Origin of the sequence: Rathayibacter sp. AY1H2 (assembly GCF_002931985.1) — a bacterium.
In the GTDB taxonomy this organism is placed as follows: domain Bacteria; phylum Actinomycetota; class Actinomycetes; order Actinomycetales; family Microbacteriaceae; genus Rathayibacter.
This window is the reverse complement of sequence record NZ_PSUV01000011.1, coordinates 1-53,813: the sequence shown is the minus strand read 5'-3', so window position 1 is coordinate 53,813 and position 53,813 is coordinate 1. Positions and strand designations below refer to the sequence as shown.

Sequence of the window (53,813 nt, the reverse complement as noted above, 5' to 3'; positions counted from 1 at the left end):
GCCCCAGCCCATCGCTCCGTACCAGTCGGCGAGGAGCAGCCCCTCCCCCGTCATCAGTGCGAGGCCGAAGAAGGCGTGGAACGCCATGGTGCCCAGCAGCAGCAGCAGGCGCATCGCGAAGGGCACGCGGTGCACGCTCGGGTCCACTCCGATCAGGACGCTGACGAAGAGGTACCCGGTGATCAGGAAGTGGACGATCATCCACTCGTGGCCGATGTGGTCCGTGGTGGCCCAGCGGAACAGCGGGGAGTAGTAGAAGCCCCAGAGCGACCCGACGAACAGCAGCGCGGCGACGATCGGGTGCGAGATCGCGGTGGCGAAGCGCGAGTGCACGGCGAGCAGCACCCACTCGCGGGCGCCGCGGGAGCCGTCGGTGCGGCGGGCGGCGGCGCGGGCGATGAGCGTGACCGGTGCCGCCGGGACGAGCAGCAGCGGCACCGCCATGGTGAGGACCATGTGCGAGAGCATGTGGGCGCTGAACAGGTACTTCTCGTACGCGTTCACCCCGCCGTTCGTGATGTAGGCCAGGAGGAGCATGCCCGCGATCCAGAGGATCGTGCGGTGCAGGGGCCAGCGGTCGCCGCGGCGGTGCAGGCGCACCACTCCGGCGACGTAGAACGCGATGGCGAAGGAGCAGACCAGGAGCCAGACCAGGTCGATGTTCCAGAGCGTGAGGAAGTTCATCGCGCTCGCGGGCGGCGGCAGGGGCTCGCCCGTCAGCAGCTGGGCCGGGGTCGGATCCGTGAGCTGGCTGGCGGCGATCTGGTCGACCGGGGTCGCGGTGCGCGCGAGCGCCGCAGCGACTCCGGAGGCGATCCCCATGAAGGCGATCTCGGCGCCGACGAGCCACCAGAAGCTGCGGCCGCCGACACCGCCGGCCTTCCGCATCCGCTCGATGAGGTAGCGGCGCTGCAGAACGCCGAACAGGCCCAGCGCGACCAGCGCCGCGACCTTGACCAGCACGAGGATCCCGTAGCCGGTCAGCAGGTTGTCGAGAGTGGCGAGCCGGAGCTCGGCGCTGACGTACCCGGACGCCGCGACCACGACGAAGCTCACGAGCGCGAGGCTGGAGTAGCGCTCGATCACGGGCAGCAGGCGGGAGCCGCCGAGCAGGGGCCGCAGGGCGATGACGGTGATGAGGCCGCCCAGCCAGATCGCCGCGAAGACGAGGTGCAGGCCCAGCGCCGTGACGGCGGCGTCGTGCCCGCTCGCTCCCGCCGCGTGCCCCTGCTGCGCCATCGGCAGCAGCGTGAGCAGGGCCAGGCCCGTGACGAAGACGAGCGCGGTCTGGTTGCGGACGGCGAAGCAGAGGACGGTGACGACGGCCGCGAGCAGCGTCGTGATGAGCCAGGCCTGGCCGACCTCGATGCTGCCGATGAAGTAGCTGAGCTTGGTGCCGAAGTCGCGGTCGAGGCTCAGGGGCGTCTGCGTGACGTTGAGGAAGGTGAGGAACCCGGTCACCGCGCTGGCCGCCGCGAAGAAGGCGGCGCTGGCGGCGGCGACGTCGAGGGCGATCGAGAACTCGGTGCGCGGCTCGGGCGCGGCCTCGCCGGGCGCGGGGCGCGCGGGGGCGACCGCGGTGCGCGTCGATCCGGCGCGGGAGGAGGACTGGCCGCCGCGCGAGGACTGGCCGCCGCGCGAGGAGGCGTGAGCGGTCGAGGCGCGGGACGAGGATCGGGCGTCGCGGGCAGCGGCGGCGCGGGGGCTCAGCGCGAACAGCGTCAGCACGAGCGAGCCGATCATGCCCGCGGCGCCGAGATTGACGGCCAGCTTGGCGATCGGGAGGCCGTAGCGGACCACGGGGCCGGGATCGTTCAGCAGCGGAGCCGCGGCTCCCCCGCCGAAGGCCAGGGCCGCGAGAAGGGCGACGAGCGCTGCGGCGACGAGCACGAGCGCAGGGCCGACGATCCGGACGGTTCGATTCACCGGTCCAGCCTACGTTCCGCGGCTGATCGGCAGCCGCGTCCGCGGACGACGACGGCCCCGGCGCAGTGCCGGGGCCGTGTCGGAGGGCGCGACTACTTCGCGGCGGCCTTGAGCTTGGTGCCCGCGGAGACCTTGACCGAGTGGCCGGCGGCGATCTGGATGGTCTCGCCGGTCTGCGGGTTGCGGCCGGTGCGTGCGGCGCGGGAGGTGCGCTCGACGGCGATCCAGCCGGGGATGGTGACCTTCACGTCGTTCGACACGGAGTCGGCGAGGGTGGTGAAGAGCGAGTCGAGGACGCCGTTGACGGCGGCCTGGCTCTGGCCGGAGTCGGCGGCGATCTTCGCGACGAGCTCGGTGCGGTTGAGCGACTTGTCAGCCATGGAGTGTCCTCCCAGGACGTTCTCGCTGTCGGAACAGCTGGTTTCGATGGATCGTCCTCGGCCGGGGACGGACGTCCTCAACCGGTCGGACCGTCGGTAACCTACCAGCCCCGCCCCGGATCTCCGGCGATTCCGGCCTCGAGACGCCCGGAACGACGCCGATCGCGCCGGTCGGTCCCTCCACAGGAGGCGCTCGGCGCCTCTCGTCCACCGATCCGCCGATCGCCACTCCGCAGAGTCCGCCGCCTGACGAGGATCGGCTCATGACGACGACGGCACTCCTCCCTCCATCCGCTCCGGCCGACGCGGCCCTCCCCCGGCCGCCCCGGCGGCACCCTCCCGCTCGCCGGCCGTACGAGCCCGGCCTCGCCGCGCTCGCGCTGGGCCTGCTCGCGCTCGCGTCCTCCGTGCATCCGCTCTGGGCCCTCCCCGCCGTCGCCGTGGCGGTCGCCGCGGTGATCGCGTCCGTGCGGGCGCTGCGGTGGGCGGGCGAGCGGAGGAGCGCGGTGGCCGGGCTCGCCTGCGCGGCTCTCGCGCTGCTCGTCTGCACCGTCACGGCACCCGCCTCCGTGCGGGCGGGCCTCGCCGTGCTGGCCTGGATCGCCGCCCTGCGGCCCGGCTCGTGAGCGGGCGCGGCTCCGGTCCAGCCCGCCTCGCTACAGTGACGGCGGCCTGCGCCCGAGCGGGCCGGGAGGACGGCCACGATGGCTCAGACGGACGGTTGGATCTCGACGGCGATCTGGTGGCACGTCTACCCGCTCGGCTTCACGGGCGCCGAGGCGAGCGCCTCGGAGGGTCCGGGCCCGGACGACGAGCCGCAGCACCGCCTCCGCGCCCTGCTCCCCTGGCTCGACGACCTGCTGGCGCTGGGCTGCAACGGGCTGCTGCTGGGGCCGGTCTTCGCCTCCTCCACCCACGGCTACGACACGGTCGACCACTTCCGGGTCGATCCCCGCCTCGGCGACGAGGCAGACCTCGACGCGCTGATCGCCGCGTGCCGCGAGCGCGGGATCCGGGTGCTGCTCGACGGGGTCTTCAACCACGTGGGACGGGAGCACCCCTGGTGGCGTGCCGCGGTCGCAGCCGGCGAGGGCTCCCCCGAGGCGGCGCGCTTCTCCCGCAGCGAGCGGTCGCAGGAGGTCGACGGCCTCCGCGTCGACGTGTTCGAGGGGCACGACGCTCTGGTCGAGCTCGACAACGGGAACCCCGAGGTCGCGGAGCACGTGTCCTCCGTGCTCGCGCACTGGCTCGAGCGGGGCATCGACGGCTGGCGGCTCGACGCGGCGTACGCGGTCGCGCCGGCGGCCTGGCACGCGGCGATCGACCCGGTGCGGCAGCGCTTCCCCGACGCATGGTTCGTCGGCGAGGTCATCCACGGCGACTACACCGGCTACGTGCGGGAGTCGGGGCTCGACTCGGTCACGCAGTACGAGCTCTGGAAGGCCGTCCGCAACTCCCTCGAGGAGGCGAACCTCTTCGAGCTGGCCTGGTCCCTGAAGCGCCACGACGACTTCGTCCGCGAGTTCCTGCCCCTCACCTTCGTCGGCAACCACGACGTGACCCGGATCGCCAGCGCCGTCAGCGACGAGCGCCACCACGGCCACGCCGCGGCGATCCTCGGCTTCGTCGCCGGCGTGCCGAGCATCTACTCCGGCGACGAGCGGGGCCTGCGCGGCGTCAAGGAGGAGCGGATCGGCGGCGACGACGCGATCCGCCCGGAGTTCCCGGCCGAGCCCGCCGAGTGGCCGGGCGGGGAGGCCTACCGGGCCCACCAGGAGGTCGTCGCGTTCCGCCGACGGAACCCGTGGCTGGTCGGCGCGAGCACCCGCACGGTCGACCTCTCCAACACCGCCGTGATGCTCGTGGCGGAGGGCCCGGAGGGACGCACCGCGCGGCTCGCGCTGAACATCGGCGACGAGACGGCGACCGTCGGCGGCGTCCAGGTCGCTCCCCACTCCTGGTCGCTGCACGACTGACCAGGCGCGCGGGCGGCCCGGCAGTGCGCGACGGAGCGTCGACCTCCGGGGGCCCGTCCTCTACGCTCGGGCGCATGCCGAGACCTGCACGAGGACCCTTCGACGGGCGAGCCGACTCGATCGACGACGCCGGGATGCCGGCGTCCGGACTCGAGCAGGCGTTCGCCGCCCCCGTCGACCCGGAGAGCGACCCCGGACCGGGCGAGAGGAGCGGCCTGTCGAGCCGCATCGCCCAGGAGCTGCTCGAGGACGGCTTCGGCCTCGACGCGAGCGACGAGGAGCCCCCGTCCCGCGCCGTGGAGATCGACGATCCCGCCCGCGCCGTGGGTGACGATCCCGCCCACCCCGTGCACGGCTCGATGTCCGGCGAGTTCGAGCGCCGCTGAGCCCGGCCGCCGTCGGTCGGTCGTCGACAGCCCGGCGGCACCGCTCCGCCCGCCGGCCGTCGTCACCCCGCCGGTACCGCGCCGCCGGCCGCCGGAGCCGGGTCCGGGCCGGCCGCCTGCAGCTCGGCGAGGAATCCGGGCCGGAGCACGCGTGCCTCGATCGACGCGGCTCCCGAGGTCCAGCCGTCGCCGAGCGGACGCTCGGGCGTGAGCAGCACGTGGCCCGGCGTCCCCGCTCGGCCGAGGGCGGCGGCGACGCGGCCCTCCGGATCGTAGAGGGCGTGGTCGACGAGCGGCCCGTAGACGGCGTGCACCGCGAAGTCCTCGCGGCTGCCGAGGAGGACGGGCAGCAGCTCCTCGCCCGGGCGCAGGCCGTGGGGCCACCAGCGGAAGCGCTCGACGAGCGCGTGGCAGGCGGCGCACGAGGGCGAGAAGAAGACGAGGTGCGTCGCCGGGCGGGACAGCTCCTCGAGCGTCAGGAGCTCGCCGGCCACTGTGACGAACGGGAGGTCGGCGGCCGAGAGGTCGCACTCGGGCGCGCGCCCCGGCGCGGACTCCCTGTCGGCTGCGGACAGGCGGGCGGCCGCCCGGACGCGAGCGGCCGTCGACGCCGCACGGCGGTCGCGCACCAGCACGAGCGAGACCGCGGCGAGAGCGGCGGCGAGCCCGGACGCCGCCGCCGAGGCACCGCCGCCGCCGAGCAGCGCGGCCGGAGCGAGCCCGCCGAGGGCCCCGGCGACCGCGAGCGCGAGCAGCACCGCGTTCCTCGCGACGGTGCGTCCGGTCATCCGTGCCGAGCCCAGCCCGCCGAAGCACTCGCAGTCGACGTCCTCCGTCGCGCGGACCGCGCGGACGGCGACGACGAGGAACACGGCGTCGAGGAGCGCCACCGGCACGAGGGCGGCACGGTGCGCCGGAGCGGGCGCCAGCACCACCGCGGCGCCCAGCGCGATCTCGACGACGGGGAAGGCGGCCGCGAACCAGCCGCGGCGCCGGAGGAGGAGGGGGACCCCGAGCGCCTCGAGGCTCGCCCGGAACCGCTCCGTGCGGCCGAGCTTCAGGGCGCCGCTGACGACGAGCACCGCGCCCGCGCACCACGCGGCGATCGCGAGAACCGCCTCCAGCATCCGTCGCCCTCCTCGCTCGGCATCGACCCGAGCAACGCTACCGGCGCGGACCGGCCTCCCGCGGCCGAGGCGGGGAACGGGGCGGAGACGGCGCGATCCGGCGCGTTCCGCCCTCCGGACGAGCCGCTGCCGGCGCATCCGGCGCCCCGATCCCTCCAGGCGGGGCGCCCCCGGGCTCCCTCCCGGTCCCGGACGGCCGCTCCGCCGTACACTTCGAGAGGATCGGAGGGGTCATGCGGGGACGGCGAGCGCGCGACGAGCGGCACGGCACGGCGGCGAGTCCGCCTGCGGCCGCCGCTCCCCCGGCTGCGGTCACGGCTCCGGCCCCCTCGGACTCGCCGGACGACGCCTCGGGCGACGTCTCGACCGGGATGCGGATCGCCGCCGCCTGGTCGTGGCGCTTCCTCGCCGTCGCCGGGCTCCTCTACCTCCTCGTGCGCCTCGTCTCGCTGCTGCCCGTGATCGTCGTGCCGGTGCTGATCGCGCTGCTGCTCACCGCGCTCCTCACCCCGCTGCGGAACCGGCTCGAGCGCCTGCGGCTCCCCCGCCCGCTCGCGGTCCTGGTCTCGATCGTCCTGATGCTCCTCCTGCTGACCGGCCTCGTCGGGCTGGTGATCGTGCAGTCGCGCTCCGGCTTCAGCGGAGTGGGGCAGCGCGCTCTCGACGCGGTCGACGGCGTCGAGGCGTGGCTGCGGAGCCCGCCGCTGTCGTTCTCGGACGTCCAGCTCTCGGACTGGGCGCAGCGCGCGGTCGACTGGGCCGACGCGCAGGCGTCGACGATCGCGTCCGGGGCCCTCGCCGTCGGCTCCCAGCTGGCCGAGGTCTTCGCCGGAACCCTCCTCACCCTGTTCTCGCTGATCTTCCTGCTCCTCGACGGCCGCCGGATCTGGCACTGGTTCCTCCGCCTCCTCCCCCGCCGCGCGCGCCCCGCGATGGAGCGCGGCGGCGCCGCCGGCTGGCGGACCCTCAGCCAGTTCGTGATCGCGCAGCTCGGCGTCGCCGGGATCAACGCCGTCGGCATCGGCATCGGCGCGCTCGCGCTGCAGCTGCCGCTCGTCGTGCCGATCGCGATCGTGGTGTTCCTCGGCTCGTTCGTCCCGATCCTCGGCGCGATCGTGACCGGTGCGCTCGCCGCACTGGTCGCTCTGCTGTTCAGCGGGCCCGTCGCCGCGCTGGTGATGGTCGGCGTCGTGATCCTGGTGCACCTGCTCGAGGGGCACGTGCTGCAGCCGCTCATCCTCGGGACCGCCGTGAAGGTGCATCCGCTCGCCGTGGTGCTCGGAGTCGCGACCGGGCTCGAGGTGGCCGGGCTCGCCGGGGCGCTGTTCGCGGTGCCGACCATCGCGACGCTGAACGCGGCGGTCACCGCCATGCGGGCGCGCGCGCCCGCAGCGGAGTGAGCGCGTTCGATCCGGCCGCCCGACCCGGATCGACGGTGCTGCCCGCCCTCGCCTGCCCGGTCTGCGGCGGCGCGCTCGCCCCCGACGCGCTGCCCCGCCCCTCCTCGCTCCGCTGCCCCCTCGGGCACAGCTCCGACCTCGCGCGCCAGGGCTACGCCTCGCTCCTGCGCGGGAGGCACGCGACCTCGGGCGACACCACGGCGATGGTGCAGGCCCGCGCCGACCTGCTCGGCTCCGGCCACTACCGGGTGATCCAGGACGCGGTCGCCGCGGCCGTCCCCGCCGGCGCACGGCTCGTGGTCGACCTGGGCTGCGGCACCGGGGCGTACCTCGCGGCCGTGCTCGAGGCGCATCCGGCGGCGGACGGGCTGGGCCTGGACCTCTCGGCCCCGGCCGCCCGCCGCGCCGCCCGCGCGCATCCCCGGGCGGCGATCGCGACCGCGGACCTCTGGCAGCCCCTCCCGCTGGCCGACGCCTCCGCCGACGCGCTGCTCACCGTCTTCGCGCCGCGGAACGCCCCGGAGATGCGGCGGGTGCTCCGTCCGGGCGGCGTCGCCGTCGTCGTCACTCCGCGCGAGAGGCACCTGCACGAGATCCGCGAGCGGTTCGGGATGCTGGGCATCGACGCCGGCAAGGCGGAGCGGCTCGACGAGCAGCTGGCGGGGTTCGCGCTCGAGGAGCGCATCGAGCTCGACACGACGGTGCTGATGAGCGTCGACGAGCTGCGCGCCGAGGTGCTGATGGGGCCGAGTGCCCACCACGTGGATCCCGAGGCGCTGGACGCTCGGCTCGCGGCGGTGGAGGGGACGACCGCGGTGACGGTCGCGGTCACCGTGTCGCGCTTCGTGCGCGCGGAGTAGCGGCGGGCGTGCCGCCGACCCCGCGTCAGTACGTCTCGCGCAGGCGCTCCTGGTCGACCACCGCTTCGCGGTCCGCGAGGCGGCGCAGGCCCGCGAGGGGCTGGGCCATCCGGTGGTTGCCGCGGAGGACCGGCTCGGCCCGGTCGAGGAAGGCCCAGTACCCGGCGGTCACCGGGCAGGCGTTCTCGCCCAGGCGCACCTTCGGGTCGAAGCGGCAGCCGCCGCAGTAGTCGGACATCCGGTTGATGTAGGCGCCGCCCGAGGCGTACGGCTTCGTCGCGACGACGCCGCCGTCGGCGTGCTGGGACATCCCGATCACGTTCGCCGGCATCACCCACTCCGTGCCGTCGACGAAGACGTCCACGAACCAGTCGTTGAGCTCCGCCGGATCCCACCCCCGCTGCAGTCCCCAGTTGCCGAGCACCATCAGGCGCTGGATGTGGTGCGCCCAGCCGTGCCGGTGCACGTCGTCGAGAGTCTCGTGCAGGCAGTTCGCCTCGATGCCGCTCGGGTCGAGCGCGAGCAGCTCGGCGGGCAGCGGCGTGGAGGCGCCGAGCGCGCGGCTGCGGTTCCGGTACTCCGGCCCGAGGTGCCAGAACAGGTTCCAGACGTAGTCGCGCCAGCCGAGGATCTGGCGGATGAACCCCTCCGTCGCCGCGATCGGCGCGCCCCCGGCGGCGTACTCCGCCTCGGCCGCCTCGACGACCGTCCGCGGATCGAGCACGCCGAGGTTCATCGGGGCGCTGAGCAGCGAGTGCGCCATCGTCCAGTCGCCCGAGAGCATCGCGTCCTCGTAGGTCCCGAAGTCGCCCAGCCGCGACGACACGAAGTCGGCGAGCGCCGCCTCTGCCTCGGCGGGCGTCGCGGCGAAGCGGCGCGGACCGTCGGCGCCGACCAGGCGGATCGCCCCCTCGGCCTCCCAGCGCGCGAGGTCGGCGCGCACCTCCTCGTCGATGTCGTCCTCCTCCGGCCACCACGGGTCGGGCAGGCCGAGCCGGGAGGCGCCCTTGGGCGGAGGCTGGCGGTTGTCGTGGTCGTAGTTCCAGCGGCCGCCCTCGGGCTGGTCGCCGCGCATCAGCACGCCGGTGCGCTCGCGGCTCCACCGGTAGAAGTCCTCCAGCAGCAGGCGCTTGCCCGAGCGGGAGAGCGCCCACTCGCGGAAGTCCTCCTCGGCCGTGATGAAGCCGCGGCTGGGCAGAACGCTCATGCCGAGCCTGCGGGCGAGGCGGCGGCCGCCGCGGGTGGGCGGGTCGATCACCTCGAGGTCGTCGCGCCCGGCGAGGGCCTCGCCGAAGGTCTCGGAGCGGACGTACTCGGCGCGGTCCCCGAGCTCGCGGGCGCGGTGGCGGAGCGCCGACAGCAGCAGCTGCGCCTTGGCGCGGTGCATCGGGCGGCGCCCGAACGCCGATCGGGCCTCGACCAGCAGCATCGGACCGCCGTCGTCGAAGGCAGGGCCGAGCTGGCCGATGACGCTCCAGCGGGTGCGAGGGGGTCTGCTCATCCTCGGAGGCTAGGCGGACGGATCCGGCGCCGGTAGGAGTTGCGCGGCACGGATGTGCAGCCGCCACGTCTTGCACCCCCGCCCCCGATGCAGAAGTCTCGGAGCGAGCGCGGCCGATCCGACCGCGCACCGACGCGACGAAGCGAGGAGGCCGCCATGGCCCACCACGACCACGACAACGAGCACCACGAGGGTCACGAGCACCACGACCACCACGACCACCACGAGGGTCACGACGAGCACACCGCCGGCCACGGCCGTCACGTCGCCGAGGGCACGAGCACCGAGGACACCGAAGGCGGCGAGTACACCTCGACGGAGGGCGTCTCGCACACCGCCGGCGAGGCCGAGGGCAGCTACGTCGACACCTCGGTCAACGAGCAGAGCACCGCCGACAAGGGCAGCTACGTCGACACCAGCGCCGCGGGCACCTCCGCCGAGGGCGAGGGCGAGTACACCGACCGCGACGAGTGACCCGCGCCCGGGCGCCGCGCGTCCCGCCGGGACACCGCGCTCCGGCCGGTGTCCCGGCGGGGAGCCGGCGCCTCGGCGGGACGCGGTGGTCCGCCGGCGCTTCAGGCGGGCTTCAGCGGGGCCGCGGCTAGCCTGGGCTCGCGCGGGCCCCCGCGCGCCGAGCCCGGGGAGGCCGCCATCCGCATCCTGGTCGTCGACGACGAGATCAACCTGCTCCGCGCCCTCGAGACGGGCCTGGAGGCCGAGGGCTTCGCCGTGGACACCGCCACCACCGGCACCGACGCCCTCTGGTACGCGCAGGAGGCCGACTACGCCGCCATCGTCCTCGACCTGATGCTCCCGGACGTCAGCGGCTTCCGCGTCTGCGAGCGGCTGCGCGCCGCCGAGGACTGGACTCCGATCCTGATGCTCACCGCGAAGGACGGCGACCTCGACCAGGTCGAGGCCCTCGACACCGGCGCCGACGACTACCTCACCAAGCCGTTCTCGTTCCCGGTGCTCGTCGCGCGGCTGCGCGCCCTCATCCGCCGCGGAGCCGCCGAGCGGCCCACGGTGCGCGTCGTCGGCGATCTCGTGCTGGATCCGGCGTCCCGGAGCGTCGAGCGGGGCGGAGTCGCCGTGCCGCTGACCGCGCGCGAGTTCAGCGTCCTCGAGTACTTCGTCTCGCGGGCGGGCGAGGTCGTCTCGAAACGCGACGTCCTCGGAGCCGTCTGGGACTTCGACTACGACGGCGACCCGAACATCGTCGAGGTCTACGTCCGCACCCTGCGCAACAAGATCGACCGGCCCTTCGGTCGCGACACCCTCCGCACCCGGCGCGGGGCGGGCTACACGCTGGTGGCCGGGTGAGCCGCCGGAGCCTGCGGACCCGCATCACCGCGGCCGCGACCGCCGTGGTGGCCGCCGCCGCGCTCCTCGGGAGCGTGCTCTTCGTCCTGGTCCTCTCCTCCGTGCTCGCCTCGAGCGCCGCCTCCGCCGCCGACGCCGAGGCGGAGCGGGTCGCGGCGCTGGTCGAGCAGGGCGGCCCGGAGGCCGTCCGCGGCTCGGAGGGACTGGTCCAGCTCGTGGTCGACGGGCGGGTGACCGCCGCGGGCGAGGACGCGGAGGACCTCCCTCCGCTCGCGCTGGCCGAGAGCGACGACCCGGTCACGGTCGACGTGGACGACGAGGGGGCGGTGGTGGTCGCCGCCCGAGAGCTCGACGACGACTCCCTCGTCGTGGTCGGCGTGCCCGACGAGGGCCGCGAGGAGGCGGTGTCCACGACGATCGGGCTGCTCGCGGTCGCCGTCCCGCTGCTGATCGCGCTGGTGGCGGTGGTGTGCGCCGTCGTCGTCGGCCGGGCGCTGCGCCCCGTGGAGCGGATGCGCGCGGAGGCCGAGGCGGTCACCTCCTCCGCCCTGGACCGCCGGATCGCCGCTCCCGGCTCCGGCGACGAGGTCGACCGGCTGGCGCACACCCTCAACCGGATGCTCGATCGGCTGCAGAGCGGGCAGGAGCGGCAGCGGCGCTTCGTCTCGGACGCCTCGCACGAGCTGCGCTCCCCCGTCGCGGCGCTGCGTCAGACAGCGGAGGTGGCGCTCGCGCACCCGGACCGGCTCGACTCCGCCCGGCTGGCGAGGACGGTCGCGGAGGAGTCGGTGCGGCTCGGCGGGCTGATCGAGGGGCTGCTGCTGCTCGCCCGGGCGGACGAGGCGCGCCTGGCCGTGGCGGCGGCTCCTGTGGACCTCGACGATCTCGCCCTCGGCGAGGTGCGGCGCCTGCGCGACTCCGGAGCCCGGGTCGACGCGAGCGGGATCTCGCCCGTGCAGGCGGTGGCCGACGAGGCCCTGCTCTCGCGGGCGCTGCGGAACCTGGTCGACAACGCGGTGCGGCACCGCTCCTCGCAGCTGGCGCTCTCGACCCGGATCGACGGAGCGGAGGCGGTGCTCGCGGTGGACGACGACGGGCCGGGGATCCCGGCGGCGGAGCGCGAGCGGGTGCTCGAGCGCTTCGTCCGCCTCGACGAGGGCCGGGCGCGCGACGCCGGAGGGTCGGGCCTCGGCCTGGCGATCGTCGCCGGGATCGCCCGGGCCCACGGCGGACGGGTCGTCGTCGGCGACTCGGCGCTGGGCGGCGCCCGGGTCGAGGTACGGGTGCCGCTCGTCCGCTGAGCGGGCGCTTCAGGCCTGCTTCAGCGCCCGACCGCGAGAGTGCTGGAGGCGTCGACGAGCGGCGCCGGGACGGAGCCATCGTGCAGAAGAAGACGAAGATCATCGCCGGGATCGCCGGAGCGGTCGTGCTGATCGGAGCCGGGACGGGCATCGCCTACGCCGCGACCGACGGCTTCGAGGGGTCCGACTCCCTCACCGGCAGCGACCTGGACCGCGCGAGCGAGGCCGCGCTCGCCGAGATCGGCGGCGGGACCGTCACCTCGGCCGAGCGCGACGACGACGGCGCCACCGGCTACGAGCTGGACCTGACCGACCGCGCCGGCCTCGAGTACGAGATGCGCCTCGACGACTCCTTCGCCGTCGTGTCCGTGGACCCCGACGACCGCGCCCTCCAGGCCGGCTCGGGCGACGACGGCGTGCCTGCCGGCGACCCGACCGCGGCCGCCGTGGACCCGGACGACCTCACCGGCGACGACCTCGCCCGCGCGAGCGAGGCGGCGCTGGGCGCCGTCGGCTCCGGGACCGTCACCGAGGCCGAGCGCAGCGACGACGCCGGCCACGCCTTCGAGGTGGAGGTCACCCGCGAGGACGGCACGGACGTGGACGTCGAGCTCGACGCGGCGTTCGCCGTGCTCTCGACGCAGGAGTAGCGCTCTAGCGGCCGCCGGGGCCCTTCGCGGCCCCGGGCGCGGCACCGCTGCCCGCGGGGGCGCCGACGCCGGTCGCCGCACCGCGAGCGCCGGGGCCGTTGCCGTTGCCGCCCGCGTTGCCGTTGCCGTTGCCGTTGCCGTTGCCGTTGCCGTTGCCGTTGCCGTTGCCGTTGCCGTTGCCGGGAGCGTTCCCGCTGTTCCCGGGTGCGTCGCCGCTGTTCCCCGGAGCGTCCCCGCTGTTCCCCGGAGCGTCCTCGCCGGGAGCGGCCGGGGTCTCCTCCGCGGGCTCCTCCGGCTCGGTCGGCGTCTCCTCCGGCTCCGACTCCTCGGGCGAGGGGGCGGGGTCGTCCTCGGTCTCGACGGGGGCCGGCGTGTCCTCCGGCTCCTCCTCGACCGGGGTCGTCTCCTCGGGAGCCGGGGCGGTCGTCTCGGCCGGCGCCGGCTCCGGGGCTCCCGCGATCAGGGCCTCGAGGTCGCCGCGGACGACGTCGACCTGCGCCTGCACCGTCGCTGCGCGGTCGGAGCTGACGGAGCCCTCGGCGAGCGCGGCGTCGAGCGCCGATTGCAGCGAGGCGAGCTCGGTGAGAGCGCCCTGGTAGTCGTCGGCCGAGGCCTTCTCGGCGACGGCCACCACAGCGTCGTCGAGGGTCTGGGCGGTGCCCTCGTCGATGCCCTGCGGCGCGGAGGAGCATCCGCTCAGCAGCAGGACCGAGGCGAGCACGGCGCCGGCGGCGCGCAGTCGGAGGCCCCTCACGAGCGGATGCTCTCGCGCAGCTGACGGAGGTGGTCGCCCAGCTCGCCGTCCACCTGCGGCAGAGGCGACTGGGGACCGTCGATCAGGATGATCGCGAGCCCGACGGCGACCGCGACCAGCGCGAGCACCAGCACGATCAGCCACGGGCTCGGGCCGCGGCGCTGCGGAGGGGCGGCCGCGGGGCGGAGCGGAGCCGTGCGCGGCGCCGGAGCGGTCTGCGGTGCCGGAGCGATCCGCGGTGCCGGAGCGATCCGCTCGGTCGCGGTGAAGCGCTGCGTCGGAGCGATCGCCTCCGTGGCCGGGTTGGCGTCGGCCGCGAGCCGGCGGGTCGGATCGAGCGCCTCCGCCCGCGTGATCGGCTCGGTCTCGGCGAGCGCCTCCGTCGACATCACCCGGGTGGCGGGGACGTCGGGCACGACGATGGCCGCCGGCGGGGAGTCGCGCCGCGGATCGATCAGCCGGCGCGCCGACTCCGCCACCTGCAGCGCGGCGGGACGCTCGCCGGGCTCGCGCCGCGTCATCGCGGTCAGGAGCGAGGTCCAGCCGCTGCCGAGCGACTCCGACACCTCGGGGTCGCGGAGCAGACGGGCGAGCGTGACCTCGATCGCCGAGCCCGTGAACGGGCGGCGGCCGGTCAGCGACTCCAGGAGCACCAGGCCGAGGGAGTAGATGTCGCTCGCCGAGGTGACCGGGTCGCCGTGCGCCTGCTCGGGGCTGAGGTAGGCGGCGGTGCCGATGAGGGTGCCGGGCGCGGTGATCCGCGTCGCGTCGATGAGGGAGGCGATGCCGAAGTCGGCCAGCTTCGGGCGGAACTCGCGGCTGGTCAGCGGGCTCGGGACGAGCAGCACGTTCGACGGCTTCACGTCGCGGTGCACGACTCCGGCCGCGTGGACCGTGTGCAGGGCCTCGCCGAGGTCGCCCGCCATCGAGGCGACGTCGTTCGGCGCTACCGGGCCCTCGGCGAGCCGCTCGGACAGGCTCGGGCCCTCGGCGAGCTCCATCACCATGTAGGCCTGGCCGTTGGTGTCGTCGCCGCCGTCGTGCGCGTCGTAGAGGGTGACGAGGGCGGGGTGGTTGAGCGCCGCGAGCAGCCGGATCTCGGACGCCTTGCGCTGCAGGTCCTGCGCGTCGTCGATGCCGGGGGCGAACATCTTCAGCGCGACGGAGCGGCCGAGGACGCCGTCTCGCGCCCGGTAGACCGTGGCCATGCCGCCCCGGCCGATGAGCTCCTCGATCGTGTACCGGCCGTCGACCGTCGTCCCGACGATGCGGGTGTCGCCTGTCCGGTGGGATGCCACGGGTCCTCCTCGCGGTCGGCGGCGGGTGTGCCGCGCCCCCCGGTGCGACCGTCGACCCAGGGTAGTACGTCGACCCTGCACGCCGCCCTCCCCCGGCCGGGCTGTCAAGCGGGTGCCCCCGCGCGCGCCCCGACGTAGCGTCGGAGGTCCCGACGAAAGGCGACGACATGGACCAGGACCGCACGGAGCAGGACGACCAGGGCTCGACCATCGGCAAGCCGGACGGGGCGGCGCCCGCCACCTCCTCCGAGAGCGAGACCATCGAGAAGGACATCTCGGAGTCGCCCGGCAGCGAGCGCGAGACCGAGGCCAAGCAGGACTCGGATCCGGCGGAGAGCCGCACCGAGGTCTCCGGCTCGGCCGAGGTGAAGGCCGTGCCCGGCACGGGCGGCCCGGACGACGTGGGCGACGTCGAGGTCGACCCCGACGAGGTCTCGCTGAACGGCAAGCCGTTCCCGGGTCACGCGGGCACGAAGTAGGACGCCCGGGAGGGGCGGGGCCGCGGCTCCGCCCCTCCCGTGCTCTCCGGTCCGCCCACCACCGGTCGTCCGCCCTCGCCCGGAGGTTCCGCGGACCGCGCGGATCGTCCCGCGCCTGTCAGGCGACCGGCGTCAGGCGATCGGCGTCAGCAGGCCCGGGTCGCGGCGGTCGACCGTGCGGGAGTTGTTCACGCGGCGGTCGACCGGGTGGGCCGTGACGGTCGACGCCATCGCGACGGACGCCCGGTCGAGGGTGGCGAGCATCTCCTCGGCGGAGGCGAGCGGAGCCGGGTCGAGCCAGGCGTCGCGCACGTCGGGCGTGAGGAACACGGGCATCCGGTCGTGCACCTCGCCGGAGGCGTCGCGCGCCTCGCGGGTGATGATCGTGAAGGAGACGCGCCAGTCGTCGCCCTCCTTCCGGGCCGTGTAGAGGCCGGCCGCGGCGAGGTTCGACTCCTCGCCCTGCAGGAACCAGGGCTGCTTGCCGTCGGCGCGGGCCTCCCACTCGTAGTACCCGCGCATCGGCACGATCGCGCGCTGCTTGGCGAACGCCCCGCGGAACAGGCCGTTCGTCGCGACCGACTCGAGGCGCGCGTTGATCGGCGAGGGCCCCCTGCCCTTCGACCAGGACGGGGTGAAGCCCCAGGACGCGAGCTCCAGCTCGCGCTCCCGCTCGCCGTCGTGGAGCCGCTCGCGCACGATCGGCGCGACGTCGGTGGGAGCGACGCTGTAGTCGGGCGCCCAGTCCTCGGCGCGCCCGCCCGCGGCGACGAACTCGCGGATCAGCTCATCGGTCTCGGAGTCCATCGCGAAGCGGCCGCACATGCGGGACAGGCTACGCCGCACCTCCGACGCCGCGCGAGGCGCCGGGTCCGACCACCCGGGACTTCGCGGACCAGAAGCGCATCAGCGCGCCGGCGAGGACCGAGCCCAGCGCGCCGGCGGCGAGGTCGCCGAGCGTGTCCTCGTAGCCGACGAAGATCGAGGAGTCGATGAAGCGGTGCCCCGCCCACTCGCCCCACTCCCACAGGACGCCCGCCGTCGTCCCGAAGCAGGCGCAGAGCACGACCGCCGGGAGCAGCGGCCCGCGATCGCCCGCGACCGCCGGCACGACTCCGGCCCGCGCGGCGACGATGTAGGCCACCGCGGCGATCAGCCCGTTGAGCACGCAGTGCACGACCAGGTCCCACTGCGGCCACGCCTCGTACAGGCCGAGGACGCTGCTCCAGGACGCCACGAGCAGCGCGAGCCCGAAGAGGGCGTCGAGCGCCGGACGGATGCCGAGGAAGCGCGGCAGCACCAGCCCGATCGCCGCGAGCGCGAGCACCGCCACGTCGACCAGGTCCCAGCCGATCGCGGCCGCCACGATGCTCGCCGCCCCGATCGCGCGGATGCCGTCGGCCGTCCACTCCCCGCGGGTGCGCGGGGGCTCGAGGAAGGTCTCGACGAGGGCGGAGCCGCTCACGGCTTCGTGAAGCGCAGCACGGCCTGGACCGGCTCGTGATCGGAGGGCGCCGCTCCCCCGTAGCGGACGGCGTTGATCCCCGCGGAGACGACCTCGAAGGCGCCCTCGCTGACGAGCAGCCAGTCGATCCGCTTGCCCGGCGCCGGCGCGCGGTAGTTCGAGAAGGTGCTCCACGAGTGGGTGAGGTGCTTCTCCGCCGTCTCCCACGCGTCCACGAGGCGGCCCTCCTCGAGGATCGTCCGGTAGGGGACGGTGTCGACGTCGGTGTTGGTGTCGCCCATCACGATCGCGGGGCGTCCGAGCTCGAGGACGCGGCGGGCGATCAGCTCGGCGGAGCGCTGGCGCGAGCGCCGCGAGATGTGGTCGAAGTGGGTCGAGACCACGGTGAGCTCGCGGCTGGTCGCGTGATCGGTCAGCTCCGCGATCACGGCGGTGCGCGGGATGCGGTTGCCCCAGCTGCGCGAGCCGGCGACGTCCGGGGTGTCCGAGAGGGCGATCTGGGTCCAGTGCCGGACGGCGTAGCGGCTGCGGTCGACGAAGAGCATCACGCGCTCGCCGCCGCGGTCCGCGTCCCGGCCGAAGCCCATCGCCTCGAAGGAGGAGCCCAGCGCCTCGTGCACGGCGGCCGACTGGTCCGGCAGCGCCTCCTGCACGGCGAGGATCGAGGGGCGCTCCTGCTCCAGCACCCGCTGGACGAGCGGGCGGCGCCGGTCCCACTGGTCGACGGCGCGGGAGGTGAGGCGCGGCATCCGGCGGCGGATGTTGTAGGTCATCACGTGCAGATCGGGCGCCTCGGTCGGGCCGATCAGAGGCGTCGCGTCGGTCATCACTCCACCCTACGGGGGCGGATCGAGGTGCCACGGAGGCTTGCGGTGACCGCTCCCGCCCGCTCTACTTCGGACATGCCCCTCTCCCAGGACCTCACCGCTCTCGCCGACGAGCGCTTCGTCTCGCTCACCACGTTCCGGAAGTCCGGGGACGCCGTCTCGACCCCGGTCTGGATCGCCCGCGACGGCGACGAGCTGATCGTCACCACTCCCCGCCGCAGCGGCAAGGTGAAGCGCCTCCGCAACGACGCGCGGGTGACCCTCGTCCCCTGCGACCGCCGCGGCCGCGTCTCCGACTACGCGGTGCCGGTCGAGGCCGCCGCGGAGATCGACGCCGACCCCGGCGAGGTCGATCGCCTGGGCCGCGTGTTCCTGGCGAAGTACCGGCTCGAGTACCGCGTGTTCCTCCTGATCGAGGGCCTGGTCACCCGCGCCGACCGCACCCGCGTGATGCTCCGCGTCTCCGACCGCTGACCCGGCACCGCCCTACACCCCCGGAGGCTCCCGCCGGAAGGCCTGGGGGCCGCCGGACCCGAGGTCTACCGTGGGGCGATCGCCGGTGCCCCTGCGCGCTTCCCGCGTGCGCTCCGGCGGCAGTCAGAAGGAGCACGCAATGAGCATCGGAGCAGGGATCTTCCTCCTCGTCGTCGGCGCGGTCCTCGCCTTCGCGGTGGACGTGCAGGTGTCCGGGATCGACCTGAAGCTGGTCGGCTACATCCTCATGGCGGCCGGAGCGGTCGGCCTGATCCTCGGGCTGGTCCTGCTGACGCGCCGCCGCCAGGCCGTCTCGACCACGCGCTCGGCCGTCGACCCGGCCAGCGGCGAGCAGGTCACCCGCCGCTCGAGCGAGAGCGACGGCCCGCTGATCTGATCGGCGGAACGACGAAGGGCGGGACCTCGCGGTCCCGCCCTTCGTCGTTCACGGCCCTACTCGGCGGGCTCGTCCGGCTCGCCGCCGGAGACGGTGTCGGTGTCGCCGCCACCGGAGGAGGTGTCCGTCCCGGTGCCGTCGGGGAGGTCCTCGGTCTTCTCGGTGTCCTCACCCGTGGTGCGGTCGGTGCTCATGGCGCTCTCCCTTCGCGTCGGCGACCTGCCGACCCTCCCACTCTGCTCCGCCCGCGCCTCGCGGGGCAGGGGGTAGCGGAGGCGGAGGGCGGCGTGGAAGGCGCCTACTCCTCGACGACGATGGTGGTGATGACCGGGTTCCGGCGGTGGCGGCGGGTCAGCCAGCGGCCGAGGGTGCGCGTGATCAGCGCCTCCATGGCCTCGAGCTCGACCGGCTTGCCCGCGGCCTGCAGGACGGCGTCGTCGATCGCCTTGCTCGCGTTGGCCTTCCAGCCCGGCTCCTCGACGAAGCCGCGGGTGAAGAACTCGACCGGCTCGCCGAGCGTGCCGCGGTCGAGGTCGGCGATGGCGAGGACCGTGATGGCCCCCTCCTCGGCGAGGACGATGCGGTCGTTCATCGCGTCCTCGGTGGCGACGCCCATCGTGGTGCCGTCGACCAGGATCTGGTCGGCCGGGATGCGCCCGCTGATGCGCGAGCGGCCCTTCACCAGGTCGATCGAGACGCCGTCCTCGATGACGAAGACGTCCTTCTCGTCGATCCCGGTGCGGGTCGCGATCGCCGCGTTCGCGGTGAGGTGGCGCCACTCGCCGTGCACGGGGAGCACCGCGGTGGGGCGGAGGATGTTGTAGCAGTAGGCGAGCTCGCCCGCGCTGGCGTGACCCGAGACGTGCACCTTGGCGTTGCCCTTGTGCACGACCGTGGCGCCCCAGCGGGTGAAGGCGTTGATGATCCGGTAGATCGCGTTCTCGTTGCCGGGGATCAGCGAGCTGGCCAGCAGCACGGTGTCGCCGGGGCCGATGTCGATGATGTGGTCCTTGTTGGCCATGCGCGAGAGCGCCGCCATCGGCTCGCCCTGCGAACCGGTGCAGATCATCACGATCTCGGTCGCGGGGAGCTTCTCGAGCACCTTCATGTCGACGACGAGGCCGGCCGGGATCTTGAGGTAGCCCAGGTCGGCGGCGATGCCCATGTTGCGGACCATCGAGCGGCCGACGAAGGCGACCTTGCGGCCGTGGCGCTGCGCGGCGTCGAGGACCTGCTGGATGCGGTGCACGTGGCTCGCGAAGCTGGACACGACGATGCGGCGCGGCGCGGTGCGGAACACCTGGTCGATCGCGGGGGCGAGGTCGCCCTCCGAGATCGCGAAGCCGGGGACGTCGGCGTTCGTGGAGTCGACCAGGAACAGGTCGACGCCCTCGTCGCCGAGGCGCGCGAAGCCGGGGAGGTCGGTGGTGCGCCCGTCGAGCGGGAACTGGTCCATCTTGAAGTCGCCCGTGTGCAGCACGAGGCCGGCCTCGGTGCGGATCGCGACGGCGAGCCCGTCCGGGATGGAGTGGTTCACGGCGAGGAACTCGAGGTCGAAGACGCCGGCGTCGATCCGGTCGCCCTCCTTCACCGGGCGCGTGCGTGGCGTGATGCGGTGCTCCTGCAGCTTCGCGCTGATCAGCGCGAGGGTGAAGGTCGAGGCGATGATCGGGATGTCGCCGCGCTCCTTGAGGAGGTACGGCACGCCGCCGATGTGGTCCTCGTGGCCGTGGGTGAGGACGATGGCCTCGATGTCCTTCAGGCGCGAGCGGATCGCGGCGAAGTCGGGGAGGATCACGTCGATGCCGGGCTGGTTCTCCTCGGGGAAGAGGACGCCGCAGTCGACGATGAGCAGCTTGCCCTTGTGCTCGAAGACGGTCATGTTGCGGCCGATCTCGCCGAGGCCGCCGAGCGGGGTGATCCGCATGGCGCCCTTCTCGAGGGGCTTGGGCTTGGGGAGCTCGAGGTGGTGGCGGGCGGGCTTGGCGGTTCTGGCGTTTCTCATGCGGTTCTTCCGGGAGGGAGTGGCTGGACGCGGGCGCGCGGCGCAGGGTCCGACCGCGTGCCCGGTCGGGCCGCGGTGATGTGTCGCTCCGGCGCTGTGAGCGCTGTCGGGAGCGGGTGGAGGTGTGCGGGACGGGGCCGGGCGGGGCCGCTCTCAGCGGGCGGTGCCGTCCGTGCGGCGCGCTCTCGCGCACCGACCGTCCCGTACATCCTGCCAGCGTTCCCTGGGTCGCGGGTCCAGGAGGCGGGATCCGGGCCTCGCAGGCGCTCAGGCGCGCGCGTCCTCGACCTCTCGCCGACCCACCGCGTCCTGGCGGCTGCGGAGGAGCTGGCGGCCTGGCGCGCGTGACGGGCGCCGTTCGATGGCTTTACTGCGCTTCACTCGATCTGGATAAAGCACAGTAAGACTCCTGAACCGGCCCGTATGGATGCCGTCGACAATCCCTGCACGCCGAACGCGGGAGCGCGACCGGAGATCCTCATCGGCAGAGACGAGCAGACCCAGGCGTTCCGCACCCTGCTGACGCGCCTGCGACGGGGCCGCACGAACCAGTCGATGATCATCACGGGGCTGCGGGGCGTCGGAAAGACGGTCCTTCTCAACGGCTTCCGGACGATCGCCCAGGAGGAGAACGGGGACAGTGATCGAGTTCGAGGCGGTCAAGCACGACGAGGGCCGGTTCCGCCAGGTGCTGGCAACCCAGCTCAAGGCGGCACTCCTCCGCCTGTCCCCCCGCGCGAGATGGACCGACCGCGGGAGGCACGCCGCCGCGGTCTTGAGCGCCTTCGCGGTGTCTGTCGGAGCGGACGGCGAGTGGTCCATCGGATGGGATGTACCGCTGGCAGAAGGAGTGGCCGATCATCGGGATCTCGGACTGGACCTGACGGACGTCCTCGTCGCCGTGGGTGAAGCGGCGGCCGAGCAGGGCGAGGGGATCGTCCTGCTCATCGACGAGGTCCAGATCCTCGACTCACCGCAGCTCGAAGCGCTCATCCAAGCCATCCACAAGACCGTGCAGCGGAGCCTCCCCGTCACGTTCGTCGGTGCCGGTCTTCCGCAAATCGCCGAGCTGGTGGGCGATGCGAGATCGTACGCCGAGCGGCTCTTCACCTTTCCGCGGATCGACTCGCTCGATCACGACGAAGCGGTAGCGGCTCTCCGAGAGCCGGCAGCGGCCGAGGGCGCGGTCTACGACGACGACGCTGTTGAACTCGCAGTCGAGATCACGACCGGATACCCCTCTTTCATCCAGGAACTGGGCTACCAGGTCTGGACGGTGGCTGAGAACGATCGCATCCACCGGGAGGACGTCGAACTGGCGAGGGAGGCATACGAGGCGAAGCTGGACAGCTCCTTCTTCCGCGTGCGACTCGATCGGGCGAGTCCACTTCAGACCGCGTACATGCGAGCCATGGCGGAGCTCGGACCAGAGCCCCAGAAAGCGGGCGACGTCGCGGCGCTTCTGGAGCGCGCGTCCACTCAGCTCGGATCGGTCCGCGCGGAGCTGATCGGGATGGGGCTCCTGTTCACTCCCGAGCACGGGTACGCCGCGTTCACTGTTCCGGACTTCGACCGGTTCATGAAGCGTGCAGTCCCCGTCTTGGAGGTGCCTCCCGTCGTGAGCCGGGGAGCCCGTCGAGCACCCGCCACCGAGGTCTGAGCCAGGCCGCACCCGTTCACGGCCGCCCGGCGTCAGGACTCGTCGGCCTCGAACCGCAGGGGCCGGTCGGCCACCGGCAGCCCGGAGCCGCGCACGGCGGCCTCGATCGCGGCGTGCCCGCCGTCGGGCGCGACGATCCGCAGGCCGTCCTCGGTCGCCCAGTAGGCGGTGACGCCGTGCTCCTCGACGAGGGTCGTGAGCAGCGCGGCGGTCCGCTCCTGCTCGCCGGGACCGACGGTGATCGCGGCCCAGGGACCGGAGATCTCGACCGGGGCGCCCCGCTCCGCGCCCGCAGCGTCCCGCAGGTCCTCCGCCGCCCGGACGATCGGGAGCAGCGCGGGCAGCCCGCCGGAGACGTCCTCGAAGGAGTCGAGGGCGAAGGCCCCCTCGCGGAGCGACGCGTGCAGCTCCAGGCCGCGGCCGAGCCCGTCGATCCGCTCGAGCAGGGCCGACGCGTCGACAGCGGGAGCGGGGCACGCGGCGGTCGGCTCCTCCGCGCCCGCGAAGGAGAGGGTGTTCCCGCCTGCGGACGTCGCCCGGAACGACCACAGCACCGGATCCGCGTACTCGGTCGCACAGGCCGTCGCGAGGGCGTCGGCGAGCGCCGGCTCCTCGACCGCGACCCCGACCCAGGAGGTCGGCGGGCCGAACGCCGGCGCCTCGACCCAGCGCTCGGCGCCGTCGAGGGAGACTCCGGGCACCGCGGCGACCTCGCTCGTCAGACGGTCGAAGCCGGCGTCGGGCCGTGCGAACGGCGTCTCGTCGATCGTCCAGACGAGGAGCGTCAGCCCGCCGGCGGCGAGGGCCGCGGCGAGGACGCCGGCGACGGGGAGGAGGAGGCGACGGGACACGCCCCCATCCTCGCTCCCCTCCTCCGCGGCGTCACGTGGACATCGGGTGAACGGACGGTGCGCCGGCGTCGACGGCTCCCGCCTCGATCGAGCGCATCATCCGGGTGTTCACGGGCGACGGGTGGACCGAGTCGACCCGGACGCCGGTGCCCGCGACCTCGAGGGCCGCGCTCCTGGTGAGCCCGGCGACCCCGCGCTTCGAGGCGACGGAGGGGCTGAGGCCCGGGGCGCCGTCGAGCCCGGCGACGGAGGAGGTGGTGATCACGCTGCCCCGCCCCTGCTCGATCATCCGCGGCAGCACCGAACGGAGCCGGTGCCGACCCGCTCCCAGCACGCTAGGCGGCGGCCGACCGCCTGCCACGGGGGTCGACCTCCGCGGGGGGCAGGGGTTACCGGCGCAGTCCCGAGACGAGCGCGAGGAGCCCGTCCATCGACTCGACGACGAGGGGCGGGAGGTCGCCGCGCTCGGCGACGAAGGCGATCGGGTTGGTCGCGACGACGTGCCCGGCGAGCTCGCCGTCGACGTGCACGACCAGGAGGCCCGCCCCCTCGGCCTCGGGGGTGCCGACCACGACCTCCCGCTCGCCGAGGAAGCCGGTGCGCGGTTCCGTCCGGGCGGTGCGGATCCACGCGGGCAGCGGCTCCTCGGCGACGTACCTCGAGAGCGCGTCCTCGAGCGACGGGCAGGTCACGTCCTCCTGCGGCAGCCCGAGGCGGTGCGCCTCGAAGCCGCCGTCGACCGGCGTGATGAAGCCGAGCACGGCCTCCGGCTCCCGCGGGTCCTCGGTGCGGGCGCGGACCCGCCAGCCGTCGTCGCCGACCGGGTCGAGCTCCACGTCGTCGACGGTCGCGGGCAGTGCTGTGCGGATCACGGGTGGTCCTTCCTCGAGGGACCGTCCAGTCCACCGGACGGCGGAGGGCGCGTCACCGGGGTTGACGACGGTCGCACCACCCGCATCGAGCACGCCCGCTCCAGACGCGTCCGACTGCTCCCGCTCCGGCACAAGGCCCAGCGCGCGGGCCGCCGTCTCCGCTTGACTGGGGGCGACGCGCCGACCCTCGGCGCACCCGGGAGGCGACATGGCGAACCACCGTTTCGAGCTGCGGTCCGGCCGCGGGATGGGCGTCTCGGCGGCGGGCGATCCCGTCGCCGACCGGCTGGTGGTGTTCTGCCACCCCACTCCCGGAGCGGGCGGCTTCGACCCCGACCCGACCGTCACCGGTCCGTGGGGTCTGCACCTGCTGATCCTCGACCGCCCCGGCTACGGCGCCTCGGACCCGGTCGACGCCGCTCACGGCCGCGTCGAGGACCGCGCGGACGACCTCGCCGAGTACCTGCGCCGCTCCGAGCGCACAGCCCGCATGGTCGAGGGCGCCCGCTTCGGCAGCGTCGGCGTGGTCGGCTGGGGCTCCGGCGGCGCGTTCGCGCTCTCGCTCGCGGCCCGGCACCCCGACCTCGTGGACCGCCTCGCGCTGGTCGGCACCCCCGCGCCCCCGCAGGCCGGCGTGATCGTGCACCCCACCAGCGCGTGGGAGCGGCGCGAGACCCTCCGCGGAGAGGACGCCGACGCGATCGCCGCCGCCCTCCCGCAGACGCAGCCGGGCCTGGACGCGCTCGGGATCGACTCCGACGACCCGGTGCTCGCCACCCACGGCGGACTGCGCAACCGGCTGGAGCGGATGCTCGCCGAGGGCTGGCGGCAGGGCCCGAGCGGCGCCGCGACCGACCTCGCGGCGCTCCGCGACGGCTCCTGGGCCGACGACCTCGACCGGGTGACCGCCGAGACGCTCCTGGTCCACGGCGACGCGGACCCGGTGGCGAGCGCCGAGGACGGCCGCTGGTACCGCGGCCGCCTCGCGCGGGCGCGCACCGTGACGGTCGACGGAGCCGGCCGGCTGGCGCTCGTGCGCGAGTGGCGCCGGATCCTCGACCACGTCGCTCCGCTCGAGCGCGGGGCGGAGGGCCGATGAGCCGCCTGGGCGCGGGCCCGCTCGTGCTCGTGTCGGCGATGGCGGTCTCGGGAGTCGTGCACCTGGTGCACCCGCGGACCTTCGACGCGGTCGTCCCGCGAGGGATGCCCGGCTCGGCGCGCGGATGGGTCCTCGTCTCGGGAGCGGCGGAGCTGGTCTGCGCGGCCGCGACGCTGCACCCGCGGACCCGCGCGGCCGGCGGTCTCGCCTCCGCCGCCCTGATGGCCGCCGTCCTCCCCGGCAACGTGCAGATGGCGCGGGACGCCCGTCGGCCTCGGACCCGGGTGATCACGCTGCTGCGCCTCCCGCTCCAGATCCCGCTCGTGCTCTGGGGTCTTCAGGCGGCACGCAGCCGCTGACGCAAGCCCGCGCGTGCGCGGATCGCCCGCTGCTACCGTCCAGGCATGACCGACCAGAGCGCGGACGACCGCCACGACCAGCTGACCAGCGCCCCGAAGGCGACGGAGGCCGACGCGGCCCCGCGCATCGAGGTCTCCACCACCGAGGCCGGCGACACCCGCATCGACATCCGCGAGGACGCCGCCGTGCGACCGGGCCGTGTCGACGAGAACGGCGACGAGCTCGACGAGAGCCGCGACGATGCCTGAGCGCCGCCGTGCCGCGCTCGTCTACAACCCCGTCAAGGTCGACCTGGAGTCGGTGAAGGCCGCTGTGAAGCGCGCCGAGGAGGCCGCCGGCTGGGAGGAGACGCTCTGGTACGAGACCTCCGTCGAGGACCCCGGGGCCGGTCAGACGAAGGAGGCCCTCGCCGCGGGCGCCGACGTCGTGATCGCGGCCGGCGGCGACGGGACGGTCCGCGTCGTGGCGGAGGCCCTCCGCGGCTCCGACGCCTCGCTCGCGCTGCTGCCCTCCGGCACCGGCAACCTGCTCGCCCGCAACCTGAACCTCACGCTCGACGACATCGACAACTCCCTGACCGTCGCGTTCTCCGGACAGGACCGGGCGATCGACGTCGGGATGATCGACATCGAGACCTCCACGGGCCGCGACCGCCACGCCTACGTCGTGATGGCGGGCCTCGGGATCGACGCGAAGATGCTCGCCAACACCGACGACGACCTCAAGAAGCGGGCCGGCTGGCTCGCCTACGTGGACGCGCTGCGGAAGGCCCTGCTCGACAAGAACCAGCTCGAGTTCCGCTACCGCCTCGACGGCTCGAAGACCCGCAAGGTGCGCGCGCACACGATCATCGTGGGCAACTGCGGCGCCCTGCCGGCGAACATCCTCCTGCTGCCGGACGCGGCCGTCGACGACGGCGAGTTCGACATCGTCCTGCTGCGCCCCGAGGGCTTCTTCGGCTGGGTGCAGATCATCTTCAAGGTGGTGTGGGAGAACGGCGTGCTCCGCCGCAGCGGCGTCGTCGGCAAGAAGCTGATGGGGCTGACCAAGGAGGTGTCGGCCCTGCGGTACGTGAAGGGCCGCGACCTCACGGTCCGCCTCGAGCACGCGCAGGAGATCGAGCTCGACGGCGATCCGTTCGGCTCGACCTCGGCGTTCCGCACCTGGATCGAGCCCGGCGGGCTGACGGTGCGCGTCCCGGCGTAGCGCCGGCGGCGGCCGGGCGGATCCGCCCGGTCCGCCTCCCGCCGGGAGAGAGGATCGTCATCCCTCCCGGCGGAGGCGTCTGCTCCGAGCAGGGCGGTGCAGTGCGGCTTCGGGTACCGCACCCCATGCACCTGCATGAACACGGCGACTGTAGTGCGGAATCCGTCGCCGCCGCAACGATCCGCGGGGCTCCGGCGGCTCGAATGGGTAGTTCCACCGTGCGATGCTCCGTGGCAGCGACGGATTCCGCAGCTGACTCGCCCCGGCAGGAGCGTCATCGCCCGTCCGTCGATCGACGAGGCTTCTCCTCGGCACGGTGCCGACACGCGCACGAAACGCCCGCCCGCTAGCGTGCGGACATGACATTCCGTGCGTCAGCCGCGCTCAGCGCGCTCGTGGCCTCCTCCCTCCTCCTCGCACCCGCCGCCATCGCCTCCCCCGCCGCCCGCGCGGGCGCCGTCGACGGGGGCACCAGCGCCGGCGATCCGTACTTCCCCGGCCTCGGCAGCAGCGGCTTCGACGCCCTCACCTACAGCCTCGTCCTGAAGTACGATCCGGCGACCCGGGCCCTCGGCGGCAGGGCCGTGGTCACCCTCGCGCCCCAGAAGGACCTGCGCTCGCTCTCCTTCGACCTGACCGGCCTCACCGTCTCGAAGGTCACCGTCAACGCCGGGGGCGCCCGGTTCTCGCAGTCGGGGGACGAGCTGACCGTCACGCCCGCCCGGACCCTCCGGAAGGGCCTGCCCGCACTGGTGAGCATCGACTACGCCGGGACCACCGGGAACCCCGTCGACGGCACCGGGGCCCCCTTCGGCTGGTGGTCGACGGACGACGGCGCCCTGGTCGCCAGCGAGCCGGACGGCGCCTCGACCTGGTACCCCGTCAACGACTCGCCCGCCGACAAGGCGCGCTACACCTTCAGCATCACGGTCCCGGAGGGCCGGACGGTGGTCGCGAACGGCCTGCCGGTCGGCTCCCCCACCACGTCGAAGGGGTGGACGACCTCCCGCTGGGTCGAGACCAGCCCGATGGCGAGCTACCTCGCCATGGTGAACATCGGCGACTACGACCTGGTCCGCTCCACCCAGGGCGGCGTGACGACCATCGACGCGATCGACCGGGACATCACCGGCGACACCCGCGCCCGCACCGAGGCGGCCCTCGCGAAGCAGGGCGCGATCATCGACTACTTCTCCTCCGTCTTCGGCCCGTACCCGTTCCGCTCGGCCGGAGCCGTGGTCGACGACGAGCGGATCGGCTACGCCCTCGAGACCCAGGGCCGCTCGTTCTACTCCGGCGGCGCGGACGAGTCGACCGTCGCGCACGAGACCGCGCACCAGTGGTACGGCGACAGCGTCACGCCTGAGACCTGGTCCGACATCTGGCTGAACGAGGGCTTCGCGACCTACGCCGAGTGGCTCTGGGAGGAGCACACCGGCGGCGCGAGCGTCACCGAGTCCGCCGCCCGGGTCGCCGCCGCTCCCGCCGACGACCCGTTCTGGTCGACCGCCGTCGCCGACCCCGGAGCCGCGGGCCTCTTCGACGCGCCCGTCTACGCCCGCGGCGGCCTGACGCTCGTCGCCCTCCGCGACCGGATCGGCGCGGACACGTTCGGCGTGCTGCTGAAGCGCTGGGCCTCCGAGAACCGCTACTCGAACGCGACGACCGCCGACTTCCAGGCCCTGGCCGAGAACGTCTCCGGCTCCGACCTGGCGGACTTCTTCGACGCCTGGCTGCGCACGCCGGAGAAGCCCGCCGGTCTCTGACCCCCGCATCGCCGCGGCGCGGGCGGGGTGTCAAGGAGGGACGGCAGGTCGGCCCGAGCCGATACCGTCCCTCCATGGGCTTCTTCGACCGCAACGACTCCTCGACCAGCGCCGCCGCGCCGCAGCCGAGCGCACCCGATCCGCAGCGGCGGGTCTGGAGCGACGGCCTCGGCCGGTTCGCCACCCGCTGCCTCCAGGTGGTCATCGTCCTCCTGCTGGCCTCGGTGCTCGTCTTCGCGATGACGCAGCTCACGCTGGTGCTCATCCCCGTGATGATCGCGCTCATCCTCGCCGCGGCGATCCACCCGGTGCTGGCGTGGATGCGGCGCAAGGGCGTGCCGTCGATCCTCGCGACCTGGCTGGCGCTGATCGGGCTGCTCGCGGTCCTCGGCGCGGTCGGCTGGCTGATCACGGTCGCGGTCCGCAACCAGTGGGACGAGCTGGTCAGCAGCGCCTCCGACGGCGTCACCTCGCTGCAGGACTACGTGCAGCACCTGCCGTTCCAGATCACCGACGAGCAGATCGAGTCCGCCCGCCAGTCGGTCGTCGACTTCCTCACCTCCAGCTCGTTCGGCAACGGCGCGCTCGCGGGCGTTTCCGCGGCGGCGAACTTCATCACCGGCCTCGTGCTGATGATCGTGGTGCTGTTCTTCTTCATGAAGGACGGCCCGAAGATCTGGGAGTTCCTCCTGCGCCCCTTCACCGGCTCGGGCTACGAGCGCGCCAAGCGCGTCGGGCACAAGACGGTCGACGTGCTGGGCGGCTACGTCCGTGGAACGGCGACCGTCGCGGCGGTCGACGCGATCGGCATCGGTGTCGCGCTGGCGATCATCCAGGTGCCGCTGGCGATCCCGCTGGCCGTCATCGTCTTCCTCACCGCGTTCATCCCGATCGTCGGAGCCACGGCCGCCGGCATCCTCGCCGCTCTCGTCGCCCTGGTCGCCAACGGCCCGGTCGCCGCGCTGATCGTGATCCTGGTCGTCATCGGGGTCAACCAGCTCGAGGGCAACTTCCTCCAGCCGGTCGTGATGGCGCGCTCGCTGAAGCTGCACCCGCTGATCGTCCTGATCGCCCTGACCGTGGGCACCGTCCTCGCCGGCATCGTCGGCGCCGTGCTGGCCGTGCCGATCGCGGCCGTCGTCTGGGGCATCGTCTCGATCTGGAACGGACCCTCCGACCCCGCCGAGCCCGCGCGGCAGAAGCGCGCCGAGACGGTCTAGGCCCCCGGGACCGTCGAGCGCGGGCCTAGCGCTCGACGATCCCGTCGCGCAGCGCCTGCCGACGGAGCGAGATCTTCGTGCCGACGGCCAGCCCCTCCGCCCGGTACTTGCCCCGGGCGCTGCGCAGCGAGCTCCGCGCGGCGTCCTGGGTGATGCCGAGGAGCGTGGCGACCTGCTTCAGCGGCATCCCGTCGACGAAGAGGCGGACGATCTCCCGCTCGCGGTGCGTCAGGGTGCCCGGGCGGTCGGGCCCGAGCAGCTCCCGCGTCTGCGCCGTCAGGAAGCGCTCGTCGCGCGCCGCCGCCCGGATCGCCGCGAGGATCGTCTCGGTCCGCTCGCTCTTGACCACGTAGCCGTGCGCCCCGGCCTCGAGCGCCCGGCTGATCGTGCCCGGGTCGGAGTGCGTGCTGATGATGATCGTGGCGGCGCCGGCGGCCGCGATGACCCGGATCTTCATGGCGAGGTCGAGCTCGTCGCCGAGGTCGATGTCGAGCAGCACCACGTCGGTCGGGAAGGCCGGGTGCGCGAGCAGGTCCGTCCAGGTGCCGGCCGTCGCCGCCACGCGGATGTCCGTGCCCGAGCGGCGGATCCACTCCGCCAGCGCCGCCAGCAGGATCGGGTGGTCGTCGAGGATGGCCAGCGTGATCGCGGGCTCGTCGCTCATGTCGTCGTCCTCCTGCGGGGCCGGTGGGCGACGAAGATCCTCGTCGCGCCGTGGTCGGTCGTCGTGCGGTGCTCGCCGAGCTCGCTGAGGATGCCCCAGACCGAGCGGTCGAGGTCGCGGGCGCGGATGCCCGCGGCGACCAGGGCGAGCTCCACCCCGCCGCCCTGGCCCGGCTCCAGGCGGACGGCGAGCGGAGTCCTCCCCGCGGGGGCGGTGAGCAGCCAGAGCACCGAGAGCAGCCGCGAGCGGTCGAGCGGGGCCAGCAGCGCCGCAGCCCCGCTCGGATCGTCGATCGCGACAGCGGAGGACAGCAGCGCCGACTCCTCCACCGCGATCCTCAGCCAGGTGCGGTCGTGGCTGCGGGCGAGCGCCTCGCGGAGCTCGTCTCCGAGCACCCGCGCCCGCTCGCCCAGCTCCTCGTCCAGCGGCACCGGCGTCCGGACCCGCTCGAGGAGCTCCTCGATGCGGGCGTCCACCTGCGAGAACTCGTCGTCCGCGGCGTGGACGGTGCCGTCGGCCAGGCTGCGGTCGAGCGTGCGCCGCACGTACTGGTCGAGCGAGGTGAGCACGACGACGCACACGGCCGCGGGCGCGACGGCGAGGAGGACGTTGCTCACCGCGAGGGCGGCGCCTCCGTCGCCGAGGAGCGCCTGGCCGACGAGGCCGAGCGCCGTGAGCCCGACCAGGACCACCAGAGCGAGGAACGAGCGCGAGAGCGGCTGGAAGGTGATCAGCGCGATCACGCCCGCGCCCACTCCCACGCAGACCGACGGGTAGTACATCGGAGCCGGTGTCGGCAGGGCGTGGTCGGCGAACTCGAGCAGCAGCGCGGCCACGTCCACAGCGAGGACGCCCGCGAAGGCCCGGCGCGGCAGCTCGCCGTGGCGGCGGAGGGCGATCGAGACCCCCACCGCGCTCGCGGCGACGACCAGCAGCCAGGAGAGTCCGCTCAGCCAGGTCGCGGACCGCGCGTCGAGGGACCAGAGGTACGAGATCACTCCGCGGATGTCGAGCAGCACCGCCATCGTGAGGAAGCCCAGCCCGAGGTAGCTCCCGCTCAGGCGGTTCGGCCGGGTGAGGCGCTCGCGGATGCTCCACAGCGCGCCCGGGCTCCTGTCCGCCGCCCGGACCAGCTCCAGGAGCGTCCCCTCCTCCTGCCGCGACCCGCTCACAGCGGCACGCTCAGCAGCACGGTCGCGCCGGACCCGGGCGCCGAGAAGACCCGGACCTCGCCGCCCACCGCCTCGATCCGGCCGACGACCGACTCCGCGAGGCCGAGGCGTCCGGCCGCCACCGCGGCCGGGTCGAAACCGCGCCCCTCGTCCGAGACGACGACGCGGAGCGAGCCCGCCTCCTCCGCCACGCTCACGTGGGCCAGGTCCGCTCCGGAGTGGCGCCGCACGTTCTCGAGGCACTCCCCGGTCGCGCGCACCACGGCGTCGAGCACCTCCGGTCGGATCCGCGGCTGCGCACCGCCGTGCCAGCGCACCTCCACGCCCACCGCCGCCGACCGCCGACCGAGCGCGAGGAGCGCCTCCGGCACCCCGGCCGCCCCGTCCGGGTCCGGCTCCTCCACCGTCTCCAGACCGCGCAGGAGGGCCAGGTCGGCGGCGGCCCGGTCGCGCAGCACGGGAGCGGGCACGCCCTCCCCCCGGTGCGCCACCATTGTCAGCGTCGCCAGGATCGTGTCGTGCATCAGCCGCGCGTCGGCGCGGTGCCTGGACTCGCTCTCGCTCGAGCGGCGCTCGGCGTCGTGGGCGGTCCGGAGGCGGGCGGTGCCGACGTGCGCACGCGCGACGCAGCCCGCGAGCCACCGCGCGGCGGTCAGGAGCAGCGCCCAGCAGACGACGACCGAGATCAGGACGAAGGGAGCGCGCCCGGACGCGCCCGTCGCCGCCGCGCCGAGGGCGAGGACCGGGAGCAGCGCGAGGACCGCGGCCCACGGCATGCCCCGCCAGGAGCCGACGGCGAGCAGCGCGCACGGCAGCGCCATCGAGGCGAGCATCGTGATCCCGCCCAGAACGGCGCGGAGGGAGGCGTCGACGCCCGGCGAGAGGAAGGCGGCGAGTGCCGCGACGTCCAGCGCGGATCCCAGGATCACGGCCCTCGTCCCGGTCGCGACCGATCGGCCGGGCGCGAGCTGCACGAGCGCCGAGACGACCAGTAGCGCCAGGCTCGGCAGCACCGTGGTCAGCTGCGCGGGCGTCAGGGCGAGCAGGTGCAGCGCGGAGGCGGCGGTCAGCACCCCGCCCGCACGCCGGGCGCAGAGCACGCCGACCTCGCACTGCTCGCGCAGCAGCACCGCGGCGTCGGCGGGCCGGGGAGGCAGTGGCACGGTGACCTCGGGAGGACGGGCTCCGGGCTCGTTCCGGGGCGACGGTGGCGGGGAGGCTGTGGCGGGGATCGGCGGCGGGGAACGGCGCGATCCGAGTCGTATCGTGGCACACCGCGACCCGCCCGGACAGCGGTTCCGGCCGCCTCGCGCACGCGGATCGGCGCGCCGTCTGACGCCGGCGGTCGCGCTCGGGGGCCGTGATCCCGTAGAGTCGAGACATCTCCTGGGCGATCGCCCGAATTCCACGGCTGAGAAGTCGCACGACGACGAAGAGACTCAGCCCCTGATAGAGACCGCACCGACCGAGAGCATCGTCCTCGGTCGTCCGGTTCGAACGCCCGCCTCGCACGCGGGTACCGCCCTTCACAGGACGCCGCGGAAGCCGCGCCGTTCCTCGTTCGACCCCCGCTCCACCGGCACGCCCGGTCCGCGGGACGTTCTCCCCCGCAGAGCCGCCCTCCCCCGGAGGCGCGAGCTCAGCCCCTAGACGACCCGGGCGACTCCGGCAGACGCGTGTTTCACCCGCGGAGGCCGAGTCGAGCGGGTACCGCACACTCGTGCGGACTCTGACGACGCAGGCCCCGGTCGGCGTCATTAACACATAAGGAAAAGAAATGCCTACTGGCACCGTTAAGTGGTTCAACTCCGAAAAGGGCTTCGGCTTCATCGCTCCCGACGACGGAGGCGCCGACGTGTTCGCGCACTTCTCCGCCATCGCGAAGCAGGGCTACCGCGAGCTCGTCGAGAACCAGCACGTCGAGTACGACGTCGAGCAGGGCCGCAAGGGCCCGCAGGCCGCGAACATCCGCGGCGTCGGCGAGTAATCTCCGACTTACGACGCCCCGTCGACCAGGATCCCCGGATCCGGTCGGCGGGGCGTCCGTCGTTGACGGGGTGATTACGCCCCCGGCCGGCGGAGGCGAAACCCGTGCCACCCCTCCGGGCCGCAGGATCGGTATCCTCTCCGTGGCGGCTCCCGAGCTCACGGAGCCCGCGACGCCGTCCGGGACTCCGGCGCGTCGGCACGACTTCACGGCGGAGACAATGGGACGACTGATCTACGGACCGCAATCACTCGAGATCGACTTCGAGGACCGGCTCCTCGCGCACCTCAAGGTCGCGATGTTCACCAAGATGCGGCGGAACGAGTCGTTCAGCCTCTCCTGGAGCGAGCCGGAGTCGTCCGGCTACGGCCGCAGCTCCGTCTGGGTGCACCCGACGACTCCGCTGCACTTCCGGTTCCACGGCAGCAAGCGGCCGTCGCTGAACCGCCTGTGGATCGAGCAGTTCATCGCGAGCGCGAACAACACCGGCGAGATGACCGTGGTGCCGGAGCCGGCCGAGGGCTCCTGAGCCGCGACGCTCCTCAGACCACGAGCGGCCGGGCCGTGTGCACGAGCTCCTCGTGCGACAGGGCCCGGAGGCGCTCGGCGATCTCGGCACGGGCGCCCGCGTCGACCGACGCCCGGGCGTGCTCCTGCGGCCGCAGCGGCGTGAGGGTGACCAGGTCGGCGTGACCGGTCGCCAGGTCGAGCCGCTCGGGCAGGCCGGGGCTGCGCAGGCCCAGGAGGACGCCGACGGTGCCCTGCTCATCGGTCCAGGCGGGCGGCGCCGCGACGTTCGCGAGCCGCGCCGTGTCGAGGGAGCTGCGGCAGCACACCCCCTGGAGGGCGGCCCGTCGGGCGGCCTCGTACAGCAGGCGGAAGTGCCAGTGGTTCCAGAGCTCGGCGGTGGGGACGCCGCGGACGGCGGACGTCTCGAGGCACAGCTCGAGGCCGAGACCGGTGCCGGGATGCGCGAGCCGGTCGAAGGGATCGCTCAGCCCGTCGGTAGCGAGCACCACGGAGGCGCCGCGGTCGACGCGCAGGAACGCACGGTGATCGGTGGGCCAGCGCGCGCCGCCGCGGACGCCGGGATCCTCGGTCGAGACGACGACGGTGCGATCCAGCGCACCCACTCCGCGCCAGGCGTCGGCCCGGTCCTCCGCCACCGCCTCGGCCAGCGCCCGCCTCTCGTCCTCGGTCCATCGGACCTCACGAGTGCGGTTCAGGAACAACGACATGGGACTCCCCGTCCGCGCGACCGGCGTGCCGCGCTCCCGGAACGCTACGGCGCCCACCCCTGCTCCTCCTCCGAGCAACCGGAACGCCAGCTGTGTTTGTTGCGCGGCGGTCCCCGCCCGCCGCGGCGCGGTCGGCTCCCAGGAGTGGCCGGGCAGGTGGAGCGAGTCGCGACCGGCTACGCCGAAACGCTGGAACGCGTTTCGACGGTTCGCCTCACGGCGGTGTTCACTCCCGCGGCGGTCCCCGCCCGCCGCGGCGCGGTCGGCTCCCAGGAGTGGCCGGGCAGGTGGAGCGTGTCGCGACCGGCTACGCCGAAACGCTGGAACGCGTTTCGACGGTTCGCCTCCGGCGATGTTCACTCCCGCGGCGGTCCCCGCCCGCCGCGGCGCGGTCGGCTCCCGCAGACAGCCGGGCAGGTGGAGCGGGTCGCGTCCGGCTACGCCGAAACGCTGGAACGCGTTTCGACGGTTCGCCTCACGGCGCGCCGCCGTGGCCGTGGATGGAGGAGTCGATGGCCCGCGCGGCCGGGCGTCCACCGCCGCTGTGTCCGCGAGGCGAACCGGCGGAACGCGTGTCAGCGGTCCGTCGTAGCTGGACGCAGGACGCTCCACCCGCCCAGCCATCCCGAGTAGCCGACTGCGCCGCGGCGGGCGGGGACCGCCGCGGAAGAAGGCTCAACCCAGCGGGTTGATGCCGTTGGTGCGCCAGCGCTCGTCGGCGAGCTGGCCGGGGGTGCCGGCGCTCGCGTTCTCGCCCAGGGGCTCGCCGCCCTCGACGGCGTCGGCGCCGAGCGCGGTGCCGGCTCCCTCGGCGGTGCTGCCGGGGGGAAGCAGGCCCTCCTCGTCCTCGCGGGGGCCGACCTCGTCCTCGGGGGCGTTCTCGGAGCCGCTCTCGCTCATCGGGTCGTAGCCGTGGTCCGGGTCGCGGCTCTCGTCGGCCGTCGTGTTCTCCTCGACCTCGGCGTCGGCGGGGCGGACGTCGTCGGCCTTCTCCGCATCGGTGGAGGGGGTGGCCTCGAAGCCTGCGAACTCGGGGCTGTCGTCTGCGCTCATGGCCGCCACGGTAGCACCGGGCCCGCGGGCACCGGAGGGGGTTCCGCCGGGCGCCCGCGACGCCTCCGCTCAGCGGTCACGCCCTAGGCTCGGGGGGCTGGCACGGACGACGGGAGCGACATGCGACGACTCGGGTACGACAGGTTCGGCGGGCCCGATCTGCTCTCGTGGCGGGAGGCGCCGGTGCCGATGCCGGGTCGCGGCGAGGTCCTGGTGCGCACACGCGCGGCGAGCATCAACGCGACCGACGAGAAGATCCTGTCCGGCTCCGCGCGGATCATGGCCGTCGGCCGCTCCCGTCCCTACGGGTTCGGCCTCGACATCGCCGGCACCGTCGAGGCGCTCGGCCCGGGGTCGCACTCGGTCGCGATCGGCGACCGCGTGGTGGGGATGACCCGCGACGGCGACGCCTTCGCCGACGCGTCCATCGCGCGCAGCCGCTCGCTCGTCCCGATGCCCGACTCCCTCGGCTTCGTCGAGGCCGTCACGCTCGCGATGTCGGGCGGCACCGCGGTGGGCCTGGTGGACGCACTGCACGTGCGCGCCGGCGAGCGCGTCCTCGTCAGCGGCGGCTCGGGAGCCATCGGCGATCCGACGATCCAGCTGCTGGTGCGGGCGGGCTGCACGGTCGCGGCCACCGGCTCGGCCGCCTCCGCCGACCTGCTCCGCTCGCTCGGCGCCGAGCCGCACGACTACCGCGCGCTCGACCTCGGGGTGCTGGGCGGCCGCTTCGACGTGGTCGTCGACGTCTCCGGCCACCTGCCGGTCGACGACGCGGCGATCCTCCTCGCCGAGGGCGGGCGCATCGCGACGCTGGTGCCGAGCGGTCCGGCGCTGGTCTCGCAGGCGACGGGCCTCGTCCGCCGCGACCGCCCGCGGGTGCGCAACATGATCGTGGTGGCGACGGCGGAGCGGATCGGGCGCGCGGTCTCGCTCGCCACCTCCGGCGAGCTGCGGCCCCGGCCGGGCGCCGTGCATCCGCTGGGCGACGTCGTCGACGTGCTGTCGCGCCGAGCGACCGGCGCCGACCGCACGATCGGCAAGATCGTCTTCACCGCCGACGACTCGGCTCCGCTGAGCTGACCTCCGGCTCCTCCTCCTCTGCCGGGCGGCCGAGCGAGAGCGTGGCCAGGAAGCCGACGGCGAGGAACCCGGCGGCGGCGAAGGCCGCGTAGCGGGTGCCGTCCGAGAACGCCTCGCCCGCCGCCCGGGCCGCGTCGGCGGTGTCCGGTGAGGCGGCCAGCCCGGCGATCGCGGCGCCGGAGGAGTCGACCACCGCGTCGACGGTGCTCGCGACCTGCTCCGCGGGGAGGCCCTGCTGCTCGAGCGAGGTCGTGAGGACCCCCGCGGTCGAGGTGTAGAGGATCGTCCCGAGCACGGCGATGCCCAGCGCCGAGCCGATCTGCCGCGCGGTCGACTGCGTGCCCGAGCCCTGCCCGCTGAGCTCGACGGGCACGTCCCGGAGCACGACCCCGGTCAGCTGCGCCGTCGCGAGGCCGACGCCGAAGCCGTAGACGGCGAGGAACGGGACGAGGGCCCACCACGGGGTGGAGTCGGAGACGACCAGGCCGATGCCCGCGACGCCGACGATCTCGGCCGCGAGACCCACCCGCACGATCAGCACCGGCGCGACCCTGTTGCCGAAGGCGCCGGCGAAGCCCGAGGCGACGAAGGAGCCGAGCGCGAGCGCGAGGAGCACCAGGCCGGTCTGCACGGCCGTGTAGCCGAGGACGCTCTGGAGCCAGATCGGCAGCGCCAGGATGATCCCGAACTCGCCGAGCGAGACGATCATCGCGGCGAGGTTGCCGTTGCGGAACGAGGCGAGGCGGAAGAGCCCGATCGCGAGCATCGCCGAGCGCCCGGCGCGCTCGCGGGCCCGCGCCCAGAGGACGAAGGCGACCCCGGCGAGCACCGCGACGGCGAACGCGATCGGGACCGGTGAGAGGCCGAGCGGCCAGCTCCAGCCGCCGACGCTCAGCCGCTCGTCGACGCCCCACCAGCCGAGGGTGCGCCCCTCGATGAGGGCGAACACGAGGGAGGCGGAGGCGATGATCGAGAGCGCGGCGCCGACGAGGTCGACCCTCCGCCCGTCGGGCTGCCGCGACTCGTCGACGAACAGCAGCGCTCCGACCACGATGATCACGCCGAGCGGGATGTTGATGCCGAACGCCCAGCGCCAGGAGAAGTCGGTGGTGAGCCAGCCGCCGAGCAGCGGGCCGACCGCGGTCATGCCGCCGATGGTCGAGCCCCAGACGGCGAAGGCGATGGCGCGCTCGCGCCCGCGGAAGGTGGCGTTGATCAGCGAGAGGGTCGTCGGCAGCACCATCGCTCCTCCGACGCCCTGCACGACCCGGGAGAGGATCAGCAGGTCGCCGGTCGGAGCGAGGGCCGCCGCGACGGAGGAGAGCGCGAAGAGCGAGACGCCGACGATAAGCATGCGGCGCCGGCCCCAGCGGTCGGCGAGCGTGCCGAAGACCAGCAGGAGCGCGGCGAACACGAGCGTGTACGACTCCTGCACCCACTGCACCTGGGTCGAGGTGATCCCGAGATCGGCGACGATCGACGGGATGGCGACGTTGACGATGGTCGAGTCGACGATGATCGTCGCCACTCCGAGGCTGATGACGACCAGCCCGATCCACTTGCGGTTGCGCACGACGCTCTCCTCCGAGGATTTAGTAAGCCAGCTGACTATATGCCCGCGGAGGGCGCCGTGTCGAAGGGAGGGCCTGGAAGATTAGCGGGAGGCGGGCGCGGCGACAAGGGCGCGAAGCTACCGGAGCCGCCCGGTCAGGATGGACGCATGCCCGCATCCCCCCGTTCCTTCCCGTATCCCCTCGGCGTCTCCCTCCGCGGCGACGCCGGCGCCGACGTCGCCGTCTACTCCGAGACCGCGGACAGCGTCGAGGTCTGCCTCTTCGACGAGTCCGGAGCAGAGACCCGCGTCGCCCTCACCGAGCGGACCGGCCACGTCTTCCACGGCCTCGTCCCCGAGATGGGCATCGGCACCCGCTACGGACTGCGCGTCGACGGCCCCTGGGACCCCGCCAACGGCCTCCGCCACAACGCCGCCAAGCTCCTCCTCGACCCGCACGCCACCGCGATCGAGGGCTCGTACACCTGGTCCGAGGACGTCTTCGGCCAGTTCTACGAGGACGCCGACACCCGCAACGACGCCGACTCCGCGCACGCGGTCCCCCGCTGCGTCGTCACCGATCCCGACTCCTTCGACTGGAGCGGCGACACCGCGCCGCGCATCCCGCTCGAGGAGACCGTCGTCTACGAGGTGCACGTGAAGGGCTTCACGAAGCTGCACCCCGACGTGCCCGAGGACATCCGCGGCACCTACCGCGGCCTCGCGCACCCCGCCGCGATCAAGCACTTCACCGACCTGGGCGTGACCTCGGTCGAGCTGCTCCCCGTGCACCAGTTCGTGCAGGACTCGCACCTCGAGGAGAAGGGCCTGCGCAACTACTGGGGCTACAACTCCCTCGGCTTCTTCGCGCCGCACAACGAGTACTCGCACGCCGGGGACGACGGCTCGCAGGTCGACGAGTTCAAGGCCATGGTCAAGGCGTTCCACGAGGCCGGCCTCGAGGTCATCCTCGACGTGGTCTACAACCACACCGCCGAGGGCAACGACAAGGGCCCCACCCTCTCGTTCAAGGGCATCGACAACGGCTCCTACTATCGACTGGTGGAGGAGGACCGCGCGAACTACTTCGACACCACCGGCACCGGCAACAGCCTCAACGTCGCGCACCCGGCCGCGCTCGGCCTGATCATGGACTCGCTGCGCTACTGGGTGACCGAGATGCACATCGACGGCTTCCGCTTCGACCTCGCCACCACCCTCACCCGCCAGACCGGTGAGGCCGAGGTGCACAGCGCCTTCCTCGACCTGATCGCGCAGGACCCGGTGCTCGCGCCCGTCAAGATGATCGCCGAGCCGTGGGACACCGCCGGCTACCAGGTCGGCGGCTTCCCCGCGGACTGGTCGGAGTGGAACGGGAAGTTCCGCGACGACGTGCGCGACTTCTGGAACGGCGCCGACTCGGTGCTCGGCACGACCGCGCAGCGCGTCCTCGGCTCCCCCGACGTGTACGAGGCCGACCGCCGCTCGCCGGTCTCCAGCATCAACTTCGTCACCGCGCACGACGGCTTCACCCTCGCCGACCTCACCGCCTACTCGCGCAAGCACAACGCGGCCAACGGCGAGGACAACAACGACGGCGAGAGCGACAACCGCTCCTCCAACAACGGCGCCGAGGGCCCGACCGAGAACGAGGCGGTCAACGAGCGCCGCGACCGCATGCGCCGCAACTTCCTCGCGACGCTGCTGCTCTCGGCCGGCGTGCCGATGATCCTGGGCGGCGACGAGATCGCCCGCACCCAGGGCGGCAACAACAACGCCTACTGCCAGGACGACGAGATCTCGTGGTTCGACTGGGAGAACGCGGACCGCGAGCTGCTCGCCTTCACCCAGGAGCTGATCGCCCTCCGCGCCGCGGAGCCGGCGCTGCGCCCGAAGTGGTTCCGCCGCGCCCCCGGCGACGGCGGCCCCGACACGGTCGACATCCTCCGCTCCGACGCGCAGGGCTTCGCCGACGAGGACTGGGACAACCCCGACGCCCGCTCGATCACCTTCGTGTTCGAGCACGAGGGCAGCGCGAGCTTCGCCCTGCTGCTGAACGCGGCGGAGAACGGCGTCGAGTTCACCGTTCCCGAGGCGCCCGGCGCCGAGTGGACGCTGGCCGCCTCGAGCGACCCGGAGCAGGTCGTCGAGGGCGAGGTCACCACGCTGATCGTGCGCGACGGCTCGTTCACGCTGCTGCGCTCGGCCTCCTGATGACCGGCCGGACCCCGCGGCTCCTCCGCTTCGGCGGGCGCATCGCGGGGTTCGGCACGTCCTCGGGCACGAGGATCGTGCTGGGCCTCTGGGAGGACACCCCCTTCGGCCCGTTCGCCGACGCGATGGTCGAGGACGGCGACGGCCACCGCCTCCTGATCGCACCGACCCGCGAGGTCGCGGACTTCATCGGGTCGACGTACGCGTTCGACGAGGTGCGGATCGCGCCGGTGTCGTGGCGGAGGATCGCGGGCGGCCTGTCCGTCTCGGCCGGACCGCTCGCGGTGCGACTGGAGCTCGGCGGTCTCACTGCGCTCGGCCGGCTGCTGCGGATCGTTCCGCGACCGCTCGCCGAGCACCCGGCATGGCTGACCGCGATCTCGCCGGTCGCTTCCCTGCTCGTCCGCGGGGTCAGTACGGCCGGGTCGGCCGGGCACGGACGCCGCGAGTACTACGGCGTGCGGGCGATCCGCCGCGTCGAGGGCGTCCACGCGGTGCTGGCGGAGGAGGACCTCGGCCCGTTGCGCCCGCTCTCGCCGCCCGTGCGGTTCGGCTTCTCGTCGGCGCCCGCCGCTCCGGCGATCGTCGACGTCACCACCACCATCGCGCTCCCGCGCGAGGGGACCACCGCGCTCCGGCGCGACCGAGAGAGAGGAGCCGCCTCGTGAAGAAGGGCGACAAGATCAGCTGGAACACCTCGCAGGGCGAGACCCACGGCGAGCTGGTCGAGAAGAAGACGAAGGAGTTCCAGTTCGAGGGGCAGAAGTTCAACGCCTCGGACGACGAGCCCTACTGGATCGTGCAGAGCGACAAGACCGACGCGAAGGCCGCGCACAAGGAGTCGTCGCTGACGAAGAAGTGAGCGGGCGCAGGCCGAGCGGCTGCGGGCCGGGCTCCGGATCGACTCCGGGGCCCGGCCCGCGCCCGTCTCACGCGATGCGGATGAGCTTCTTGTTCACGAACTCCTCGAGGGCGGGGCGGCCCATCTCGCGGCCGGTGCCCGAGCGCTTCACGCCGCCGAAGGGCAGCTCGGCCGCGTCGCCGAGGACGAGGTTGATCCAGACCATGCCGGCGTCGATCCGGTCCGCCAGGCGCAGCGCCTGCTCCTGGTCGGTCGTGTAGAGGTAGGAGCCGAGGCCGTAGGGGGTGTCGTTCGCGAGGGCGATCGCCTCGTCCTCGTCGCGGACGCGGTAGAGCGCGGCGACGGGGCCGAAGAACTCCTCGCGGTAGGCGTCCATCTCGGGCGTGACGCCCTCGAGCACGGCGGGCGGGAAGAAGTTGCCGGTCACCTCGCCGCTGGCGCGGACGGTGGCCCCCTGCTCGCGCGCGGCCGCCAGCTGCGCCTCGAGGCGCTCCGTCGCGGCGGAGGAGGAGAGCGGGCCGAGGAGGGTGCCCTCCGCGAACGGATCGGCCGGCTGGGCGCGGGTGAACGCCTCCGTGAACTTCTCGGCGAACGCGTCGTACAGCTCGTCGATCACGATGAAGCGCTTCGCGGCGTTGCAGGACTGGCCGTTGTTGTCCAGGCGCGCGGCGACCGCGTCCTCGACCGCCTTGTCGAGGTCGTCGGTCGACAGGAGCACGAACGGGTCGGAGCCGCCGAGCTCGAGCACGACCTTCTTCAGGTGCCGGCCCGCGAGCTCCGCGACGGCCGCGCCGGCCCGCTCGGAACCGGTGACGGAGACACCCTGGACCCGGGGGTCGGCGATGACGGTCGCGGCCTGCTCGTTCGTGGCGTAGAGGTTCACGTAGACGCCGGCGGGCGCGCCCAGCTCCTCGGCCGCGGTATGGAAGATGTCGGCGATGGCGGCGGCCGACTCCGGGCACTGCGGCGCGTGCTTGAGCAGGATCGTGTTGCCCGCGACCACGTTCGGGCCGGCGAAGCGGGCCACCTGGTAGTAGGGGAAGTTCCACGGCATGATGCCCAGCAGCACGCCCAGCCCGGCGCGGCGGATCAGCGCGGAGCCGGTGCCCTCGGCGAGCTCGATCGGCTCGTCGGCGAGGAAGGCCTCGCCGTTCTCGGCGTAGTAGCGGTAGATGTCGGCGGCGAAGCCGACCTCGCCCTGCGCCTGGTCGAGCGGCTTGCCCATCTCGCGGACGATGATCGCCGCGAGCTCGTCGGCGCGCTCGACGTGCAGCTCTGCCACGCGGGCGATCAGCGCCGCGCGGGTCGCGACGGGCACGGTCCGCGACCAGGAGGAGTACGCGTCCTGCGCCGCGCCGATCGCCGCGGTCAGCTCGGCGTCGCCGAGGGTCGGGTACTCGCGGTGGGTCTCCCCCGTGGCCGGGTCGATCACGGCGTAGTGGGTGCTCATGCGGGCTGTGCTCCTTCGCGCTGGGGGGCCGGTGCGGTCGCGCCGTCCTCGTCGATGATCTCCTGTGCCAGGCGCCTGCCGACGCGGATGGCGCCGTCGACGTGCTGGTAGCCCTCGGCGGCGAGGTCGCTCGTGCCGAAGCGGAGCGGACCCACCGGCTCCAGCTGCAGCGCGCCGTACCGGGTCAGCCCGCCCAGGTCGAAGCTCGCGGCGTACGCGCCCTGCGTCCACTCCTCGGACGCCCAGTCGCTCTCGTAGTAGACGACCGGATCGAGTGCGGCCGGGCCGAAGTAGGCGGCGAGCGAGTCGAGGATCGCGGCCTTCCGCTCCGCCTCGTCGAGCGCGAGCACGCGGTCGGCCTTCTCGTCCGAGACGAAGCCGACCAGGGTGCCGCGCTCCTCCCCGTGGTTCGAGTTGTCGTAGGCCTCGTGCACGAGCGAGTGCGGGCTGAACGCGGTGCCGGAGAGGCCGTCGGCGCGCCAGAAGGGCGTGGCGTACGTGGCGTGCACCTTGATCACGAGGCCGAGCGACTGGTGCTGCAGGGCCTGCTGCCGCAGGCGCGGGAGCGGCGGGTCGAACGAGATGCGGCCGACGAGGTTCGGCGGCACGGCGACGATCGCGCGGCGGGCGCGGAGGACGACGCCGTCGGCGCGCACCTCGACCCCGTCGTCGCCGTGGCGGACGGAGCGGACCGGGTGCCCGAGCAGGACGCGCTCGGCGCCGAGGCGCTCGGCGAGCCGCTCCGGGACCTGCTGGAGGCCGCCGATCACGCGCTTGTCGAGGATGAAGTCGGCGTCGACCAGGTTGCTGAAGCTCCCCGCGCTCGCGGCCATGAGGAGCGCCTGGAGGAGGGAGAAGGCGTGCGCCGGCTTGGTGAGCATGGCGTCGGCGAGGAAGAGGGCGATGTTGGCCCGTGCCTCCTCGTCGTCGCTCTGCTGCTCCAGCCAGGCGGCGAAGGTGATGCGGTCGTAGTCGCGGGCGAGCGGGTGCGTCCACGGCGCCGCCGGATCCGTCTCGGCGACGAGGCGGTCGAGCACCTCGATCAGACGGGAGATCTCGGACTCGGTGCGCTCGCTCCCCGGGAAGATGTCGCCGGTGAAGCGGCGAGCGGAGCCGTCGGCGCCGATGTAGACGCTCTCGCCCTCGCGGTAGCGGGAGTAGGTGCCGAGGCCGAGCTCGTCGAGGGTCTCGAGGAGCGCCGTCTGGTCCGGCGAGACCCACTGGCCGCCGAGCTCGAGGAGCTGCCCGTCGACCACGCGGGTCTCGAGCCGCCCGCCCACGCGCTCGCGCGCCTCGACGACGACGACGTCGAGGCCGTGCTGCTGCAGCCGGAGCGCCGCGGTGAGTCCGGTGGCACCGGCTCCGATCACGACGACGTCGTGCTCGCTGGGGGACATGACTTCTCTTTCCGTCGGTGATCGCGGGAGTGGACGCGCGAATACGGATGATCCTGTCACAGAAGCGGAGGAGAACGTCAGTGAGTGCGCACGATGGAGGGTGGACTCGAAGCGCCCTCCACCGAACTACATAGGCATGCTATATTGTTTCTCGTGCCCGATCCCAGTGCCCCCGTGCGTCTCGCCTCCGCCGCCACCGCCCTCACGCGGTTCGCGGGCCGGGCGAGCGGCGCGACCGGGCTCGGCGCGCAGTCCGGAGCCGTCTGGTCGACGCTCGCCGAGCTGCGCACCGCCTCCCCCTCCCGCCTCGGCGAGCTCGCCGAGCGGGTCCGCGTCACCCAGCCGACGATGACCGGCATCATCGCCCGGCTCGACGAGGCCGGCTGGATCCGCCGCGTCCACGACGCCGGCGACGGCCGCGCCTGGCTCATCGAGGGCACTCCCGCCGGCTTCGACGCCCTCGCCGAGCACCGGCTCCGCCTCGAGGCCGCTCTCGCCCCGCTGTTCGAGGACCTCGACGAGGACGACCGCCTCGCCCTCGAGCGCGCCGCGACCCTCGTCGAGGCCCGCGTCGCCCGGATCGCCGGCACCCCCGTCCCCTCTTCCCCCGAGAAAGGCTCCACGCCGTGACCACCTCCCCCCACTCGCCCGCCCAGGGCTCGATCCTGAAGCAGCCGCTGGCCGTCTGGGCCGTCGCCTTCGCCGCGGTGATCGCCTTCATGGGGATCGGCCTGGTCGACCCGATCCTCCCGGCCATCGCCGAGAGCCTGCAGGCGACTCCGACCGAGACCTCCCTGCTCTTCACGAGCTACCTCGTCATCACCGGCGTCGTGATGTTCTTCACCAGCTGGCTCTCCAGCCGCATCGGCGCCAAGAAGACCCTCATGATCGGCCTGGTGCTGATCGTGGTGTTCGCCGCGCTCGCCGGCACGGCGGGCAGCGTCGAGGGCGTCATCGGCTTCCGCGCGGGCTGGGGCTTCGGCAACGCGCTGTTCATCTCGACCGCGCTGTCGACCATCGTCGGCGCGGCGAGCGGAGGCTCCTCCGCGGCGATCGTGCTCTACGAGGCCGCGCTGGGCATCGGCATCGCCATCGGCCCGCTGCTCGGCGGGCTCCTCGGCAGCGTCTCGTGGCGCGGTCCGTTCTTCGGGACCGCCGTGCTGATGGCCATCGGCTTCATCGCCATCGCGACGCTCCTGCGCGAGGACGGCCCCAAGCCCGCTCCGACTCCGCTCTCGGCGCCCTTCGCGGCCCTCAAGGTCCCGGCCATCCGCACGCTGGCGGGCGCCGCCCTGTTCTACAACATCGGCTTCTTCGTGCTGCTCGCCTACACGCCCTACCCGCTCGGGCTGGACGAGATGGGCCTCGGCTTCACGTTCTTCGGCTGGGGCCTGGGCGTGGCGGTCACCTCCGTGTTCGTCGCTCCGCTGCTCACCCGGCGCCTCCCGCGCACCGTCGTGCTGCGCTCGGTGCTGCTGCTGCTCGCGCTCGACCTGATCGCCGGCGGCCTCGTGATCTCGTCGCGCGTCGGCCTGATCGTCTGCATCATCGTCGGCGGCCTGCTGCTCGGAGTCGTCAACACGGTGCTCACCGAGTGCGTGATGGAGGCGACCGACCTGCCCCGCTCCGTCGCCTCGTCCGCCTACTCCGGCGTCCGCTTCCTCGGCGGCGCGATCGCCCCGCCCGCCGCGTCCGCCCTGGCCGCCGCGATCTCGCCGGCCTTCCCGATGTACGCCGCGGCCGGAGCGGTCGCCGTCGCCGCGCTGATCGTGCTGCTCGGACGCCGCACCCTGGCCCGCGCCGACGCCCACGAGCCCGAGCTCGAGCTCGTCGAGGCGCAGGCGATCACGCTCGGCGAGTGACGCGCCCGGCGGGCTTCAGGGGCCCGCCGAGGCGTCACGAACGGTCGTCATCCGGGCAGGATGACGACCGTTCGTGACGCCTGGACGCGGTCGAGCGGGAGGGGCGCAGGATCCGACCTGTGGAGAACCGGTTCACGAGGATCGGGAGGCGGGACAGTGGCCGGATGCACGATCCCTCGCCCCTTCCGATCGGACTCCGCGGCCGCGCCTTCACCGTCGCTGACGCTCGCGCGAGCGGACTGAGCCGCGGGCGGCTCCGCAGCTCCGACCTCCACCGGCCCTTCCACGGGGTCCGCACCGCCGACCCCGACCCCGACCTGCGCCTGCGCGCGCAGGCGCTCCTCGCGCTGGTCGGTCCGGAGGCTCTCCTGAGCCACGTGACGGCGGCGCGGCTCTGGCCGCTCGACCTCCCGCCCGCCGCTGCGGACGAGCCGGTGCACGTCAGCGTCCGCCGGCCGGGACGCGCTCCCCGGCACCGGAACGTCGTCGGCCACGCCCTCGCCGATCCCGACGTCCGCCGTGTCCTCCGCCGCGGACTCCCCCTCACCGATCCGGCCTCGCTCTTCTGCCATCTCTCCGCGCTCCTCGAGCCGGACGACCTCGTCGCGGTGGGCGACGCGCTGGTGCGCACGCCGGTCGTCGGCGATCCGGCGGATCAACGGCCCTGGGTGCCGCTGCCCGACCTGCGGGAGCGCGTGTCGGCCTTCCGCGGTCGGGGCTCGGTGCGACTCCGCGCCGCGCTCGCTCTGGTGCGCGACGGGGCGGAGTCGCGGCAGGAGTCGCGGTTCCGGCTCGCGTCCATGCGGGCGGGGCTCCCGGAGCCGGTGCTGCAGGAGCCGCTGTTCGACTCCGACGGGGTCTTCGTCGGGCGGCCGGACGGCTGGTACCCCGCGGAGCGGGTCGCGTGGGAGTACGAGGGCGACGATCACCGCACCAGCAACCGGCGCTTCGCGCGCGACCTCGGCCGCTACGACGACCTCGCCTCGATCGGCGTCCGCGTCGTCCGCATCGTCGGCGCCGAGTTCGTCCCCCACCCCGAGCGCTCCGTCGAGCGCCTGCGACGAGCACTCGCGGAACGATCCCCGCATCGACGACCGCCGAGGGGTCGCGAACGGTCGTCATCCGGGCAGGGTGACGACCGTTCGTGACGCCTCACGGGAGGGCGCGCGCTCAGGAGTCAGGGCGCGACCTCGAAGAGGCGCGGGCGCAGCGCGGACGTGCGCGGGTCGGCGGCGCAGGCGGCGAGCGCCGCCGCGAGGACGCCGCGGGCCGGGTGCGGCTCGCGGACGTACACGTCGACGCCGGCTGGCGTGAACGGCGTCCGGGCGAAGCGGGTGAGCGCCCAGCCCGCCTCGTCGTCGGCGGCCACGAACGACCAGCGGCTGCGGGCGAGGAGGGTCAGCGGCTCGACGCCGCGCCAGCGGAAGCCGGACGGATCGTGCGGGTCGGGGGTGTCGATCCCGACCACGTAGTGCGAGCGCGTGCGGCCGCGCCAGCTGACGACGTCGCCGATCCCGCCGGTCGGGAGCGGCGCGTACGTGATCGCCACCCCCGACCGCGAGCGCCAGAGCGGCAGCGAGGAGCCCCGGACGAACCAGGTGCCGCTCGCGAGCGCCCGGGCGTCGATCATCGGAGGGCGTGCTTGATGTTGGTGCGGGCCAGCGCGACGGCCTCGCCCGCTCCTCCGTTCATCACGATCTTCGAGACCGCCAGCGCGAAGCCCTTCACCTGCGCGCCCGTGATCGTGGGCGGGAGCGAGAGGGCGAGCGGATCCGTCACCACGTCGACGAGGACCGGGCCGCCGTCGGCGAGCGCCGAGCGGAGGGCCTCCTCCACGTCTCGCGGGTCCTCGACGCGGATTCCGCGGATTCCTATCGCCTCCGCCACCTTCGCGTAGTCGACCATCGGCACGTCGACGGCGAAGTCCGGGAAGCCGTCGACCAGCATCTCGACCTTCACCAGCCCGAGCGTGGAGTTGTTGAACACGACGATCGTCACGGGCAGCCGGTAGGCGGCGACCGTGACCAGCTCGCCCATCAGCATCGAGAGCCCGCCGTCGCCGCTCAGCGAGACGACCTGGCGCCCCGGGTGCGAGAGCTGCGCGCCGACCGCCTGCGGCAGCGCGTTCGCCATCGAGCCGTGCATGTACGAGCCGAGCAGGCGCCGCTTCCCGTTGGGGGTGATGTAGCGGGCCTGCCAGACGTTGCCCATGCCGGTGTCGGCGGTGACGATCGCGTCCTCGGAGAGCAGGCCGTCGAGCGAGGAGGCGACGAGCTCGGGGTGGATCGGGCTGCGCGTGCCGACCTCGGTGTACTTCCCGACGACTCCGGTGACCAGCTTCTCGTGCTTCTTCAGCGTCTTGTCGAGGAAGCGGTGGTCCTTCCGCTGCACGAGCGGGGTCAGCGCGGTGAGGGTCGCCGCCACGTCGCCGTGGACGGGGTGCGCGACGCTGACGCGGCGACCGAGCTTCGAGGCGTCGCTGTCGACCTGCGCGATCACGACCTTCGAGGCGTCGGGGAGGAACTGCTCGTAGGGGAAGTCGGTGCCGAGGAGGAGGAGCAGGTCGGCGTCGTGCATGCCGGCGTGCGCCGCTCCGTAGCCGAGGAGGCCCGTCATGCCGACGTCGTAGGGGTTGTCGTACTGGATCCACTCCTTGCCGCGCAGGCTGTGCCCGACGGGCGCGCCCACCAGCTCGGCGAAGGCGACGACCTCGTCGTGCGCGTTCTGCACTCCGGCGCCCGCGAAGATCGCGACGGTCCGCGCCTGGTCGATCGCGGCCGCGAGGGCGCGGACGTCGGCGTCGGCGGGGACCAGGACGGGCGTCGACGGCAGCACGAACGCGGGGAAGCCGTCCACCGCTTCCAGCTCGGCGATGTCGCCGGGGAGGGTGACCACGGCGACTCCGCGGAGCGCCACCGCGCTGCGCATCGCGGCGTTGACGACCCGCGGGGCCTGGGCGGCGGTCGAGATCAGCTCGCGGTAGTTCGAGCACTCGACGAAGAGCCTGTCCGGGTGCGTCTCCTGGAAGTAGGACGAGCCGATCTCGTTGCTCGGGATGTGGCTCGCGATGGCGAGCACCGGGGCGGAGGAGCGGTGCGCGTCGTAGAGGCCGTTGATCAGGTGCAGGTTGCCGGGGCCGCAGCTGCCGGCGCAGACGGCGAGGCGCCCGGTGAGCTGCGCCTCCGCGCCGGCGGCGAAGGCGGCCGCCTCCTCGTTGCGCACGTGGATCCAGTCGATGCCTCCCTTCTCGGAGCCGCCGCTGCGGCGCACCGCGTCGACGATCGGATTCAGCGAGTCCCCGACGATCCCGTAGATGCGGGAGACGCCGGCGTCGATGAGCTGAGCGATGAGCTGGTCTGCGACCGTCTTCTGAGCCATGACCCCATTCGACCGGACGGGGCTGAGCGTCCGCTACTCCGGAAAGTGGAGATCCGGATCGAGTGCATCCCCCTCGGGACGGATGCCCTGCACCTCTAGCCTGGGAGTCGTCACAGGAACACCTCCGTACCGCTGATCCCGGGAGTCGCCATGAACCGCCGCAGAACCGCCCTCGTCCTGGCCGCCGGCGCGGCCCTCGCCCTCGGCCTGACCGGCTGCTCGGGCCTGAACGGCCTGATGGGAGGCGAGACCCGCGACGACGAGACCGGGGAGATCACCGAGGGCGGGACGACCGACGTCTTCCAGCTGCGCGTGGGCGACTGCCTGAACGGCGAGCTCAGCGAGGAGGCGACCGAGGTCACCGACGTGCCGACCGTGCCCTGCACCGACCCGCACGTCTACGAGGTGTTCCAGAACCTGACGATGGCCGACGCCGACGAGTACCCGGGCGAGTCCGTCGCGACGGAGCAGGCCGAGACCGACTGCGTCACGGCGTTCGAATCGTTCACCGGGATCGGCTACCAGGACTCGGCGTACGACTTCAGCTACTACTACCCGACCGCCGAGAGCTGGGGCACGGGCGACCGGACGATCAACTGCATGATCACCGACCCGAACGGGCCGAGCACGGGCACGCTGGCGGGCGTCGCGGCCTGATCGCGATCTCCGCGCGCGGCGGTGCCGGTCCCGCCGAGCGCTCCGCGCGCGGCCCGGGTCAGTCGCGGTCGCGCGCGGGGAACAGCCGCAGCAGCAGGCCGGAGCCGATCCAGACGACGGCGATCCCCGCGACGAGCCAGGAGGCTCCGAGGCCGGCCGCCGCTCCCGCCAGCACGGCGCCGACGGCCGCGGCGGCGGAGCGCAGCCCCGCGCCGATCGTGAACACCTGCGAGCGGACGGTGGCGGGGCTCTCCTCGTCGCGCAGCAGCAGCATCGCCGCGTTCGAGGGGGCCGTGAAGACGCCCGCGACCGCGAAGGCGGCGATCGCCACGACGACGCCCAGGTCGGGAACGGCGACCAGGAGGACGGCGCCGGTCGCGATGTAGGCGGCGCCCATGGTCCACGCCGGCGGACGGCGGGTCCAGCGGCGGGCCGCCACGGCGAGGGCGCCGAGCAGGCCGCCCACGGCGAAGGCGGTCAGGATCCACGCGGCGGCGTCGGTGCTGCCCAGCCGCTCCACAGAGAGGCTGATCGCCGCGACTCCCGCCGCTCCGCCCGCGACCTGGCTGAGGGTGCCCGCCGAGGTGACCACCGCGATCGGACGGTGCCGCACGAGGTGGGTGACGCCCGCGACGATCGTCCGCAGCACGCCGACGGTCGGCGCCGGACGGGCCTCCATGGCGAGGCCGAGCGACCCGACGACGCCGATGAGGGCGAGGACCGCCATGGCGAGCATCGCGGTCCGCGCTCCCCCGACTCCGACCGCGAGGCCCACGATCGCCGGCCCGCTGATCGAGGCGACCGTGTACGAGAGCGAGTCCTGCGCGTAGGCGCGGCGCGGCTCCGGGATGGCGCTCGTGACGAAGCTCGACATGCCGCCCATGTAGACGGGCGTCGCGAGCCCCGCGAGGAGCAGCAGCACCACGATGAGCGGCGTCGGCACCTCGCCGAGGAAGGCGGCGACCGCGAAGGCGACGGCGGTCGTGAGCGCGGCGCCGACCAGGAGCCGGCGGGGGCGGCGGACCCGGTCGAGCACCGTGCCGACGAGCGGCGCGGCGATCACGGCGGGGAAGAGCGCCGCTCCGGTCAGGGCGCCGCCGAGCGCGACGTCGCCGAGACGCTCGACGGCGAGGACGGGGAGGGCGACGACCATGCCGGCGCTGGCCAGGCGGAGGGGGATCGACGCGGCCTGGTAGCTGACCGCGCTCATGCGGGACCGGGGATCGACATCACCTCCGATGGTGCCACGGCTGCGGCGCCGGGTCGGCCGGGGAGGCAGGCCACCGGCCTCTGAGCGGCCTGCGGCGGCGCGCCCTAGGCGATCGGCGTCCGCGCCGCGAGCTCGGCCGCCGCCGCGACGCCCAGGCGCCAGGGCGCGCCGTGGCCGGGGAGGAGTGTCCGCGCCCCGGTCCCGGCGAGGACCCGCAGCGAGTCGAGGGACTGCGCCGTGTCGGCGGTGGCGGCGCGCGCGACCAGGTGCGGGCCGGTGCGCGCGGAGTAGGGGTCGAGCGTGACCAGCGCGTCTCCGCCGATCACCGCGTCGCGCTCGGGCAGGTGCAGCGAGACGTGCCCGTCGGTGTGCCCCGGAGTCGCGAGCACGCGGGGCGATCCGGGCACGTCGAGCACCAGTCCGGCGGTCAGCGGCAGCGTCCCGTGCACGGGCGGCACCGCGAGCGCCCCGGCACGGGCCATCGCGCCGAGCACCGGGATCGCGGAGGGGTGCAGCAGCGGGTACACGAACGGGGTGCGCTGGCGGCGGTAGGAGTAGGGCTGCGCGGCGAGCGGCTGGTCGGCCGCGTGCAGGTGCACGGGGACGCCCCGCCGGACGAGGCTGCGGGCGACGCCGAGGTGGTCGAAGTGCGCGTGGGTCAGCACGAGGGCGTCGATGTCGCCGAGCGAGCGGCCGAGCACCTCCAGCGCGCGGACCAGGTGCGGCCACGTCCTCGGGAGTCCGGCGTCGACGACGGTCAGCCGGCCCGCCTCCTCGATCAGGTAGAGGTTCGTCCAGGCGTGCTCGAGCCGGTGCACCCCGGGTGCGACGTCCCGGTGCAGGCTCGCGCCGCCCCCTCGCCGCTGCTGCCGGTGCTGCTGATCCCGCTGCTGCTGCTGCTCCATCGTGCTCCCGCCCCTCCGGGCCCGCGCCCGATCGCGACGACGCTACGAGCGTCTGCGACGGATCGGACAGGGCGTTGACGGCGGGGGTCCGCGTCGTGCAGGGCTCAGCGGCGCCGCCCGCGAAGGGCGAGCTGCACCGCCGCGAGCAGGAGGAGGACCGCGAAGAGGATCCCGGACACGCGCGCCGGCAGGAGGAAGGAGAGCGCCACTCCGGCGAAGGAGAACGCCGTGGCGGTGAGCCCGACCACGAGGCCCGCGCGCACGTCGAGCAGGCCGCGCCGGGCGTTCGCGATCGAGCCGGTGACCGCCGTGGGGATCATCGCGGCGAGCGAGGTGCCCTTGGCCAGGAGGTCCGCGAGCCCGAAGGCGCCGACCAGGACCGGCACGGCGATCGCTCCGCCGCCGATGCCGAAGAGGCCGGAGGCGACGCCCATCCCGATGCCGAGCCCCGCGAATCCGGGCCACACGCCCCAGCCCTCGGCGACGTCGCCGGTGTCGTTCGAGCCGAACACGGCCATCCGCACCGCCGCGGCCACGAGCAGCGCCACGAACATCCAGCGCAGCACCCCCAGAGGCAGCCGCGCGAGCAGCCAGGATCCGGCCACCGCCCCGAGCATCGCCGCAGCCGCGATCACCGCCGCCGGGACCCAGGCGACCTGGCCGGCGAGGGCGTAGCCGAACGCTCCGGCGACCGAGGTCGGAGCGATCGCGAGCAGCGAGGTGGCGGAGGCGCGGCGCTGGTCCATCCCGGCCCACGCGATCAGCATCGGCACCATCACGATCCCGCCGCCGACGCCGAACGCGCCCGACAGGGTCCCGCCGACCGCTCCGATCAGGGCCAGGACGAGCAGGGCGCGCGGGCGCATGCGCGCGGCCGTCCGATCGGGGAGGGGCGCCTGCGGGGCGGTCGCGTCGGTCACGGCTCCATGCCACCACAGCACCGGGCCGAGGGCGAATCGACGGGCGTCGACCGCGTTCCTGAGAGGACCGGCCCGGCCCGGCCCTCCTCTCTGGCAGTTGCCTGGGCGGGCCGGATCCGACCGTGACGTTCGGCGTCGACGGAGCGTCCTACCTGCATACCCCGCCTGATCGAGCGATCGGGCCCCGAGCGAAAGAGGAGACCATGGCCGAGACCACCGCGACCACCACCCGTCAGACCAGCACCGGATCCGGACGCACCGTGATCGAGGACGGCGTCATCGCCAAGGTCGCCGGCATCGCCGCGCGCGAGGTCCCGGGCGTCCACGCCCTCGGCGGAGGAGCGGCCCGAGCGATCGGCGCCATCCGCAGTGCGATCGGCAACGACGACCGCGGCCAGGGCGTCAAGGTCGAGGTCGGCGAGCGCCAGGTCGCCGCCGACATCACCATCGTCGCCGAGTACCCCGCGCCGCTGCAGAAGGTCGCCGAGGACGTGCGCTCCGCCGTCGCCGACGCCATCCAGCACATCGCAGGCATGGAGGTCGCCGAGATCAACGTGACCGTCCAGGACGTCCACATCCCTGAGGACGACACCCAGGAGTCCGACCCGCGCGTCGTCTGACCCGTTCCCCCGCACCGACGCCCCGG

The 53,813-nt window shown here is 73.8% G+C and carries 57 protein-coding genes and 1 pseudogene (1 of these 58 running past the window's edge); 31 read left to right on the top strand and 27 right to left on the bottom strand.

Annotated features, from left to right (window positions below):
* Both C5C29_RS09610 and C5C29_RS09605 read right to left on the bottom strand, forming a co-directional pair.
* A protein-coding gene (locus C5C29_RS09610) for a bifunctional copper resistance protein CopD/cytochrome c oxidase assembly protein (protein WP_258062207.1) crosses the window boundary here: on the bottom strand, positions 1 to 1,926 show its 5' portion. It extends 213 nt beyond the left edge of the window; 1,926 of the gene's 2,139 nt are visible here — the first part of the coding sequence; it begins with the start codon at positions 1,924 to 1,926; its stop codon lies beyond the left edge, outside the window.
* Positions 1,927 to 2,018: 92 nt separating this feature from the next.
* The gene (locus tag C5C29_RS09605) at positions 2,019 to 2,306 is read right to left on the bottom strand and encodes an HU family DNA-binding protein (protein WP_056037903.1); all 288 of its coding nucleotides are present in this window, start codon (positions 2,304 to 2,306) and stop codon (positions 2,019 to 2,021) included.
* A 263-nt stretch (positions 2,307 to 2,569) separates the two neighbouring features.
* Between C5C29_RS09605 and C5C29_RS09600 the strand changes: the two genes are divergently transcribed.
* The 3 genes from C5C29_RS09600 (at position 2,570) to C5C29_RS17470 (ending at position 4,668) form a co-directional block, all read left to right on the top strand.
* On the top strand, positions 2,570 to 2,932 hold the full coding sequence (locus C5C29_RS09600) for a hypothetical protein (RefSeq protein WP_104222909.1): 363 nt from the start codon (positions 2,570 to 2,572) through the stop codon (positions 2,930 to 2,932).
* Between the two features lie 78 nt (positions 2,933 to 3,010).
* Entirely contained in the window at positions 3,011 to 4,282 is a 1,272-nt protein-coding gene (locus C5C29_RS09595) for an alpha-amylase family glycosyl hydrolase (protein WP_104222910.1), read from the top strand.
* A 74-nt stretch (positions 4,283 to 4,356) separates the two neighbouring features.
* On the top strand, positions 4,357 to 4,668 hold the full coding sequence (locus C5C29_RS17470) for a hypothetical protein (protein ID WP_146076888.1): 312 nt from the start codon (positions 4,357 to 4,359) through the stop codon (positions 4,666 to 4,668).
* Between the two features lie 62 nt (positions 4,669 to 4,730).
* On the opposite strand, the gene C5C29_RS17465 is transcribed toward C5C29_RS17470, so the two are convergent.
* Complete coding sequence (locus C5C29_RS17465; protein ID WP_104222912.1) at positions 4,731 to 5,795, bottom strand: MauE/DoxX family redox-associated membrane protein; 1,065 nt, start codon at positions 5,793 to 5,795, stop codon at positions 4,731 to 4,733.
* Between the two features lie 233 nt (positions 5,796 to 6,028).
* On the opposite strand from C5C29_RS17465, the gene C5C29_RS09580 reads away from it, so the two are divergent.
* Both C5C29_RS09580 and C5C29_RS09575 read left to right on the top strand, forming a co-directional pair.
* Positions 6,029 to 7,195, top strand: coding sequence for an AI-2E family transporter (locus tag C5C29_RS09580; RefSeq protein ID WP_104222913.1), 1,167 nt, complete (start codon positions 6,029 to 6,031; stop codon positions 7,193 to 7,195).
* Positions 7,196 to 7,230: 35 nt separating this feature from the next.
* Complete coding sequence (locus C5C29_RS09575) at positions 7,231 to 8,055, top strand: methyltransferase domain-containing protein (protein ID WP_374953256.1); 825 nt, start codon at positions 7,231 to 7,233, stop codon at positions 8,053 to 8,055.
* A gap of 25 nt (positions 8,056 to 8,080) precedes the next feature.
* Here C5C29_RS09575 and C5C29_RS09570 read toward each other — a convergent pair whose 3' ends face one another.
* Complete coding sequence (locus C5C29_RS09570) at positions 8,081 to 9,556, bottom strand: cryptochrome/photolyase family protein (protein ID WP_104222915.1); 1,476 nt, start codon at positions 9,554 to 9,556, stop codon at positions 8,081 to 8,083.
* Between the two features lie 156 nt (positions 9,557 to 9,712).
* Here C5C29_RS09570 and C5C29_RS17165 point away from each other — a divergent pair, with 156 nt between their 5' ends.
* The 4 genes from C5C29_RS17165 (at position 9,713) to C5C29_RS09550 (ending at position 12,830) form a co-directional block, all read left to right on the top strand.
* The gene (locus C5C29_RS17165) at positions 9,713 to 10,030 is read left to right on the top strand and encodes a hypothetical protein (protein WP_181074911.1); all 318 of its coding nucleotides are present in this window, start codon (positions 9,713 to 9,715) and stop codon (positions 10,028 to 10,030) included.
* Between the two features lie 177 nt (positions 10,031 to 10,207).
* Positions 10,208 to 10,879 (top strand): response regulator transcription factor, encoded by a 672-nt coding sequence (locus C5C29_RS09560; protein WP_104222956.1) that lies wholly within the window; start codon positions 10,208 to 10,210, stop codon positions 10,877 to 10,879.
* On the top strand, positions 10,876 to 12,180 hold the full coding sequence (locus C5C29_RS09555) for a cell wall metabolism sensor histidine kinase WalK (RefSeq protein ID WP_104222916.1): 1,305 nt from the start codon (positions 10,876 to 10,878) through the stop codon (positions 12,178 to 12,180). The genes C5C29_RS09560 and C5C29_RS09555 overlap by 4 nt, the downstream gene beginning before the upstream one ends.
* Positions 12,181 to 12,260: 80 nt before the next feature.
* Positions 12,261 to 12,830, top strand: coding sequence for a PepSY domain-containing protein (locus tag C5C29_RS09550; RefSeq protein WP_104222917.1), 570 nt, complete (start codon positions 12,261 to 12,263; stop codon positions 12,828 to 12,830).
* Positions 12,831 to 12,834: 4 nt separating this feature from the next.
* On the opposite strand, the gene C5C29_RS17160 is transcribed toward C5C29_RS09550, so the two are convergent.
* Together C5C29_RS17160 and C5C29_RS09540 are read right to left on the bottom strand one after the other, a co-directional pair.
* On the bottom strand, positions 12,835 to 13,584 hold the full coding sequence (locus C5C29_RS17160) for a hypothetical protein (RefSeq protein ID WP_181074912.1): 750 nt from the start codon (positions 13,582 to 13,584) through the stop codon (positions 12,835 to 12,837).
* Positions 13,581 to 14,882, bottom strand: a complete 1,302-nt coding sequence (locus tag C5C29_RS09540; RefSeq protein ID WP_104308332.1) for a serine/threonine-protein kinase — start codon at positions 14,880 to 14,882, stop codon at positions 13,581 to 13,583. Before C5C29_RS09540 ends, C5C29_RS17160 begins: the two co-directional genes overlap by 4 nt.
* A gap of 167 nt (positions 14,883 to 15,049) precedes the next feature.
* Here C5C29_RS09540 and C5C29_RS09535 point away from each other — a divergent pair, with 167 nt between their 5' ends.
* Positions 15,050 to 15,361, top strand: coding sequence for a hypothetical protein (locus tag C5C29_RS09535; protein WP_104222919.1), 312 nt, complete (start codon positions 15,050 to 15,052; stop codon positions 15,359 to 15,361).
* Positions 15,362 to 15,493: 132 nt separating this feature from the next.
* Here C5C29_RS09535 and C5C29_RS09530 read toward each other — a convergent pair whose 3' ends face one another.
* The 3 genes from C5C29_RS09530 to C5C29_RS09520 are packed head-to-tail and all read right to left on the bottom strand — an operon-like array spanning position 15,494 to position 17,653.
* A complete protein-coding gene (locus C5C29_RS09530) occupies positions 15,494 to 16,186 on the bottom strand; it encodes an SOS response-associated peptidase (protein ID WP_104222920.1) in 693 nt (230 codons plus the stop codon).
* Positions 16,187 to 16,196: 10 nt separating this feature from the next.
* Entirely contained in the window at positions 16,197 to 16,826 is a 630-nt protein-coding gene (locus C5C29_RS09525; RefSeq protein WP_104222921.1) for a hypothetical protein, read from the bottom strand.
* Positions 16,823 to 17,653: an endonuclease/exonuclease/phosphatase family protein gene (locus C5C29_RS09520; RefSeq protein ID WP_104222922.1), complete on the bottom strand. Its 831-nt coding sequence runs from the start codon at positions 17,651 to 17,653 to the stop codon at positions 16,823 to 16,825. Before C5C29_RS09520 ends, C5C29_RS09525 begins: the two co-directional genes overlap by 4 nt.
* Positions 17,654 to 17,728: 75 nt before the next feature.
* Here C5C29_RS09520 and C5C29_RS09515 point away from each other — a divergent pair, with 75 nt between their 5' ends.
* Together C5C29_RS09515 and C5C29_RS09510 are read left to right on the top strand one after the other, a co-directional pair.
* On the top strand, positions 17,729 to 18,127 hold the full coding sequence (locus C5C29_RS09515) for a PPOX class F420-dependent oxidoreductase (RefSeq protein WP_104222923.1): 399 nt from the start codon (positions 17,729 to 17,731) through the stop codon (positions 18,125 to 18,127).
* Positions 18,128 to 18,266: 139 nt separating this feature from the next.
* A complete protein-coding gene (locus C5C29_RS09510; RefSeq protein ID WP_104222924.1) occupies positions 18,267 to 18,524 on the top strand; it encodes a DUF6458 family protein in 258 nt (85 codons plus the stop codon).
* A gap of 56 nt (positions 18,525 to 18,580) precedes the next feature.
* Here C5C29_RS09510 and C5C29_RS17155 read toward each other — a convergent pair whose 3' ends face one another.
* Both C5C29_RS17155 and C5C29_RS09505 read right to left on the bottom strand, forming a co-directional pair.
* Positions 18,581 to 18,718 (bottom strand): hypothetical protein, encoded by a 138-nt coding sequence (locus C5C29_RS17155; protein WP_159940924.1) that lies wholly within the window; start codon positions 18,716 to 18,718, stop codon positions 18,581 to 18,583.
* A gap of 104 nt (positions 18,719 to 18,822) precedes the next feature.
* Complete coding sequence (locus tag C5C29_RS09505) at positions 18,823 to 20,529, bottom strand: ribonuclease J (RefSeq protein WP_104222925.1); 1,707 nt, start codon at positions 20,527 to 20,529, stop codon at positions 18,823 to 18,825.
* A 423-nt stretch (positions 20,530 to 20,952) separates the two neighbouring features.
* Between C5C29_RS09505 and C5C29_RS17460 the strand changes: the two are divergent.
* Positions 20,953 to 21,099: pseudogene (locus tag C5C29_RS17460) on the top strand (ATP-binding protein); the annotation flags it as partial.
* Between the two features lie 70 nt (positions 21,100 to 21,169).
* On the top strand, positions 21,170 to 22,189 hold the full coding sequence (locus C5C29_RS09500) for an ATP-binding protein (RefSeq protein ID WP_258062211.1): 1,020 nt from the start codon (positions 21,170 to 21,172) through the stop codon (positions 22,187 to 22,189).
* Between the two features lie 32 nt (positions 22,190 to 22,221).
* Here C5C29_RS09500 and C5C29_RS09495 read toward each other — a convergent pair whose 3' ends face one another.
* From C5C29_RS09495 to C5C29_RS09485, 3 genes are all read right to left on the bottom strand, one after another.
* The gene (locus C5C29_RS09495) at positions 22,222 to 23,040 is read right to left on the bottom strand and encodes a hypothetical protein (protein WP_104222926.1); all 819 of its coding nucleotides are present in this window, start codon (positions 23,038 to 23,040) and stop codon (positions 22,222 to 22,224) included.
* 31 nt (positions 23,041 to 23,071) lie between these two features.
* Positions 23,072 to 23,341, bottom strand: a complete 270-nt coding sequence (locus C5C29_RS09490) for an SDR family oxidoreductase (RefSeq protein ID WP_258060003.1) — start codon at positions 23,339 to 23,341, stop codon at positions 23,072 to 23,074.
* Positions 23,342 to 23,429: 88 nt separating this feature from the next.
* On the bottom strand, positions 23,430 to 23,912 hold the full coding sequence (locus C5C29_RS09485; protein ID WP_104222927.1) for a hypothetical protein: 483 nt from the start codon (positions 23,910 to 23,912) through the stop codon (positions 23,430 to 23,432).
* A gap of 208 nt (positions 23,913 to 24,120) precedes the next feature.
* Between C5C29_RS09485 and C5C29_RS09480 the strand changes: the two genes are divergently transcribed.
* From C5C29_RS09480 to C5C29_RS09455, 6 genes are all read left to right on the top strand, one after another.
* A complete protein-coding gene (locus C5C29_RS09480; RefSeq protein ID WP_104222928.1) occupies positions 24,121 to 25,011 on the top strand; it encodes an alpha/beta fold hydrolase in 891 nt (296 codons plus the stop codon).
* Positions 25,008 to 25,370 (top strand): hypothetical protein, encoded by a 363-nt coding sequence (locus C5C29_RS09475; protein ID WP_104222929.1) that lies wholly within the window; start codon positions 25,008 to 25,010, stop codon positions 25,368 to 25,370. The genes C5C29_RS09480 and C5C29_RS09475 overlap by 4 nt, the downstream gene beginning before the upstream one ends.
* Before the next feature lie 45 nt (positions 25,371 to 25,415).
* On the top strand, positions 25,416 to 25,619 hold the full coding sequence (locus C5C29_RS09470; RefSeq protein ID WP_104222930.1) for a multidrug transporter: 204 nt from the start codon (positions 25,416 to 25,418) through the stop codon (positions 25,617 to 25,619).
* Positions 25,612 to 26,577, top strand: coding sequence for a diacylglycerol kinase family protein (locus C5C29_RS09465; protein WP_104222931.1), 966 nt, complete (start codon positions 25,612 to 25,614; stop codon positions 26,575 to 26,577). The genes C5C29_RS09470 and C5C29_RS09465 overlap by 8 nt, the downstream gene beginning before the upstream one ends.
* Before the next feature lie 359 nt (positions 26,578 to 26,936).
* The gene (locus C5C29_RS09460; protein WP_104222932.1) at positions 26,937 to 28,343 is read left to right on the top strand and encodes a M1 family metallopeptidase; all 1,407 of its coding nucleotides are present in this window, start codon (positions 26,937 to 26,939) and stop codon (positions 28,341 to 28,343) included.
* A 74-nt stretch (positions 28,344 to 28,417) separates the two neighbouring features.
* Complete coding sequence (locus C5C29_RS09455) at positions 28,418 to 29,563, top strand: AI-2E family transporter (RefSeq protein WP_104222933.1); 1,146 nt, start codon at positions 28,418 to 28,420, stop codon at positions 29,561 to 29,563.
* Between the two features lie 25 nt (positions 29,564 to 29,588).
* Here the strand turns inward: C5C29_RS09455 and C5C29_RS09450 are convergent, their stop codons facing one another.
* The 3 genes from C5C29_RS09450 to C5C29_RS09440 are packed head-to-tail and all read right to left on the bottom strand — an operon-like array spanning position 29,589 to position 32,562.
* The gene (locus tag C5C29_RS09450) at positions 29,589 to 30,227 is read right to left on the bottom strand and encodes a response regulator (RefSeq protein ID WP_104222934.1); all 639 of its coding nucleotides are present in this window, start codon (positions 30,225 to 30,227) and stop codon (positions 29,589 to 29,591) included.
* Entirely contained in the window at positions 30,224 to 31,399 is a 1,176-nt protein-coding gene (locus tag C5C29_RS09445; protein WP_104222935.1) for a hypothetical protein, read from the bottom strand. Before C5C29_RS09445 ends, C5C29_RS09450 begins: the two co-directional genes overlap by 4 nt.
* Positions 31,396 to 32,562, bottom strand: coding sequence for a sensor histidine kinase (locus C5C29_RS09440; RefSeq protein WP_104222936.1), 1,167 nt, complete (start codon positions 32,560 to 32,562; stop codon positions 31,396 to 31,398). The genes C5C29_RS09445 and C5C29_RS09440 overlap by 4 nt, the downstream gene beginning before the upstream one ends.
* A gap of 614 nt (positions 32,563 to 33,176) precedes the next feature.
* Between C5C29_RS09440 and C5C29_RS09435 the strand changes: the two genes are divergently transcribed.
* Together C5C29_RS09435 and C5C29_RS09430 are read left to right on the top strand one after the other, a co-directional pair.
* Complete coding sequence (locus C5C29_RS09435) at positions 33,177 to 33,386, top strand: cold-shock protein (protein ID WP_055786246.1); 210 nt, start codon at positions 33,177 to 33,179, stop codon at positions 33,384 to 33,386.
* 142 nt (positions 33,387 to 33,528) lie between these two features.
* Positions 33,529 to 33,915, top strand: a complete 387-nt coding sequence (locus C5C29_RS09430) for a hypothetical protein (RefSeq protein WP_258059373.1) — start codon at positions 33,529 to 33,531, stop codon at positions 33,913 to 33,915.
* A 13-nt stretch (positions 33,916 to 33,928) separates the two neighbouring features.
* Here C5C29_RS09430 and C5C29_RS09425 read toward each other — a convergent pair whose 3' ends face one another.
* Entirely contained in the window at positions 33,929 to 34,624 is a 696-nt protein-coding gene (locus C5C29_RS09425) for a hypothetical protein (protein ID WP_104308330.1), read from the bottom strand.
* Positions 34,625 to 35,299: 675 nt separating this feature from the next.
* On the bottom strand, positions 35,300 to 35,677 hold the full coding sequence (locus tag C5C29_RS09420) for a hypothetical protein (protein WP_104314845.1): 378 nt from the start codon (positions 35,675 to 35,677) through the stop codon (positions 35,300 to 35,302).
* A 120-nt stretch (positions 35,678 to 35,797) separates the two neighbouring features.
* Here C5C29_RS09420 and C5C29_RS09415 point away from each other — a divergent pair, with 120 nt between their 5' ends.
* Complete coding sequence (locus C5C29_RS09415; RefSeq protein ID WP_104267194.1) at positions 35,798 to 36,760, top strand: NADP-dependent oxidoreductase; 963 nt, start codon at positions 35,798 to 35,800, stop codon at positions 36,758 to 36,760.
* On the opposite strand, the gene C5C29_RS09410 is transcribed toward C5C29_RS09415, so the two are convergent.
* Positions 36,729 to 38,333: a DHA2 family efflux MFS transporter permease subunit gene (locus C5C29_RS09410; RefSeq protein ID WP_104246954.1), complete on the bottom strand. Its 1,605-nt coding sequence runs from the start codon at positions 38,331 to 38,333 to the stop codon at positions 36,729 to 36,731. The genes C5C29_RS09415 and C5C29_RS09410 overlap by 32 nt on opposite strands.
* A 147-nt stretch (positions 38,334 to 38,480) precedes the next feature.
* Between C5C29_RS09410 and glgX the strand changes: the two genes are divergently transcribed.
* The 3 genes from glgX to C5C29_RS09395 are packed head-to-tail and all read left to right on the top strand — an operon-like array spanning position 38,481 to position 41,388.
* Entirely contained in the window at positions 38,481 to 40,526 is a 2,046-nt protein-coding gene (glgX, locus tag C5C29_RS09405; RefSeq protein ID WP_104308329.1) for a glycogen debranching protein GlgX, read from the top strand.
* Positions 40,526 to 41,194 (top strand): hypothetical protein, encoded by a 669-nt coding sequence (locus tag C5C29_RS09400; RefSeq protein WP_104308328.1) that lies wholly within the window; start codon positions 40,526 to 40,528, stop codon positions 41,192 to 41,194. Before glgX ends, C5C29_RS09400 begins: the two co-directional genes overlap by 1 nt.
* Positions 41,191 to 41,388 carry a DUF2945 domain-containing protein gene (locus C5C29_RS09395; protein WP_056866275.1) on the top strand — a complete coding sequence of 66 codons (198 nt, stop codon included), beginning with the start codon at positions 41,191 to 41,193 and terminating at the stop codon, positions 41,386 to 41,388. The genes C5C29_RS09400 and C5C29_RS09395 overlap by 4 nt, the downstream gene beginning before the upstream one ends.
* 67 nt (positions 41,389 to 41,455) lie before the next feature.
* On the opposite strand, the gene C5C29_RS09390 is transcribed toward C5C29_RS09395, so the two are convergent.
* A complete protein-coding gene (locus tag C5C29_RS09390) occupies positions 41,456 to 42,838 on the bottom strand; it encodes an NAD-dependent succinate-semialdehyde dehydrogenase (protein WP_104308327.1) in 1,383 nt (460 codons plus the stop codon).
* Positions 42,835 to 44,235: an NAD(P)/FAD-dependent oxidoreductase gene (locus C5C29_RS09385; RefSeq protein ID WP_104308326.1), complete on the bottom strand. Its 1,401-nt coding sequence runs from the start codon at positions 44,233 to 44,235 to the stop codon at positions 42,835 to 42,837. Before C5C29_RS09385 ends, C5C29_RS09390 begins: the two co-directional genes overlap by 4 nt.
* A gap of 153 nt (positions 44,236 to 44,388) precedes the next feature.
* Here C5C29_RS09385 and C5C29_RS09380 point away from each other — a divergent pair, with 153 nt between their 5' ends.
* The 3 genes from C5C29_RS09380 (at position 44,389) to C5C29_RS09370 (ending at position 47,245) form a co-directional block, all read left to right on the top strand.
* On the top strand, positions 44,389 to 44,865 hold the full coding sequence (locus tag C5C29_RS09380; protein ID WP_146084654.1) for a MarR family winged helix-turn-helix transcriptional regulator: 477 nt from the start codon (positions 44,389 to 44,391) through the stop codon (positions 44,863 to 44,865).
* Entirely contained in the window at positions 44,862 to 46,097 is a 1,236-nt protein-coding gene (locus tag C5C29_RS09375; protein WP_104308324.1) for an MFS transporter, read from the top strand. The genes C5C29_RS09380 and C5C29_RS09375 overlap by 4 nt, the downstream gene beginning before the upstream one ends.
* Positions 46,098 to 46,261: 164 nt before the next feature.
* Positions 46,262 to 47,245 carry a hypothetical protein gene (locus C5C29_RS09370; protein ID WP_104308323.1) on the top strand — a complete coding sequence of 328 codons (984 nt, stop codon included), beginning with the start codon at positions 46,262 to 46,264 and terminating at the stop codon, positions 47,243 to 47,245.
* A 29-nt stretch (positions 47,246 to 47,274) separates the two neighbouring features.
* Here C5C29_RS09370 and C5C29_RS09365 read toward each other — a convergent pair whose 3' ends face one another.
* The gene (locus C5C29_RS09365; RefSeq protein ID WP_104226090.1) at positions 47,275 to 47,727 is read right to left on the bottom strand and encodes a hypothetical protein; all 453 of its coding nucleotides are present in this window, start codon (positions 47,725 to 47,727) and stop codon (positions 47,275 to 47,277) included.
* On the bottom strand, positions 47,724 to 49,475 hold the full coding sequence (locus C5C29_RS09360) for a pyruvate dehydrogenase (RefSeq protein WP_104308322.1): 1,752 nt from the start codon (positions 49,473 to 49,475) through the stop codon (positions 47,724 to 47,726). Before C5C29_RS09360 ends, C5C29_RS09365 begins: the two co-directional genes overlap by 4 nt.
* 150 nt (positions 49,476 to 49,625) lie before the next feature.
* Here C5C29_RS09360 and C5C29_RS09355 point away from each other — a divergent pair, with 150 nt between their 5' ends.
* A complete protein-coding gene (locus C5C29_RS09355) occupies positions 49,626 to 50,132 on the top strand; it encodes a septum formation family protein (protein WP_104226088.1) in 507 nt (168 codons plus the stop codon).
* Positions 50,133 to 50,190: 58 nt separating this feature from the next.
* Here C5C29_RS09355 and C5C29_RS09350 read toward each other — a convergent pair whose 3' ends face one another.
* The 3 genes from C5C29_RS09350 to C5C29_RS09340 form a co-directional block, all read right to left on the bottom strand.
* The gene (locus tag C5C29_RS09350; protein WP_104308321.1) at positions 50,191 to 51,342 is read right to left on the bottom strand and encodes an MFS transporter; all 1,152 of its coding nucleotides are present in this window, start codon (positions 51,340 to 51,342) and stop codon (positions 50,191 to 50,193) included.
* 104 nt (positions 51,343 to 51,446) lie between these two features.
* On the bottom strand, positions 51,447 to 52,247 hold the full coding sequence (locus C5C29_RS09345; RefSeq protein WP_104308320.1) for an MBL fold metallo-hydrolase: 801 nt from the start codon (positions 52,245 to 52,247) through the stop codon (positions 51,447 to 51,449).
* 104 nt (positions 52,248 to 52,351) lie between these two features.
* Positions 52,352 to 53,167, bottom strand: coding sequence for a sulfite exporter TauE/SafE family protein (locus C5C29_RS09340; RefSeq protein WP_104233037.1), 816 nt, complete (start codon positions 53,165 to 53,167; stop codon positions 52,352 to 52,354).
* A gap of 203 nt (positions 53,168 to 53,370) precedes the next feature.
* Here C5C29_RS09340 and C5C29_RS09335 point away from each other — a divergent pair, with 203 nt between their 5' ends.
* A complete protein-coding gene (locus C5C29_RS09335) occupies positions 53,371 to 53,787 on the top strand; it encodes an Asp23/Gls24 family envelope stress response protein (RefSeq protein WP_104225148.1) in 417 nt (138 codons plus the stop codon).
* The last annotated feature ends 26 nt before the right edge of the window (positions 53,788 to 53,813 follow it).

Excerpts from the sequence above, each read along its gene's own strand:
- C5C29_RS09400 (WP_104308328.1), top strand. The coding sequence starts at position 40,526 with ATGACCGGCCGGACCCCGCGGCTCCTCCGCTTCGGCGGGCGCATCGCG.
- C5C29_RS09390 (WP_104308327.1), bottom strand. The coding sequence starts at position 42,838 with ATGAGCACCCACTACGCCGTGATCGACCCGGCCACGGGGGAGACCCAC.
- C5C29_RS09385 (WP_104308326.1), bottom strand. The coding sequence starts at position 44,235 with ATGTCCCCCAGCGAGCACGACGTCGTCGTGATCGGAGCCGGTGCCACC.
- C5C29_RS09335 (WP_104225148.1), top strand. The coding sequence starts at position 53,371 with ATGGCCGAGACCACCGCGACCACCACCCGTCAGACCAGCACCGGATCC.
- C5C29_RS09415 (WP_104267194.1), top strand. The coding sequence starts at position 35,798 with ATGCGACGACTCGGGTACGACAGGTTCGGCGGGCCCGATCTGCTCTCG.
- C5C29_RS09460 (WP_104222932.1), top strand. The coding sequence starts at position 26,937 with ATGACATTCCGTGCGTCAGCCGCGCTCAGCGCGCTCGTGGCCTCCTCC.
- C5C29_RS09360 (WP_104308322.1), bottom strand. The coding sequence starts at position 49,475 with ATGGCTCAGAAGACGGTCGCAGACCAGCTCATCGCTCAGCTCATCGAC.
- C5C29_RS09345 (WP_104308320.1), bottom strand. The coding sequence starts at position 52,247 with ATGGAGCAGCAGCAGCAGCGGGATCAGCAGCACCGGCAGCAGCGGCGA.
- glgX (WP_104308329.1), top strand. The coding sequence starts at position 38,481 with ATGCCCGCATCCCCCCGTTCCTTCCCGTATCCCCTCGGCGTCTCCCTC.
- C5C29_RS09535 (WP_104222919.1), top strand. The coding sequence starts at position 15,050 with ATGGACCAGGACCGCACGGAGCAGGACGACCAGGGCTCGACCATCGGC.
- C5C29_RS09475 (WP_104222929.1), top strand. The coding sequence starts at position 25,008 with ATGAGCCGCCTGGGCGCGGGCCCGCTCGTGCTCGTGTCGGCGATGGCG.
- C5C29_RS09515 (WP_104222923.1), top strand. The coding sequence starts at position 17,729 with ATGCCCCTCTCCCAGGACCTCACCGCTCTCGCCGACGAGCGCTTCGTC.
- C5C29_RS09455 (WP_104222933.1), top strand. The coding sequence starts at position 28,418 with ATGGGCTTCTTCGACCGCAACGACTCCTCGACCAGCGCCGCCGCGCCG.
- C5C29_RS09595 (WP_104222910.1), top strand. The coding sequence starts at position 3,011 with ATGGCTCAGACGGACGGTTGGATCTCGACGGCGATCTGGTGGCACGTC.
- C5C29_RS17470 (WP_146076888.1), top strand. The coding sequence starts at position 4,357 with ATGCCGAGACCTGCACGAGGACCCTTCGACGGGCGAGCCGACTCGATC.
- C5C29_RS09365 (WP_104226090.1), bottom strand. The coding sequence starts at position 47,727 with ATGATCGACGCCCGGGCGCTCGCGAGCGGCACCTGGTTCGTCCGGGGC.
- C5C29_RS09435 (WP_055786246.1), top strand. The coding sequence starts at position 33,177 with ATGCCTACTGGCACCGTTAAGTGGTTCAACTCCGAAAAGGGCTTCGGC.
- C5C29_RS09420 (WP_104314845.1), bottom strand. The coding sequence starts at position 35,677 with ATGAGCGCAGACGACAGCCCCGAGTTCGCAGGCTTCGAGGCCACCCCC.
- C5C29_RS09465 (WP_104222931.1), top strand. The coding sequence starts at position 25,612 with ATGCCTGAGCGCCGCCGTGCCGCGCTCGTCTACAACCCCGTCAAGGTC.
- C5C29_RS09570 (WP_104222915.1), bottom strand. The coding sequence starts at position 9,556 with ATGAGCAGACCCCCTCGCACCCGCTGGAGCGTCATCGGCCAGCTCGGC.
- C5C29_RS17165 (WP_181074911.1), top strand. The coding sequence starts at position 9,713 with ATGGCCCACCACGACCACGACAACGAGCACCACGAGGGTCACGAGCAC.
- C5C29_RS09470 (WP_104222930.1), top strand. The coding sequence starts at position 25,416 with ATGACCGACCAGAGCGCGGACGACCGCCACGACCAGCTGACCAGCGCC.
- C5C29_RS09425 (WP_104308330.1), bottom strand. The coding sequence starts at position 34,624 with ATGTCGTTGTTCCTGAACCGCACTCGTGAGGTCCGATGGACCGAGGAC.
- C5C29_RS09370 (WP_104308323.1), top strand. The coding sequence starts at position 46,262 with ATGCACGATCCCTCGCCCCTTCCGATCGGACTCCGCGGCCGCGCCTTC.
- C5C29_RS09505 (WP_104222925.1), bottom strand. The coding sequence starts at position 20,529 with ATGAGAAACGCCAGAACCGCCAAGCCCGCCCGCCACCACCTCGAGCTC.
- C5C29_RS09480 (WP_104222928.1), top strand. The coding sequence starts at position 24,121 with ATGGCGAACCACCGTTTCGAGCTGCGGTCCGGCCGCGGGATGGGCGTC.
- C5C29_RS17155 (WP_159940924.1), bottom strand. The coding sequence starts at position 18,718 with ATGAGCACCGACCGCACCACGGGTGAGGACACCGAGAAGACCGAGGAC.
- C5C29_RS09605 (WP_056037903.1), bottom strand. The coding sequence starts at position 2,306 with ATGGCTGACAAGTCGCTCAACCGCACCGAGCTCGTCGCGAAGATCGCC.
- C5C29_RS09510 (WP_104222924.1), top strand. The coding sequence starts at position 18,267 with ATGAGCATCGGAGCAGGGATCTTCCTCCTCGTCGTCGGCGCGGTCCTC.
- C5C29_RS09580 (WP_104222913.1), top strand. The coding sequence starts at position 6,029 with ATGCGGGGACGGCGAGCGCGCGACGAGCGGCACGGCACGGCGGCGAGT.
- C5C29_RS09530 (WP_104222920.1), bottom strand. The coding sequence starts at position 16,186 with ATGTGCGGCCGCTTCGCGATGGACTCCGAGACCGATGAGCTGATCCGC.
- C5C29_RS09355 (WP_104226088.1), top strand. The coding sequence starts at position 49,626 with ATGAACCGCCGCAGAACCGCCCTCGTCCTGGCCGCCGGCGCGGCCCTC.
- C5C29_RS09600 (WP_104222909.1), top strand. The coding sequence starts at position 2,570 with ATGACGACGACGGCACTCCTCCCTCCATCCGCTCCGGCCGACGCGGCC.
- C5C29_RS09450 (WP_104222934.1), bottom strand. The coding sequence starts at position 30,227 with ATGAGCGACGAGCCCGCGATCACGCTGGCCATCCTCGACGACCACCCG.
- C5C29_RS17465 (WP_104222912.1), bottom strand. The coding sequence starts at position 5,795 with ATGCTGGAGGCGGTTCTCGCGATCGCCGCGTGGTGCGCGGGCGCGGTG.
- C5C29_RS09520 (WP_104222922.1), bottom strand. The coding sequence starts at position 17,653 with ATGACCGACGCGACGCCTCTGATCGGCCCGACCGAGGCGCCCGATCTG.
- C5C29_RS09350 (WP_104308321.1), bottom strand. The coding sequence starts at position 51,342 with ATGAGCGCGGTCAGCTACCAGGCCGCGTCGATCCCCCTCCGCCTGGCC.